The sequence below is a fragment of the Streptomyces sp. NPDC059696 genome (assembly GCF_042733745.1).
Lineage (GTDB): Bacteria > Actinomycetota > Actinomycetes > Streptomycetales > Streptomycetaceae > Streptomyces.
This window is the reverse complement of sequence record NZ_JBHWFG010000046.1, coordinates 1-51,854: the sequence shown is the minus strand read 5'-3', so window position 1 is coordinate 51,854 and position 51,854 is coordinate 1. Positions and strand designations below refer to the sequence as shown.

The 51,854-nt window shown below is 69.9% G+C and carries 45 protein-coding genes and 1 tRNA gene; 25 read left to right on the top strand and 21 right to left on the bottom strand.

Annotation, left to right across the window (positions count from 1 at the left end; genetic code table 11):
- Positions 1 to 116: 116 nt before the first annotated feature.
- The 3 genes from ACFV20_RS33420 to ACFV20_RS33410 all read right to left on the bottom strand — a co-directional run bounded on the left by ACFV20_RS33420 (position 117) and on the right by ACFV20_RS33410 (position 4,848).
- On the bottom strand, positions 117 to 1,214 hold the full coding sequence (locus ACFV20_RS33420; RefSeq protein ID WP_385663892.1) for a DNA adenine methylase: 1,098 nt from the start codon (positions 1,212 to 1,214) through the stop codon (positions 117 to 119).
- Between the two features lie 183 nt (positions 1,215 to 1,397).
- On the bottom strand, positions 1,398 to 2,777 hold the full coding sequence (locus ACFV20_RS33415; protein WP_385663880.1) for a hypothetical protein: 1,380 nt from the start codon (positions 2,775 to 2,777) through the stop codon (positions 1,398 to 1,400).
- Positions 2,778 to 2,790: 13 nt separating this feature from the next.
- Positions 2,791 to 4,848 (bottom strand): helicase HerA domain-containing protein, encoded by a 2,058-nt coding sequence (locus tag ACFV20_RS33410; protein ID WP_385663877.1) that lies wholly within the window; start codon positions 4,846 to 4,848, stop codon positions 2,791 to 2,793.
- Positions 4,849 to 6,421: 1,573 nt separating this feature from the next.
- Here ACFV20_RS33410 and ACFV20_RS33405 point away from each other — a divergent pair.
- A tRNA-Ser gene (locus ACFV20_RS33405) sits at positions 6,422 to 6,480 on the top strand.
- A gap of 578 nt (positions 6,481 to 7,058) precedes the next feature.
- Here the strand turns inward: ACFV20_RS33405 and ACFV20_RS33400 are convergent.
- Positions 7,059 to 7,514 (bottom strand): SHOCT domain-containing protein, encoded by a 456-nt coding sequence (locus ACFV20_RS33400; RefSeq protein WP_385663874.1) that lies wholly within the window; start codon positions 7,512 to 7,514, stop codon positions 7,059 to 7,061.
- 228 nt (positions 7,515 to 7,742) lie between these two features.
- Between ACFV20_RS33400 and ACFV20_RS33395 the strand changes: the two genes are divergently transcribed.
- Positions 7,743 to 8,213 (top strand): Asp23/Gls24 family envelope stress response protein, encoded by a 471-nt coding sequence (locus tag ACFV20_RS33395; protein WP_385663872.1) that lies wholly within the window; start codon positions 7,743 to 7,745, stop codon positions 8,211 to 8,213.
- Positions 8,214 to 8,353: 140 nt separating this feature from the next.
- Here ACFV20_RS33395 and ACFV20_RS33390 read toward each other — a convergent pair whose 3' ends face one another.
- Both ACFV20_RS33390 and ACFV20_RS33385 read right to left on the bottom strand, forming a co-directional pair.
- Positions 8,354 to 9,238 (bottom strand): MBL fold metallo-hydrolase, encoded by an 885-nt coding sequence (locus ACFV20_RS33390; protein WP_385663870.1) that lies wholly within the window; start codon positions 9,236 to 9,238, stop codon positions 8,354 to 8,356.
- A 190-nt stretch (positions 9,239 to 9,428) separates the two neighbouring features.
- Positions 9,429 to 10,463, bottom strand: coding sequence for a Ku protein (locus ACFV20_RS33385; RefSeq protein WP_385663888.1), 1,035 nt, complete (start codon positions 10,461 to 10,463; stop codon positions 9,429 to 9,431).
- A 54-nt stretch (positions 10,464 to 10,517) separates the two neighbouring features.
- Between ACFV20_RS33385 and ligD the strand changes: the two genes are divergently transcribed.
- Positions 10,518 to 11,399: a non-homologous end-joining DNA ligase gene (ligD, locus tag ACFV20_RS33380; protein WP_385663867.1), complete on the top strand. Its 882-nt coding sequence runs from the start codon at positions 10,518 to 10,520 to the stop codon at positions 11,397 to 11,399.
- A gap of 64 nt (positions 11,400 to 11,463) precedes the next feature.
- Here ligD and ACFV20_RS33375 read toward each other — a convergent pair whose 3' ends face one another.
- A complete protein-coding gene (locus ACFV20_RS33375) occupies positions 11,464 to 12,267 on the bottom strand; it encodes a nuclease-related domain-containing protein (RefSeq protein ID WP_385663864.1) in 804 nt (267 codons plus the stop codon).
- A gap of 122 nt (positions 12,268 to 12,389) precedes the next feature.
- On the opposite strand from ACFV20_RS33375, the gene ACFV20_RS33370 reads away from it, so the two are divergent.
- The 7 genes from ACFV20_RS33370 to ACFV20_RS33340 all read left to right on the top strand — a co-directional run bounded on the left by ACFV20_RS33370 (position 12,390) and on the right by ACFV20_RS33340 (position 19,333).
- Positions 12,390 to 12,893 (top strand): dual specificity protein phosphatase family protein, encoded by a 504-nt coding sequence (locus tag ACFV20_RS33370; RefSeq protein ID WP_234848807.1) that lies wholly within the window; start codon positions 12,390 to 12,392, stop codon positions 12,891 to 12,893.
- A gap of 307 nt (positions 12,894 to 13,200) precedes the next feature.
- A complete protein-coding gene (locus ACFV20_RS33365; protein WP_385663860.1) occupies positions 13,201 to 14,004 on the top strand; it encodes a hypothetical protein in 804 nt (267 codons plus the stop codon).
- Positions 14,001 to 15,248 carry an ATP-binding protein gene (locus ACFV20_RS33360; RefSeq protein ID WP_385663857.1) on the top strand — a complete coding sequence of 416 codons (1,248 nt, stop codon included), beginning with the start codon at positions 14,001 to 14,003 and terminating at the stop codon, positions 15,246 to 15,248. The genes ACFV20_RS33365 and ACFV20_RS33360 overlap by 4 nt, the downstream gene beginning before the upstream one ends.
- Positions 15,249 to 15,362: 114 nt before the next feature.
- The gene (locus ACFV20_RS33355; RefSeq protein ID WP_385663854.1) at positions 15,363 to 15,878 is read left to right on the top strand and encodes an SH3 domain-containing protein; all 516 of its coding nucleotides are present in this window, start codon (positions 15,363 to 15,365) and stop codon (positions 15,876 to 15,878) included.
- Positions 15,879 to 15,941: 63 nt separating this feature from the next.
- The gene (locus tag ACFV20_RS33350; RefSeq protein WP_385663851.1) at positions 15,942 to 17,306 is read left to right on the top strand and encodes an FtsW/RodA/SpoVE family cell cycle protein; all 1,365 of its coding nucleotides are present in this window, start codon (positions 15,942 to 15,944) and stop codon (positions 17,304 to 17,306) included.
- The gene (locus tag ACFV20_RS33345) at positions 17,303 to 18,763 is read left to right on the top strand and encodes a penicillin-binding transpeptidase domain-containing protein (protein WP_385663848.1); all 1,461 of its coding nucleotides are present in this window, start codon (positions 17,303 to 17,305) and stop codon (positions 18,761 to 18,763) included. The genes ACFV20_RS33350 and ACFV20_RS33345 overlap by 4 nt, the downstream gene beginning before the upstream one ends.
- A gap of 60 nt (positions 18,764 to 18,823) precedes the next feature.
- Complete coding sequence (locus tag ACFV20_RS33340; RefSeq protein WP_385663846.1) at positions 18,824 to 19,333, top strand: DUF3291 domain-containing protein; 510 nt, start codon at positions 18,824 to 18,826, stop codon at positions 19,331 to 19,333.
- A 7-nt stretch (positions 19,334 to 19,340) separates the two neighbouring features.
- Here the strand turns inward: ACFV20_RS33340 and ACFV20_RS33335 are convergent, their stop codons facing one another.
- Positions 19,341 to 20,453 (bottom strand): ferritin-like domain-containing protein, encoded by a 1,113-nt coding sequence (locus ACFV20_RS33335; RefSeq protein WP_385663843.1) that lies wholly within the window; start codon positions 20,451 to 20,453, stop codon positions 19,341 to 19,343.
- A 121-nt stretch (positions 20,454 to 20,574) separates the two neighbouring features.
- Here ACFV20_RS33335 and ACFV20_RS33330 point away from each other — a divergent pair, with 121 nt between their 5' ends.
- The 4 genes from ACFV20_RS33330 to ACFV20_RS33315 all read left to right on the top strand — a co-directional run bounded on the left by ACFV20_RS33330 (position 20,575) and on the right by ACFV20_RS33315 (position 24,165).
- The gene (locus ACFV20_RS33330) at positions 20,575 to 21,513 is read left to right on the top strand and encodes a diiron oxygenase (protein ID WP_234848815.1); all 939 of its coding nucleotides are present in this window, start codon (positions 20,575 to 20,577) and stop codon (positions 21,511 to 21,513) included.
- Between the two features lie 229 nt (positions 21,514 to 21,742).
- A complete protein-coding gene (locus tag ACFV20_RS33325) occupies positions 21,743 to 22,402 on the top strand; it encodes a TetR/AcrR family transcriptional regulator (protein WP_385663841.1) in 660 nt (219 codons plus the stop codon).
- A 4-nt stretch (positions 22,403 to 22,406) separates the two neighbouring features.
- A complete protein-coding gene (locus tag ACFV20_RS33320) occupies positions 22,407 to 22,706 on the top strand; it encodes a hypothetical protein (protein WP_385663839.1) in 300 nt (99 codons plus the stop codon).
- A 106-nt stretch (positions 22,707 to 22,812) separates the two neighbouring features.
- Positions 22,813 to 24,165: an NlpC/P60 family protein gene (locus ACFV20_RS33315; protein WP_385663837.1), complete on the top strand. Its 1,353-nt coding sequence runs from the start codon at positions 22,813 to 22,815 to the stop codon at positions 24,163 to 24,165.
- On the opposite strand, the gene ACFV20_RS33310 is transcribed toward ACFV20_RS33315, so the two are convergent.
- The 5 genes from ACFV20_RS33310 to ACFV20_RS33290 are packed head-to-tail and all read right to left on the bottom strand — an operon-like array spanning position 24,129 to position 29,993.
- Positions 24,129 to 25,391, bottom strand: coding sequence for a styrene monooxygenase/indole monooxygenase family protein (locus ACFV20_RS33310; RefSeq protein WP_385663834.1), 1,263 nt, complete (start codon positions 25,389 to 25,391; stop codon positions 24,129 to 24,131). The genes ACFV20_RS33315 and ACFV20_RS33310 overlap by 37 nt on opposite strands.
- Positions 25,392 to 25,404: 13 nt before the next feature.
- Entirely contained in the window at positions 25,405 to 26,052 is a 648-nt protein-coding gene (locus tag ACFV20_RS33305) for an ATP/GTP-binding protein (protein ID WP_385663831.1), read from the bottom strand.
- Positions 26,033 to 26,455: a DUF742 domain-containing protein gene (locus tag ACFV20_RS33300; protein WP_031110388.1), complete on the bottom strand. Its 423-nt coding sequence runs from the start codon at positions 26,453 to 26,455 to the stop codon at positions 26,033 to 26,035. Before ACFV20_RS33300 ends, ACFV20_RS33305 begins: the two co-directional genes overlap by 20 nt.
- Entirely contained in the window at positions 26,452 to 26,976 is a 525-nt protein-coding gene (locus ACFV20_RS33295) for a roadblock/LC7 domain-containing protein (protein ID WP_385663827.1), read from the bottom strand. The genes ACFV20_RS33300 and ACFV20_RS33295 overlap by 4 nt, the downstream gene beginning before the upstream one ends.
- The gene (locus tag ACFV20_RS33290; protein ID WP_385663824.1) at positions 26,973 to 29,993 is read right to left on the bottom strand and encodes a nitrate- and nitrite sensing domain-containing protein; all 3,021 of its coding nucleotides are present in this window, start codon (positions 29,991 to 29,993) and stop codon (positions 26,973 to 26,975) included. The genes ACFV20_RS33295 and ACFV20_RS33290 overlap by 4 nt, the downstream gene beginning before the upstream one ends.
- A 368-nt stretch (positions 29,994 to 30,361) precedes the next feature.
- Between ACFV20_RS33290 and ACFV20_RS33285 the strand changes: the two genes are divergently transcribed.
- Positions 30,362 to 31,147 carry a protein phosphatase 2C domain-containing protein gene (locus ACFV20_RS33285; RefSeq protein WP_385663821.1) on the top strand — a complete coding sequence of 262 codons (786 nt, stop codon included), beginning with the start codon at positions 30,362 to 30,364 and terminating at the stop codon, positions 31,145 to 31,147.
- A gap of 72 nt (positions 31,148 to 31,219) precedes the next feature.
- On the opposite strand, the gene ACFV20_RS33280 is transcribed toward ACFV20_RS33285, so the two are convergent.
- Together ACFV20_RS33280 and lon are read right to left on the bottom strand one after the other, a co-directional pair.
- A complete protein-coding gene (locus tag ACFV20_RS33280) occupies positions 31,220 to 31,747 on the bottom strand; it encodes a MarR family winged helix-turn-helix transcriptional regulator (RefSeq protein ID WP_385663886.1) in 528 nt (175 codons plus the stop codon).
- 191 nt (positions 31,748 to 31,938) lie between these two features.
- Positions 31,939 to 34,353, bottom strand: coding sequence for an endopeptidase La (lon, locus tag ACFV20_RS33275; RefSeq protein WP_385663818.1), 2,415 nt, complete (start codon positions 34,351 to 34,353; stop codon positions 31,939 to 31,941).
- Positions 34,354 to 34,541: 188 nt separating this feature from the next.
- On the opposite strand from lon, the gene ACFV20_RS33270 reads away from it, so the two are divergent.
- Positions 34,542 to 35,201, top strand: coding sequence for a GNAT family N-acetyltransferase (locus ACFV20_RS33270; RefSeq protein ID WP_385663816.1), 660 nt, complete (start codon positions 34,542 to 34,544; stop codon positions 35,199 to 35,201).
- 140 nt (positions 35,202 to 35,341) lie between these two features.
- Here ACFV20_RS33270 and ACFV20_RS33265 read toward each other — a convergent pair whose 3' ends face one another.
- Positions 35,342 to 36,142: a rhomboid-like protein gene (locus tag ACFV20_RS33265; protein WP_385663813.1), complete on the bottom strand. Its 801-nt coding sequence runs from the start codon at positions 36,140 to 36,142 to the stop codon at positions 35,342 to 35,344.
- Between the two features lie 172 nt (positions 36,143 to 36,314).
- Here ACFV20_RS33265 and ACFV20_RS33260 point away from each other — a divergent pair, with 172 nt between their 5' ends.
- The 5 genes from ACFV20_RS33260 (at position 36,315) to ACFV20_RS33240 (ending at position 43,354) form a co-directional block, all read left to right on the top strand.
- Complete coding sequence (locus ACFV20_RS33260) at positions 36,315 to 36,992, top strand: spermidine synthase (protein ID WP_385663810.1); 678 nt, start codon at positions 36,315 to 36,317, stop codon at positions 36,990 to 36,992.
- A gap of 135 nt (positions 36,993 to 37,127) precedes the next feature.
- Entirely contained in the window at positions 37,128 to 37,868 is a 741-nt protein-coding gene (locus ACFV20_RS33255; RefSeq protein WP_030851757.1) for a response regulator transcription factor, read from the top strand.
- Complete coding sequence (locus tag ACFV20_RS33250; RefSeq protein ID WP_385663807.1) at positions 37,865 to 38,977, top strand: ATP-binding protein; 1,113 nt, start codon at positions 37,865 to 37,867, stop codon at positions 38,975 to 38,977. The genes ACFV20_RS33255 and ACFV20_RS33250 overlap by 4 nt, the downstream gene beginning before the upstream one ends.
- A gap of 281 nt (positions 38,978 to 39,258) precedes the next feature.
- Positions 39,259 to 43,089: a multifunctional oxoglutarate decarboxylase/oxoglutarate dehydrogenase thiamine pyrophosphate-binding subunit/dihydrolipoyllysine-residue succinyltransferase subunit gene (locus ACFV20_RS33245; RefSeq protein ID WP_385663804.1), complete on the top strand. Its 3,831-nt coding sequence runs from the start codon at positions 39,259 to 39,261 to the stop codon at positions 43,087 to 43,089.
- Between the two features lie 85 nt (positions 43,090 to 43,174).
- Positions 43,175 to 43,354, top strand: coding sequence for a DUF6104 family protein (locus tag ACFV20_RS33240; RefSeq protein WP_003992906.1), 180 nt, complete (start codon positions 43,175 to 43,177; stop codon positions 43,352 to 43,354).
- 246 nt (positions 43,355 to 43,600) lie between these two features.
- Here ACFV20_RS33240 and ACFV20_RS33235 read toward each other — a convergent pair whose 3' ends face one another.
- Both ACFV20_RS33235 and ACFV20_RS33230 read right to left on the bottom strand, forming a co-directional pair.
- Positions 43,601 to 44,236, bottom strand: coding sequence for a response regulator (locus tag ACFV20_RS33235; protein ID WP_385663802.1), 636 nt, complete (start codon positions 44,234 to 44,236; stop codon positions 43,601 to 43,603).
- Positions 44,233 to 45,447, bottom strand: a complete 1,215-nt coding sequence (locus tag ACFV20_RS33230) for a sensor histidine kinase (RefSeq protein WP_385663799.1) — start codon at positions 45,445 to 45,447, stop codon at positions 44,233 to 44,235. Before ACFV20_RS33230 ends, ACFV20_RS33235 begins: the two co-directional genes overlap by 4 nt.
- Before the next feature lie 173 nt (positions 45,448 to 45,620).
- Here ACFV20_RS33230 and ACFV20_RS33225 point away from each other — a divergent pair, with 173 nt between their 5' ends.
- The 4 genes from ACFV20_RS33225 (at position 45,621) to ACFV20_RS33210 (ending at position 49,767) form a co-directional block, all read left to right on the top strand.
- Positions 45,621 to 46,709: an ABC transporter permease gene (locus ACFV20_RS33225; RefSeq protein ID WP_385663796.1), complete on the top strand. Its 1,089-nt coding sequence runs from the start codon at positions 45,621 to 45,623 to the stop codon at positions 46,707 to 46,709.
- Positions 46,706 to 47,380, top strand: a complete 675-nt coding sequence (locus ACFV20_RS33220; RefSeq protein ID WP_385663793.1) for an ABC transporter ATP-binding protein — start codon at positions 46,706 to 46,708, stop codon at positions 47,378 to 47,380. The genes ACFV20_RS33225 and ACFV20_RS33220 overlap by 4 nt, the downstream gene beginning before the upstream one ends.
- A 271-nt stretch (positions 47,381 to 47,651) precedes the next feature.
- Positions 47,652 to 48,656, top strand: a complete 1,005-nt coding sequence (locus ACFV20_RS33215) for a DUF4097 domain-containing protein (RefSeq protein WP_385663883.1) — start codon at positions 47,652 to 47,654, stop codon at positions 48,654 to 48,656.
- A 1-nt stretch (position 48,657) separates the two neighbouring features.
- Complete coding sequence (locus tag ACFV20_RS33210) at positions 48,658 to 49,767, top strand: PadR family transcriptional regulator (RefSeq protein WP_385663791.1); 1,110 nt, start codon at positions 48,658 to 48,660, stop codon at positions 49,765 to 49,767.
- A gap of 19 nt (positions 49,768 to 49,786) precedes the next feature.
- Here ACFV20_RS33210 and ACFV20_RS33205 read toward each other — a convergent pair whose 3' ends face one another.
- From ACFV20_RS33205 to ACFV20_RS33195, 3 genes are all read right to left on the bottom strand, one after another.
- On the bottom strand, positions 49,787 to 50,359 hold the full coding sequence (locus ACFV20_RS33205; protein WP_385663788.1) for a Clp protease N-terminal domain-containing protein: 573 nt from the start codon (positions 50,357 to 50,359) through the stop codon (positions 49,787 to 49,789).
- Positions 50,359 to 50,568, bottom strand: a complete 210-nt coding sequence (locus tag ACFV20_RS33200; protein WP_003992902.1) for an HTH domain-containing protein — start codon at positions 50,566 to 50,568, stop codon at positions 50,359 to 50,361. The genes ACFV20_RS33205 and ACFV20_RS33200 overlap by 1 nt, the downstream gene beginning before the upstream one ends.
- A gap of 108 nt (positions 50,569 to 50,676) precedes the next feature.
- Positions 50,677 to 51,642: a zinc-binding dehydrogenase gene (locus ACFV20_RS33195; RefSeq protein ID WP_385663786.1), complete on the bottom strand. Its 966-nt coding sequence runs from the start codon at positions 51,640 to 51,642 to the stop codon at positions 50,677 to 50,679.
- Positions 51,643 to 51,854: the final 212 nt, after the last annotated feature.

Genomic DNA, 51,854 nt, shown 5'->3' with positions numbered 1-51,854 from the left:
TCTGGGCCCTGCTACGCGACGACCGCCCCTTCACCACCAGCCCACCAGCAAGGACACACACCGCTACAGCCGCTTGACTCGGTCATTAAGACTCCGCCGACCTTTCGTAGGAAGCGTTAGCTCGGCCTATCAGTCTCGTTTTTGAGTATGCAGTCGACAGACCTGAAGTCATCATTCAGTGGAACGGTAGCGGGCGGAAGAGTGGTGATGAGGATTTCCTCGGCTGCCCCCCGACCTTGGCGCGCCGAGGCCGTGTACCGCAACGTAACTACACGTTTTGTAATATTCCAGTTCCTGACCCCGAGAATTGCCCTATCGCTCGGATTGGGGCTCATCCGATTCGCTGCATACAGTCCAGAATCCGTGAGCAATTCTGGCTTGGCGTCATACGACAAAATCCACCTAAACTGCATGCAATGATTCAGATAATCCGCCAAACGATAGTGCAAAAGATTGTCATCCCATTGCAAATCAGCTACAGGCGCATTCGGGTATCCTTGCGGCTCAAACGAAGTCTGGTACAGCTTCTGCGACTTTTCCAAGTAGGGGGGGTCCAGATAAGCCAAGACTCGATCAGGAATTAGATCAGCATACCATTCCGGTACGTCGGCTAGAGTGTCTTTCCAATCTTTACACCACACGTCGACCAGGCGATTTGCATCATACAGAGAGCCGACATAACGGATACGCTCAGCCAGTGCATCGACATTATAGCGGCAACCTATTGAGTACTTAGACTCCTGTCGACGTCCTCCGATAGGTCCAGCACTTCCGTGCAAGATTCCCGAAAAGGTAGTGCGATTCAGGAATAGACACTTCATGGCTGTCTCGAAGCGCGCAGTCGATTCCGTCATGCCAGGCGAGGGAATCCACGAGCGCCAGAAGTCCCAACGATCCAGGGCAGTCACCCCGCCCTTGCTGACGTAGAGCGAGTATTCTTCCGCCATCCTGTCTACGAGATTCTCCGCATCGGAAGCCGCAACTTGCCAAAATGCTGCTACCAATGGGTCCGCGTCAGCCAGAAGAATGCGGTTGACAACTCCAGCACCAACAAGCCGCAGGGAAGTAGAGGCTCCTCCGGCAAATGGCTCGACGAGCAGGTCCACTTTCCTGGTCTGGGAAGACTTCTTCGCAGCCTCAATCAACTCGCTAATGAGGCTTGACAAGCCAGTCTTGGCACCTGGATACCGAAGTGGCGTCTGGTACCTACCCATCGCAAGGGGATGCGTGAGCTGGCCTACTTCCAGGTTAGCCATTGGCCGACCAGGGATGCTCCGCGGTGCGCTCGGAATCGCTGCAAGGCGGGCATTGTGCGGCTGCGAGCTACGTCCGCTGGATCGGATCTCGGAGTCACCTGAAGCACTAACCGAGCTCATGCAGCCCCTCCCACTTCGTTGCTACGGGTTCGGTGTCGACGCGCTTCCCAAGCCTAGCTTGTGCTCCGCCACCAGCCTCAACACGTCGGTGCCGACACCAATCGGGAACGCAGCCTTACCGTGCGCCACAGCGACAGGAATAATTCCATCCTGATACATGGAGGACCCTGTCCGATCGATGACGTCCAAAATGGCAGGCAGGGTTGGGTAGCCATCAGGACCGGGCTGCCCACCAGCCGCGTCGTACGCAGCACCCCGCTCAGGCATGACGGTCGGTACGACGATACGACCATCTTTTGCCCGGTAAACGAACTTCCGCCCCCAGTACGTCTCTTTTCCGTAGGCAGCCGGATTTTCCGTGTTCGTTATGACCTTGACTACTTCCTGATCGCAAACAAGCAAGTCACCAGGCTCCAGTACATCATGACGAGCTAGCTGGCGAGCGTAGTCGACCATCGCTCCGGTCTTTTCCAAACCGCAGATATACGGTCCGTGTCCCGGAGTTGTTGAAGTCATCGCTTGGAAATACTCTTGGGCGCGACCGCGAAGTTTCGCCGGCGGTCCATACATGGCCAAGGGGCCATCCACGATGAATAGCGTGGAACGCAGTAGCTCATTCCGGGACTGCTCCCAGAGGAGGCTAGTCAGCCCGACGAGAACGAGCAGCTCCAGCACAGACATCAGTCGACCGAGGGCTGATTCGTTCGCCCCCTCCTCCGTGACTTCTTCATGAATACGAAGTACGTCGGTCGGATACAGGGGCTCCTTGCACGAAGGACAGCTTCCCCCTCGGAAGGAGACTGCAACGTCCTTGGCACTGCACTCGCTGGATGGGCAGTTAACCGGGACTGTAGTTGCCGGTTTACCTGGCTGTCCATGAAGCAGAAACAGGAGATCTAGGAGAGACTGGTTAAGCCGGTTGACCTCGACCTTCTTACTTCTAAAAATGTGGTTGAGGTTTTCCCTCCAAGACGTGCTGATGCCGACCCCTGCTCGGCTGTAAGCGCCGGCAACGGGTAGGTCGAGTGAGACCAGGGCCGTGTTGACAGCCTTCTCAATCGCAACAGGGTCAACGAAGCGGGCAGATCTTTGAAACTCCATGACCCCCAAGTCGACGTAGGCTGCAGCAGCTTGCGCGTAGCCGTACACGACGGACGGAAGCCCATCGCGAACTCGCTCAGTGATCCGAGACCCATCGATGGCAATCGCCGATGTGAGGTGTTCTGGTCGTGACGGGAACGCCCCAGCACGCTTGATTTTCGGCACAAGCCATTTGACGTCTCCCACTTTATCCGCGGGGACATAGAAGCTTGCCCTATCAGCAAGGGCACGGAGCGCTGCAGTTGTGTGACCTACACGTGACGCCCGCTCTGGGGAACCATTCACAGTTTCGTAGCCCATGGCACTTCCGCTTCTAATTCTTCGGAGCCAGAGGAGAGTCGCCAGCCGCCGCCCTAGCTTCGTTCACCAGGTTGAGGTCATACTTGTCGATTTGAACCGGCACGATGTACGGAGAAGACAATGTCTTCAATCGCACGTACCCTCGGTCTTCCGAAGAGAGGATTGCCGGAGCGAAGGCGCCGAAGTCATAGAACTTCGACAACTCCTGCAACTCCTTAGTGTTGTTCAGATGCGCCACGACCCAGTTCGCAGTGTTGGCCTTTACCTGGTGCGCCACTCCTGAAACTTCTTGAGTTGCATAGGTCATGCCGATATTCAGCTTGGCTGCTTCCTTCGCGAGCTTTACCCACACATCTGCGTCGTCCTTATACTTGTCCGACGAAAACAGGTTATGCGCTTCCTCCAGCATCACCTGAATCGAGGGCGGAACGTCTCCGGAAGTGAACACATTCGTCTGCTTCGCCAGAAGCCTACGGGTGATGTTCTCGGACAACGTCTTTACGATCGGCGGAGACCCAACATGAAGGTCAACAATGACGACCCTTCCCTTGGTCAGCTCATCGTAGATTTCCTCAGCGGGATCAGCCTGAGTCGCCTCGTTATGAAAGTCCTTCAGATCCAGCAGGTTTCGCCATCCTCGGACGTTTCCGGACTGACCGGTTTGGCCTGTATAGATCGGCTCTGTAGACGTCCACCGCACATCATCACAGAAGTTTTCGGCTTCAGGGTCGCCATCCTTACGCAACTCGATGATCGTATCGACTACGTCCCGGATGTCGGCTCCCTTCACGGAAACCGTCGTTTTACCTGCCGAAGTGAAGAATTTCTTGTTCTTCTTCTGCTCTATCGCCTTCCGCAGCGGTTCCCTCATGCCGATGAGGACGGAGAAGGGGTATGTAGTGCCGGCGTTATACTTGGGCAGTGTGAATCCGGCGCGAATTAGCGAAGCGTAAAGAATCAGACGCCCTCGTTGCGCACGCGTGGTCTCACTGAAGTTTCCCTGGACATCCGTGAACCTAGTCACCGCGAAGTCGTTGATGTAGCCAGCCGATCCGTCGGAACGCAGCTTGTCGGCGATCAGCCCCTGTACGGCGCCGGCTTGTTCCGGGTCGAAGAAGTTGATACCCAGTGGTCGAACATGCGGCTGCGTGCCATCCGCCCCAAACTTGAAGATACGGACGTGCTTCTCACCAATCGCCGCAATCTCTGTCCCGTCCTGAGTGTTGGGGTTTGCGTACTCACCCTGCGGGTCGAAGATCAGCTGACCAATCGGCCCTTCACCATTAGACCGACGCCGCTCAGACACAACAAAGGTCCGGGCAATAATAATTTTCGCGGTGTTGGACTTGCCCATGCGGGTCATTCCAAGCAAGCCAGTCTTTGTGCCGATGAAGTCGTGGATATTGACCGTCACGGCTGAGTCGTCTTGTTTTGCAACCTTAGCGCGCCGACGCGTGGCCGAGTAGCGCACGGCGCCAATTCGCACACGTTCCACATCCTTCTCGGAAGGCTTCAGATACGAGGCGATTTCAGAAAGCCCATCACCGATCGGCTTCAGGACTCGATACGTCGACGTGGCATAGAAATTGTCGACGTCGGCACCGAAGTCGAGTCGCTTACGACCGTCGATGTCGGTCTCATAAAAGGTGCCCAAGATTCGACACCTGAGGCCAGTGAACGAGACTCGGTTCTTGGTGAAGGGATCGAGGTTAATATCCAGAACCACAGAGGGAGATGCGTCGCCATTGCTCGACAATGCAGCCCGCAACGCTTCCTCTCGGACTGCATGCAAATCCGATTCCATCGCGAGCGGCGCAGTTCCATCTACGCGCAGCAGCAGCACTTCGTCATCATCATGGGAATCCCCATCGATGTCTCGCGCCGTGGCCAGGAGGAAGGTGTACTGCGGGATACCGCCAGCCTCGAACTTCCACTTGTCGTGCGTCAGAACGATCGCCTCGGAATAGTCGAGACGATGAATCGCCCCAATGCGGATCGACCGAGTCTCCGCGAGAAGCGTCGACTCAAGAAGCGTTCCGGCCCCTACTCCGGGAAACAGCGAAACAGACACTATTCCTCCCCCCCTGGGATGCATGTGCAGCTGACATGTTCCCACAACGTGCACTGTGTGAAAAGTGGATCAACCTCTCGCACTGTGCGTGGCTGAAATTCGACGTAGTGGCTTGTTATAGTTGCCACGCTCGTCTCACGGACAGCTCGTTGAAGTGCCGTATCCTGCCCATTGAGTGCCTTGCGTGCATATCAGCCGCCAGCGTCCAGGCGCCCCTCCCAGTGGCCGGCCTAAGAGGTGCGCTTAGGAACGTCCGTGTCGAAATCCGTGCACGTGTTCGATCCGAACCCGGCACATGAGGTCAGCGCCCACGGTCCTGAATCCGCCGTCGCCCTCTTCGACCGGATCGACGGTCGGTTGCTATGGAGTCCGACAGACGTCTGCCTCATCTATATTCAGGCCGTTGAGCTACGGCATCTCTCGTCCTGCCGACGCGCAGACCCTCGTCCAGATTTCCACTACGGAGACCTCAGACAGCGGGACCGTCTCGGTGTAGCCGATGTAGGCGAGCCCATTGTCGAGGACCACAGGGAAACCCGAGCGACGCCAATACCGCACAACCTCGTTCTCAACAGCGCGAGCCGCAGCACCGACTGCGAACCGCATCGTCTCAACTACGTTCCAACCAGACCGGCGGTGATCAGCGAGCCTCGTGTTCTTGGGGCTGTCCTCGCATATCCCGATCTTGGCGGCAGCGAGCCGGGGTGACGCGACTAGATACAACAGTGCTGGCCTCGCGGGTTTGAAGCCGTTTTCTGCGCATTCCTCGCACGGCCCACTTCGAAACCTACTGTTGAGCACTGGTGAGCAACGATGCCCCTTGGCGATACAGTGGCCGGGCCATTTCGTGGCATCGTTCCGGTAGGGGATCGCCGGATCAGGAAGGTACCCCCACTCTCGTGCCAGCTGTCTGGCGTATCCTTCGGGATGCCGCTTCTTGCCACCGCAGCGCTCGCAGCCTCCCTGACCGTGCTTAATGTTGTCGAGTCGAGGTCCGGGGTCACAGACTGTCCAACAACGCAGACACCAAGCTCGTGTTGCGGTTCTGGCGTCGACGACCTCGACCATGGGTAGGACATGCCCAAGCTTGATCATTTCTGATCTGCGCTGATTGGCTCGCTCTCGCTTTAGACAGCGCGTGCATGCGACTCTTCCCATCTTCGCTAATGCTCGGACGGAGCTTAGGTATGTTCGGAACGGCTTATCGTGTCCTTCGCACCCCGGCTTCAGGCAACGAACAAGGAAGGGAATCGACGTTCTACCTGGATACTGCTGCACAGGTTCGACACCAGATGCGCGCAGTTCGAGCGTCGCAGTAGCGTGGTCAATCTTCGGTCTCTTCACCTGCCCAGCATCTAGCGGTGCACTGACAACACGAAGGCGCCCCCGACTTCAGCTCGCGAGCTGCCACTCTGTGGGGTGGTGCACGACCGCCGGTTCACTGCTCGGTCGCAGCACATGGTGCAGGTTGGTAGCCCTACCCGAAGGCCGCCCGCTAGCCCAGCGAGCCGTGGACCATTCGTGGACTGACTCCGCCCGACCGATCGCGTGTGAACCTCGGACCTGCTGCTTTGCCCGAGGGCCAAGCGGCCTCCGGAGCCGTGTGCGCAGGTTCGAATCCTGCCGGGGGCACCTTGTGTGAGGTGCCCGAAGACCCCGCCATCAGCGCTTGCTGGGACGGGGTCTTCGCGTGTGTGCAGGCGTGTGCCGCCCAGGCTGATGGTGCGCGAGCTGAGGGCTCGTCTCAGGTCAGCGAGCCATGGCTTCCGCGATCTCTTCCGAGGCGCTCTGCCGGGACTGCCTAACCCTCGCGCACACGGCCCTCATGAGTGCTTGAAATGCTCGCCCTCGCCGGTCTGTTGATGCGTGGACCCGACCTGTCGGAGCAGTGCTTCGGCGCCGTGGCTGGCGGGCGAGGAAGCGTCCTCCAGTGAAGCCAACTCCTGAAAGAAGCAGCTGCCATCGGGCCCGAGGGCTCAGCGGGTAAGGGGTCCGCGCAGCACAGTGGACAGGCGGCGCTGCTCAGGTGGACCTTTCCGCTCAGGTATCGCTCCATGAAGTGAAAGGCAAGACGGGAGGGACCCCAGGGGGAAGGTCTGAGGCCCGGTGTGGGTGCAGGTCCCTGGTGGTCGCGAGCACCGTCCCGCCGGTGGCCCGTTCATTGGGTGGCGTGCCGGTGCCGGGTCTCCGCCCCGGGGCGGTCCTGGCCGCTACCGCGTGCTCCAGTCGTCCGGTGTGGGGTGGCCGCCGGCCAGGACCAGTTCCTTCGCCCTGCGGAACTCCTCGTCCGTGATGTCACCGCGGGCTCGGATCTCGGAGAGCCTGGCGAGGTCGTCGACGCTGCCGGAGCGGTTCTCGCCGCCCTTGGCGGTCTCCCGGACGTAGCTCTCGAACGCCTCCTGCTGGGCGCGTGCCTGGGCGGCCTCGCGGCGGCCCATGTTCTTGCCGCGGGCGATCACGTAGACGAAGACCCCGAGGAACGGCAGGACGCAGCAGAACACCAGCCAGCCCGTCTTCGCCCAGCCGCTCATGGAGTCGTCCCGGAAGATGTCGACGACGATCCGGAACAGCAGGATGAACCACATGATCCACAGGAAGACCCAGAGCACCGTCCAGAAAGCGCTCAACAGTGGGAAGTCGTAGGCGAGATACGTCTGCGTGGTCATGGTCGTCCTCCGTTCCCGGCGCGATCGGCGCGGGTGGGCCCGGTCGGCGGCGCAGGCCGCTCTCCGCGTGCCCACGCCCAGCCTGCCCACGGCGAGGCGGGCAGGCCTCACCCGGGGAGGGTGAGGTTCAGGGGCGGTGAATTGCCACTTTCGCCCCATCCGCACCATTGTTCTACGGTGGAGAGGAACGACGCTGCTCATCCCCTCACCACCATCGAGGTGACGGTCATGACCGAGACCACTCAGCGCAGGAACACAGCGGGCAGGCAGGACGGGGCGCCGTCGCAGGGCGGCAAGGGCGCCGCCGGCACCCGTGGGAACACCGCCATCGCGGACACCGTCGTCGCGAAGATCGCGGGCATGGCCGCCCGCGAGATTCCCGAGGTGCACAACCTCGGCGGAAGCATGACCAGGGCCTTCGGGGCTGTGCGCCAGCGGGTGCCGGGCGGGGGCAGTGGAGTCACCCAGGGGGTGAAGGTCGAGGTGGGCGAGCGTCAGGCCGCCGTCGATCTCGACCTGGTCGTCGAGTACGGCGCCGCCATCGCCGACACCGCCGCCGACGTGCGGACCAACGTCGTCAACGCGGTGGAGCGGATGACCGGGCTGGAGGTCGTGGAGGTCAACATCGCCGTCGACGACGTCCATCTGCCGGACGAGGAGGACGAGTCCGAGGAGCAGGGGGGCAGGCGGGTCGCCTGACCTGTCCCACCTGTCTGTCTGACCTATCCGGCCGACCTGACCGGCCTGACCGACCTGGCCGACCTGACCGACCTGACCGACGGGACCGGTACACCTCGGTGGTCGTTCGTCCGTCGCCCGGCCGTGCTGAGGGGCAGTGCTCAGTACACCTCCGGCACCGCCCCCGCACCGCACGGCAGGTGCATGCGGTCGCCGTGGCCGCAGTGGACGACGCGGTCGCCGAGGCCGATCGCGTCGGCCTCGGCGAGGAAGGCGGACAGGGGCGAACGCATCACCGTGTAGTCCTCGTAGTGCACGGGCAGGACGAGGCGGGGGTCGAGGCGGCGGGCCAGTTCCGCGCCCTGGGCGCCGTCCATCGTGACCAGGAAGCCGCCGGGGAGGCGGGTGCCGCCCAGGTGCAGGACGGCCAGGTCGGCGGCCGGGAAGCGGTCGGCGATCTCGTTCAGGCCGTCGTACACGAGGGTGTCGCCCGAGAGGTAGAGCCGCATGCGGGGCGGCCCTCCGGCGGGGCCGAACTCCAGCATGCTGCCCATCACCGGCGGCAGCAGCCTGCGCAGCACCGCCTGGCCGGCGTGCCTGCCGGGCAGGGCCGTGACCGTGACCTGGACGCCGTCGCGCTGGAGGGTGAGCGCCTTCCAGGTGCGCAGTCCTGCCGTCCGGTGGAAGCGGTGCACGGCCCTGAGGCGGCGGGCCGCGTGCGGAGTGGTCAGGATCGGCACGGTGTGGTCAAGGTGCCGACGGGCCCGTCGGTCCCAGTGGTCGCCGTGCAGGTGTGACAGCACGACCGCGTCGAGGCGGGGCAGTTCGTGCACGTCCAGGGCCGGTTCGGTCAGGCGGCGGCTCAGCAGGCCGTAGCCGAGGTGGGCGTACTGACCGCGGTGGAGGAAGTTCGGGTCGGTGAGCAGGGTCAGCGGGCCGTACGACAGCAGCACCGTCGCGTTACCGATGAAGTGGACGTCGAGTGCGTCGCCGGTGTCATGAGCCGGCCCGTCGCTGGTGCGGTCGTCGCCCGCGGGCTGCGACATGTCTCCTCCGGTCCTCCGGTCTCTCCTCCGGTCTCCTCCGGTCTCCTCCGGTCTCCTCCGGTCTCCTCCGGTCTCCTCCGGTCCTCCGGTCCTCCGGTCCTCCGGTCCTCCGGTCCCCTCCGGTCTCCTCCGGTTCCTTCCGGCTTCCCAGTCCCCCGGATTTCAGGGGCCCCGGTTCCCCGGCCTTCTGTCAGGCCGAGCGCTTGCGGGACGTCGACTTCTTCGCCGCCGTCTTCTTCGCTGTGCTCTTGGACGCCGTCTTCTTCGTCGTGCCCTGGCCCTGGCTGGACTTGGACGTCGACTTCTTGGCCGCCGTGGTCTTCTTGGCCGCCGTCTTCTTCGCGGTGGACGTCGACTTCTTGCCGCCGGTCTGCTTGGGAGCCGCCCGGGCCGTCTTGCGCTGCGGCAGCGGCTTCACCTCGGCGTGCTCCGCCTCCTCGCCCCGGGACTCGCGGGCCGCGCGGACGCTGTTCTCCAAAGCCGCCATCAGGTCCAGGACCTTGCCGCCCGTGGCCGGTTCCGGGGCCTGCGGCGGGGCCTCGCCGGCGGCCTTCGCGGCGATGACCTCCTCCACGGCCTCGCGGTACTCGTCGTGCAGGTCCTCCAGGTCGACCTCACCCAGGGTGTCCATCAGGGCATCCGCCAGGTCCAGCTCCTGGTCGCGGACGGTGACGTTCGTGTCGGGGGCCAGGCCCTCGGGCGCGCGGACCTCGTCCGGCCACAGCAGGCCGTGCATGGCGATGGCCTCGCCGACGACCCTCAGCATGCCCAGGCGCTCGCGCCCTCGCAGGGCGAACTTCGCGATCGCCACCTTGTTGCTGCGCTTCAGGGCTTCCCGGAGCAGGGTGTACGGCTTCGCCGCCGGAGCGCCGCCCGCCTGGAGGTAGTACGCGGCGTCCATCTGGAGCGGATCGATCCGGTCGGCCGGGACGAAGGCGACGATCTCGATGGTCTTGGCCGTCGGGAGGGGCAGGCTCGACAGGTCCTCCTCGGTGATCGGGATGATCGTGCCGTCCGCGTCCTCGTAGCCCTTGCCGATCTCCCCCTGGGTGACCTCGCGGTCCTCCAGTTCGCAGAATTTGCGGTAGCGGATGCGGCCGCCGTCCTCGGTGTGGATCTGGCGGAAGGAGATCGAGTGGCTCTCGGTGGCGTTCACCAGCTTGATCGGAATGCTGACCAGGCCGAACGAGATAGCGCCGTTCCAAATGGATCTCACGTGCAGCACCCTTCCGGTCACTCTGGGGAGTGTTCGTCATGGTTTGCGTGGAATTCTTATCGTATGGCGCCTATCACAGAGGTGGAGGGGCGACGGGTCGCTCTCAGCAACCTGGAGAAGGTGCTGTATCCCGCCACGGGTTTCACCAAGGGCGAGGTGCTGCACTACTACGCGACCGTCGCCGAGGTCCTGCTGCCCCATCTGCGGGACCGGGCGGTGTCCTTCCTGCGCTACCCGGACGGGCCCGACGGGCAGGTGTTCTTCACGAAGAACGTGCCGCCGGGTACGCCCGAGTGGGTCACCACCGCCGAGGTGCCCCGGGTGGAGGGGCCGTCACGGATGGTCCTGGTGCAGGATCTGCCGAGCCTGATGTGGTCGGCGAACCTCGTGACCGAGTTCCACACCCACCAGTGGCTCGTCGGCACACCGGAGGAGGCGGACCGGATCGTGTTCGACCTCGATCCGGGGGCGCCGGCGAGCATCGTCCAGTGCTGCGAGGTCGCGCTGTGGCTGCGGGACCGGCTCGCGCGCGACGGCTTGGAGACCTACGCCAAGACCTCCGGCTCCAAGGGGCTGCACCTGCTCGCCGCCGTGCGCGGGGCGTCCTCCGAGCGGGTGTCCGAGTACGCCAGGGAACTCGCCGTCGAGGCGGAGAAGGCCATGCCCCGGCTCGCGCTGCACCGGATGACCAGGAGCCTGCGCCCGGGGAAGGTCTTCGTCGACTGGAGCCAGAACGCCGCCCGCAAGACCACTGCGGCCCCGTACACCCTCCGGGCCCGCCCGGAGCCGACCGTCTCGGCGCCGGTGACCTGGGCGGAGATCGAGGAGTGCCGCGCGCCGGGGCAGCTGGACTTCCGCGCGGTCGACATCGCCCCGAGGGTCCAGGACCACGGCGACCTCCTGGCCCCGCTGCTGGACGCGGACGCGGCCGGGACCCTGCCGTAGCGGACGACCGGCGGCTCACGCCCCGAAGCACGCCCCCGACCGGCGCCCGGCTCCCCTACGCGCCTCACACCCGCACCCACGTATTCCGGTCGCGTGCCATCGCGTGCAGCGCCTCCACGTCCGCCGGCTTCAGCACCCCGCCCCGCCGTGCCAGGCCCTCCACCTCCGCCGCCGTCAGGACGTGGATCTCACGGGGTGCGGTCGGGATCGTCAGGGCGGCCGGGTCGACCAGGGCGAGCACGGGGCGGACCTCCGCCGTGAGGGCGTGGGTGGCGCGCTCGGCGTCGGTGCGCAGGCGGTGCAGCAGGGGGTATGGGTCGCGGCGGCCCAGGGTGATCATGGGGTCGGCGACCCGGACGCGCTGCTTGCGGGCGTGCAGGGCGTGGACGGCGTAGAGGCCGCCGGGGCCGATCAGCAGGTGGTGGATGCGGTCGCCGCCGGGAAGCGGCACGGAGTGCAGGGTGTGCCAGCCCGCGCCGTCGAGGCGGTCCAGCGCGTCACCGATCGTCTGCTCGGCCGCCAGGGCCCTGCGGCGCGGGTCGGGGCGCAGCCGGTGGGCGGGGCCGGGGTCGCGGTCGAGGGCGACGAGGAGGGTCTCGCCGGGGCGGTTGGGGGCCAGGTCGTCGTCGGGGTGGAGGGCGAGGCGGGCCAGCTCGGCGGGGGTGGGCACCGGGGGCGCCCCCACCGTCACGGGGCCGGTGATGAAGGGCCCCAGAGCCCTGAGGACGTCGTCCTCGCGGTCCCGGCCGAGCAGGTTCACCCGGGCGGCCTCACGGTCGTACCAGGCGATGTGGCGGCCGTCCGGGAGGCAGACGTACAGCCGCTCCCGGCCGTGCCGCCAGGTCGGTATGACGCGCAGTCCGTTCATGCACCATCACCCCAGTCCATGGGAACAGGCGGGGTGCTGCGGGGGCAAGAACCCGGTTACCTTGGAGAGGAGTTGGGCAGGCAGCCCGCGGACCCTCGGGCGGCCATGGTGGGGAGGCGCCGTTGCGTACCCGCAGTAAGCCGGACGTCCCCGCCCCGGAGAGTCCGTGGAGCGAGGTCGTTCCCGGGCTCTGGATGGGCGGTCACGAGTACACAGGGGCTTTGGGGCACCTGGAGTTCGCCGTCGTACGGGACGAGTTCGATCTCGTGCAGACGCTGCTGCGGCTGCCGGGCCACGGGCCCGATCCGGGCGTCCGGCACCATGTGTGGCCCATCCCCGACGGGCCGCTGGACGGGACGCAGCTCGCCGGGGTGATCCGGCTGGCCGAGGCCGCGTGCGAGGCGCTGGAGGAGGGCCGGCGGGTCCTCGTCCGCTGCTTCCACGGGTACAACCGCTCCGGTCTCGTCGTCGCGCACGCGTTGATGCGCCAGGGCAGCTCCGCGGAGGCGGCGATCCGGCTGATCCGGGCCCGTCGCTCGCCGTGGGCGCTGCACAACGACCTGTTCGTCGAGTATCTGCGGGCCGGGCTGGCCACGGCCCGGCTGCTGGAGGAGCTCACGGAGTAGCGGGACGCCGTACGGATGTACGCACACGGGCCCCCCTCTCGCGCAAATGGGACTTCCCCGCGAATAAGGTGTAGGCGGCCGGTCGTCGCGTCCGTCGTGTGTCCGCCGGACGTCTGTCGTACGTCCTGCGGAGGTGCAACACGCCTCGGTCGTGCGTCCGCCGGACGCCGGTGGTACGTCCGCCACGCCTCGGTCGTGCGTCCGCCGGACGCCGGTGGTACGGCCGCCACGTGTCGGTCGTGCGCCGGCCGTATGCCCGACGTGAGTCCGCCGTGATCACCCGTGGATCCGAACCGCCAGGAGTGCAGTGCCCCTCAGCCGCCCCGGACAGGCCGCCCGCCGCCTGACCGTCGTCGCCCTGCTGCTGGCCGCCGCCGTGGGCTGCGGGGACGCCGGCGGTCTGGAGGGCGCGGGGTCGACCCCTACGGCGCAGGGGCCGGCCCGGCTCTGGCCGGAGCTGACGCCCGCCTCCAGCCCGGCGTTCGAGATCGGTGAGGTGGACACCGAGGTGGTCAAGGGGGTGAAGGTGCCCGGCGACGACATCCGCCGCGTCGACCCGGTCCGGATCGTCCGGGCCGAGGTCGCCCGGAACCCGGGCGACTTCGAGGGCCCGAAGGCGCCCTACCGCGACACCGAGCGCGAGATGGCCGACTGCGGCCGCGGCCCGGGGCACGGGAAGTGCCCGGTGCTCAGGCCGTACTACCGGGACCTGACCGGCGACGGGCACGACGACCTGACGCTGGGCTTCCCGCTGCTGCCGGGCAAGACGACGGCGGTGCGCGTCTACACCGTCGACAAGCACCGGCTGGTGCAGGTGATGGCCTGGGAGGACGCGCTGAGCGGTGTCGAGCTGGCCGGGCGTTCCCTGGTGATCCGCTCGCCGTCGGAGGTCGCGGGCTACGAGTACCGCCTGCAGTGGACCTGGGACCGGGACCAGAAGGCCATGCTGCTCACCCACGACGAGATGCTGCGCACCGGTACGCGCCCGCACTCCCGGCACCCCTCGTCCTCCGCCGGCGGTCCCCCGTCCGCCTCGCCCGGCCACTCCACCCCCGCCTCACCCACCCTCTCCCCCTCGGCCACCCTCTCCCCCTCGGCGAGCGGCGGATGAGGCCCGTACTCCCCCCGTGGTCCGGGACGCTCGCCGCGAAGGCCGCCGCCTTCATCACCGTGATGTGCTGCGCGCTCGCGGCGCTGCTGGGCGTCCTGGTGCACGTGCAGGTGACGAACCAGACCGTCGGCCAGGCCCGTGACCAGGCGTTGCAGCGGCTGACGCAGGCGACGCAGCGCTACGAGGCCGGGGACACCCTGTGGCGGGGCGCCGGGGTGGATCCGCCCGGGCTGCCCCGGCGGCTGCGGGAACTGGCGGTGGCCGGGGACCGCGGCACGATGGTCGCCGACCGGGAGGGACGCCCCACGATGTGGGCGGCGGGTCCCGTCGACGGCGGGCGGGCGCTGGCCGTCGCGGTCGACTACTCGCAGCAGGCCCGCACGATCGCGGGTCTGGACCGGGCGATCGTGTGGTCGTCGGGCCTGGCCATCGGGGCGACGCTGCTGGTCGGGGCGTTCGCGGTGACGCGGGTGACGCGCCGGCTGCACACCACGGCCCGGGTGGCCCGGCGGATCAGCGCGGGCGACCTGGACGCCCGGGTGAACGATCCCCGCACGGGCCCGCGTACGCAGGGCAGTCCGCAGGACGAGGTGGCCGCGGTCGCCGCCGCGCTGGACTCCATGGCGGCGTCGCTGCAGGGGAAGCTGCAGGCCGAGCAGCGGTTCACGGCGGATGTCGCGCACGAGTTGCGTACGCCGCTGACCGGGCTGCACGCGGCGGCGGAATTGCTGCCGCCGGGCCGTCCGACGGAGCTGGTGCGCGACCGGGTGGCGGCGCTGCGCACGCTCACCGAGGACCTGCTGGAGATCTCCCGGCTGGACACCGGCCGGGAGCGGCTGGAGCTGGACACCGAGCAGTTGGGACCGCTGGCCGAGCGGGCGGTGCGGGCGGCCGGGAGCGGCACGGAGGTCAGGGTCGTGCGGGACGTGTCCGTGGAGACGGACCGGCGGCGGCTGGAGCGGGTGCTGGGCAATCTCGTGGCGAACGCGCACAAGCACGGGCGCGCGCCGGTGGTGCTGACCGTGGACGGTCCGGTGGTGACGGTTCGCGACCACGGGGACGGGTTCCCGGAGTACCTGGTCGCGCACGGCCCGCAGCGGTTCCGCACGGAGGGCGGTGCGCGGGGGCACGGGCTGGGGCTGACCATCGCGCGCGGCCAGGCGGAGGTGCTGGGTGCGCGGCTGGAGTTCGCGAACGCGCCGGAGGGCGGCGCGGTGGCCACCCTGACACTGGCGGCGGAGTGAGGGTCCGCAGGGCGTCCTCCTCTGGCCCAGCGTGGGGGGCGGCACCCGCAGCCCGCTCCTAATGTGGCGATTAGTCAGCTTCGGCACTTTCACCCCCACATGGAGGTATCCCCCATGTCCCTGCGCTTCCGCCTCTGCATAGCAGCCGCCGCCGGACTCCTCGCCGCCGCGGCCGCCATCACCCCTGCCGCCGCCGCGCAGGACGACCGGGACCCGAACGGCGGCAACGGCAACAGCGGCCAGAGCAGCTGGAACGGCAGCGGCAACGGCAACAGCGGCCAGGACAGCTGGAACGGCGGCGGCAACGGAAGCGGCACCGGCGACCCGGGCAACTGGAGCGGCAGCGGCCACCACGACCCGAGCGGCGGGAACGGCGGGAACGGCGGGCAGAACCAGGGCCGCTACAGGGGCGTCGTCACGGCGAGCACGCTGGCTCTGCGCAGCGCCCCGAACCGCGGTTCGCAGATCATCCGGTACGCCCATCGGGGCGACGTCGTCAGCATCTTCTGCAAGACGGGCGGCGAGACCGTGCAGGGCAACCCGCTCTGGTACCTGCTGACGGACGGCACCTGGGCCTGGGGCGCGGCCCGGTACATCGACAACATCGGCCCCGCGCCACGCTGGTGCTGACATTCGGTCACCCAAAGAAGCACAAGAGAAGCACAAGACGCACTGTTTGGGTAGGTTCCGGACATGAGCAAGGCCGGAATCACCGTGGCGACGGCGGACCCGCCCACGCCCGCCGTCCGCCGCCTCCCCCGGCGCCGGGGCATCGAACTCGCCCTCATCGTGCTGGCCGTCCTGCTGTCGGTGTACGGCTACTGCGCGGTCGGTCTCGCCCGCCACGGGACGCTGCCGCCCGGCGCCGCCGGCTACGGTGCCGGCCTCGGCGTGCTGGCTCTGCTGGCCCACCTGGCGGTACGCCTGCGAGCCCCGTACGCCGACCCGCTGCTGCTGCCGATCGGGGTGCTGCTCAACGGGCTGGGGCTGGTGCTGATCTACCGGCTGGACCTGGAGACCCCGGGCGACCGGGCGGCGCCGGCCCAGCTGGTGTGGTCGACGCTGGGCGTGACCCTGTTCATCCTGGTCGTGCTGCTGCTGCGGGACCACCGGGTGCTCCAGCGCTACACGTACGTCTGCGTGGTCGCGGCCCTGGCCCTGCTCACGCTGCCGATCCTGTTCCCGGCGGTGAACGGGGCCCGCATCTGGATCCGGATCGCGGGGTTCTCCATCCAGCCGGGCGAGTTCGCGAAGGTGCTGCTGGCGGTGTTCTTCGCCGCGTACCTGGCGGCGAACCGCAACGCGCTGGCCTACACCGGCCGCCGGGTCTGGAAGCTCCAGCTGCCCACCGGCCGCGTCCTCGGCCCGATCGTCACCGTCTGGCTGGTCAGTGTGGGCGTGCTGGTCCTGGAACGCGACCTCGGCACGTCGCTGCTGTTCTTCGGCCTGTTCGTGGTGCTCCTCTACGTCGCCACCGGCCGCACCGGCTGGATCGCGGTGGGGCTGCTGCTGGCCGCGCTGGGTGCAATCGCCGTGGGCCGGCTGGAACCGCACGTGCACAGCAGGATCGAGACCTGGCTGCACCCCTTCGCCTCCATCGAGGCGGGCGAGGGCGCGAACCAGCTCGCGCAGTCGCTGTTCGCCTTCGCGGAGGGCGGCGTGCTCGGCACGGGCCTCGGACTCGGCCACTCCTTCCTCATCGGCTTCGCCGTGAAGTCGGACTTCATCCTGGCCACCGCGGGCGAGGAACTCGGCCTGGCCGGCCTCAGCGCCGTCTTCCTCCTCTACGGACTGCTGGTGGAACGCGGCTTCCGGGCCGGGCTCGCGCAGCGCGAGCCCTTCGGCCGGCTGCTCGCGGTCGGCCTCGCCTCACTGGTGGCGCTCCAGGTGTTCGTGATCGCGGGCGGGGTGACCGGGCTGATCCCGCTGACCGGCATGGCGATGCCGTTCCTGGCGCAGGGCGGCTCGTCGGTGGTCACCAACTGGGCGATCGTGGCGCTGCTGGTCCGGGTGAGCGACTCGGCCCGGCGCGGTTACGACGGGCAGGACGCACGGTGACCCGGCACATCCGGCACGCCGGGTACTTCTGCGCCCTGCTGCTGGTGGCACTGCTCGTGAACGCCGCCCGGGTCCAGGTCGTCCAGGCCCCGTCGTACGACCGCAACCCGGCCAACCGGCGACCGGACATCGCCCGCTACGAGCAGCCGCGCGGGGACATCTGGGTGGGCGGGCGCCCCGTCACCGGCTCCCGGGACACCCGCGAGCACCTCCGCTACGAACGGACCTACGCCAACGGCCCGTTGTACGCCCCGGTCACCGGCTTCGCCTCCCAGTTGTACGGGACGACGCTCCTGGAGAGCACCGAGGACGGCGTGCTGTCCGGCGCGGATCCGATGCTCGCGCCGTTCCCGCTGTGGAACGACTTCACCCGGGCACGCAACGCGGGCGGGGACGTCGTGACGACGCTGCTGCCTCAGGCGCAGCAGGCCGCGTTCCGGGGGCTGGCGGGACGCAAGGGCGCGGTGGCCGCGGTGGAGCCGTCGACGGGCCGGATCCTGGCCCTGGTGTCCGCCCCGTCGTACGATCCCCAGCCGCTGTCCGGAAACGGCTCGGCCGCGGCCCGGGCCTGGGCGCGGCTCACCGCGGACAAGGACAAGCCGATGCTCAACCGGGCGGTGCGGCAGACCTATCCGCCGGGCTCGACGTTCAAGGTGGTCACCACGGCCGCCGCGCTGGACGCCGGTGTGGTCACGGATCTCGAGGCGCCGACCGACTCCCCCGACCCCTACCGCCTGCCCGGCACGCGGACGCGGCTGACCAATTCCTCGAAGGGCTGCGCGGACGCCTCCGTGCGCGAGGCCTTCACGTTCTCCTGCAACACGGTGTTCGCCAAGCTCGGTGTGGAGGTGGGCGTGGCGGGCATGACGGCCACGGCACACGCCTTCGGCTTCAACAACGGGGAGCTGCGGATCCCGTTCCCGGTGGCCCGGTCGACGTTCGACACCACCCTCGACAAGGCTCAGCTGGCCCTGTCCTCGATCGGCCAGTACAACACCAGGGCCACGCCGCTGCAGATGGCGATGGTCGCGGCGGCCGTAGCCAACGGCGGCCAGGTGCGGGACCCCTACCTGGTGGAGCGCACGACCCGGCCGGGCGGCAGCACCCTCGCGACGGCCGGTTCGCGCGGGATCCGCCAGGCGATGTACCCGTCCACCGCCGTCCGGCTGCGGGCGATGATGCGGGACGCGGTCGAGAACGGCACCGGGCGCGGTGCCGCGATCCGCGGCGCCAAGGTGGGCGGCAAGACCGGCACCGCCCAGCACGGCCTGGGCAACTCGGGCATCCCCTACGCCTGGTTCGTCTCCTGGGCGCAGGGTGCGCGCGATCTGGCCCCGAGGGTGGCGGTGGCGGTCGTGGTGGAGGACGCGGAGGCGGACCGCGGGGACATCAGCGGGGGCGGCGACGCGGCGCCGATCGCCCGGGCGGTGATGGAGGCGGTACTGAAGTCGCACTGAGCGCCCGGCTGATGAGACGGGGCTACCGCGCCGCCGGGCACCCGACCTACCGTTCGGTTCATGACTGAGCCCGCCGCGTACGAACTCGCCCAGGTCAACCTCGGCCGCCTCAAGGCCCCACTGGACTCCCCGCAGTTGAAGGACTTCGTCGACAGCCTCGACCCAGTGAACGCGGACGCGGACGGTGCCGACGGTTTCGTCTGGCGTCTGCAGGGCGAGGGGGGCGACGACGCCACGGACGTTCCCGTGTTCGGCGACTCGTGGCTGATCATCAACATGTCCGTGTGGCGCGACACGGACGCCCTGACCGCGTACATGTACCAGGGCCGGCACCGGGAGATGCTCGTTCGCCGCCGGGAGTGGTTCGAGCGTGTGCGGGAGGCGATGGTCGCCCTGTGGTGGGTCCCGGCGGGCCACCGGCCCACGGTCGCCGAGGCGGAGTCCCGCGTGCTGCACCTGCGTACGCACGGCCCGACGCCGTACGCGTTCACCCTGCGGACGTCGTTCCCGCCCCAGGGGGCGACGCCGCTGCTGGGCGAGGTGCCGGAGGGTCTGGGCTGCGCCCTCTGACGGCCGTTCAGCCGTCGGCCGCCCGCCCCGCGTCGATCGCCCCGCGTACCTCGGCCACCCGTTCCCTCTCCTCCGCCGCGAAGCGCTGGGCGTCCAGTTTCTCGGCGATCTCCTCGTCCTCGGACATCAGCAGGTCGAGGTCGGAGTCGCCCATCTCCAGGACGCCCAGGTCGACGTAGGCCTGCTGGAGGCGTTTGCCCCACAGGCCGATGTCCTTGACGCAGGGGACGATGCGGCTGAACAACAGCTTGCGGAAGAGGGTGAGGAACTCGGACTGCTCGCTGTACTCCTCCGCCTCGGCCTTGGGGATGCCGAAGTTCTCCAGCACCTCGACGCCCCGTAGCCGGTCGCGCATGAGGTAGCAGCCCTCGATGACGAACTCCTCGCGCTCCCGCAACTCGGCGTCCGTGAGTTGCCGGTAGTAGTCGCGCAGGGCCATCCGCCCGAAGGCCACGTGCCGGGCCTCGTCCTGCATGACGTACGCCAGGATCTGCTTGGGCAGCGGCTTGTCCGTGGTGTCCCTGATCATGCCGAAGGCGGCGAGCGCGAGGCCCTCGATCAGCACCTGCATGCCCAGGTAGGGCATGTCCCAGCGGGCGTCGCGCAGGGTGTCGTCCAGCAGGGACCGGAGGTTGTCGTTGATCGGGTAGAGCATCCCGATCTTCTCGTGCAGGAAGCGGCCGTAGATCTCGGCGTGCCGGGCCTCGTCCATGGTCTGGGTCGCGGAGTAGAACTTCGCGTCCAGATCCGGGACGGACTCGACGATCCGCGCGGCGCAGATCATGGCGCCCTGCTCGCCGTGCAGGAACTGGCTGAACTGCCAGGAGGCGTAGTGCTGCCGCAGCTCGCCCCTGTCCTTCTCGTTCAGCTTGGCCCAGTGCCTGGTCCCGTACAGGGACATCGCCTCGTCCGGGGTTCCGAGCGGATCGCGGGGGTCCACCTCCAGCTCCCAGTCGATGCGCTTCTGGCCGTCCCACTGCTTGTCCTTGCCCTTCTGATAGAGGGCCAGAAGGCGGGCGCGGCCGTCGTCGTACTCCCAGTTGAAACGGGCCGCGCCGCTCGCCGGCACCTGTCGTACGGGCTCTTCCGGTTCCATGGCGTACAGGTCGAAGCTCGGCATGCCCGCAGGCTCACACGAGGTAGACACGGGGTCAACAAGTAGCGCGCAGGGGATTGACGAGCTTGCTGACAAGCAGTCTCATAAGTACATCAGTGACGTGTGCACAACGAGGTGGGCAGCCATGACGACCCTGACGGAAGCCGACGCGCTCGACGGCCTGCGCGACGCCCTCGGCCTGCTGAAGGACCGGGAGCAGGTGGCCCAACGGCTCCTCGACTCCTCCGCCAAGCACTCCTTCGACCCGGACAAGGAGCTGGACTGGGACGCGCCCTTCGAGGAGGGCAAGTGGTTCTGGCCGCCGGAGCTGGTCTCGCTCTACGACACCCCGCTGTGGAAGCGCATGGGTGAGGAACAGCGCATCCTGCTCTCCCAGCACGAGGCGGCGGCCCTGGCCTCCCTGGGCATCTGGTTCGAGATCATCCTGATGCAGCTGCTCGTCCGGCACATCTACGACAAGGCGGCGACGAGCGCACACGTCCGCTACGCACTCACCGAGATCGAGGACGAGTGCCGCCACTCCAAGATGTTCGCCCGCCTGATCTCCCACGGCGACACGCCCTGGTACCCGGTCAGCCGCGCCCACCAGCAGCTGGGCCGCCTGTTCAAGACCATCTCCACCACCCCCGGCTCCTTCACCGCCACCCTGCTGGGCGAGGAGGTCCTCGACTGGATGCAGCGTCTGACGTTCCCCGACGAGCGCGTCCAGACCCTGGTCCGAGGCGTCACCCGCATCCACGTCGTGGAGGAGGCCCGCCACGTCCGCTACGCCCGCGAGGAACTCCGCCGCCAGATGGTGACGGCCCCCAAGTGGTCCCAGGAGTTCACCCGCATCACCTCCGGCGAGTTCGCCCGCGTCTTCTCGGTGGCCTTCGTGAACCCCGACGTCTACACGAACGTGGGCCTCGACAAGCGGGAGGCCCTCGCCCAGGTCCGCGCGAGCGGCCACCGCCGCGAGGTCATGCAGAACGGCTCCAAGCGCCTGACCGACTTCCTCGACGACATCGGAGTGCTGCGCGGGGTCGGCCGGCGCCTGTGGAAGTCGTCGGGCCTGCTGGCGTAAGCCACGCCGCTCCCGCACCCGCGTACGGCGGGAAGGGGCCGTGTCCGGGGGGGTGTCCGCCCGCGGCGGCTGGCGCGTCAACGGGGAGTCGGTCGGCGTCGGGCCCCAGCGCGCCGTTCCGAGGACGGACACCCCCCGGCGCGGCCCCGACCCCCACCCCACGCGAAGGCGAAGGCACACACCCGGCCACCGCTACGCAGCCCCCGGCCCCCCGATTACCCTGCGAGGCATGACACCAGCCGCCCCCACCCCCGCCTACCGGCGACTCAGCGTCGAGGAACGCCGCAGTCAGCTGCTCGAATCCGCGCTGAACCTCTTCGCCCACCGCGCCCCCGAGGAGGTGTCCCTCGACGACGTGGCGGAGGCGGCCGGCGTCTCGCGGCCCCTGGTGTACCGGTACTTCCCGGGCGGCAAGCAACAGCTCTACGAGGCCGCCCTGCGCTCCGCAGCCGACGAGCTCCAGCACTGCTTCGACGAACCCCGCGAAGGCCCGCTCCTCCCCCGCCTGTCCCGCGCCCTCGACCGCTACCTCACCTTCGTCGACCAGCACGACACCGGCTTCAGCGCCCTCCTGCAGGGCGGCAGCGTCGTCGAGACCTCCCGCACCACCGCCATCGTCGACGGCGTACGGCGGGTCGCCGCCGAGCACATCCTCAGGCACCTGATGGTCTCCGACCCCGGCCCGCGCCTGCGCATGACCGTCCGCATGTGGATCACCGCCGTGGAGGCCTCGTCGCTCATCTGGCTCGACGAGGACAAGCAGCCCCCCGCCGAGGAGCTGCGCGACTGGCTCGTCGAGCAGTTCGTGGCCATGCTGACGGTGACCGCCCGCCGCGACCCGCAGACCGACGCGCTGGTCCGGGCCCTCGCCGGGGATGTCCGAGACTGATCCCGTGAAGAGCGAAGAGACCCCCTTCGAGGGCGGCCCCATGGACGGCAGGGTCCTGCCCGTCCTCCTCGGCATCACCGGCCACCCGCCCAAGACGTACCGCATCCCCGTTCCGGACCCCGACGGCGGGCCGGACACCGTCCTGGTCTACCGCCGCGTCCCCCGGGGACCGGGCAAGGCCGGCCTGTCCAACCGCTGGAAGTACACGTACGCCCCCGAGGGCGTCCCGCCCCGCCGGCTCAACTGGCCCTGGTCGAAGCCAGCCGCCACGCCGCCCGGCAAGCCGGACGACGCCGACGGGTGACCCGGTTGCGCCGAACCGCGCACACCCACCGCGCGCACCGCACGCACACGCCTGATCCTCACGGTGTCCGGCGGCACCACGCCGCCCCCGCAACGGAGGTGATGGCATGTCAGGAAAGCTGCTGCGTCTGGTCTGCATCGCGGCGACGGCGGCCGGAACCGTCCTGGCACCCGTCCCGGCCACGGCCGCGCCCGAGCCGGACACGGAACAGCAGGAGGTCGCCGCTCTCCTGACGGATCTTCAGGAGCTGTACCGGAAGGCCGAGGAGGCCACCGAGGCCTACAACGCCACCGAGGAGAAGCTCACGGAGCAGCGCGCCGAGACCGACCGCGTGGACCGCGCCCTCGCCCGCGCCCGGCTCTCCCTGCACGACAGCCGGGGGGCGGCCGGCCGGCTGGCCCGGCAGCAGTACCAGAGCAGCACCGACATCTCGCCGTACGTGCGGCTGCTGCTGGCCCGCGACCCGCAGCACGCGATCGAGCAGGGCCATGTGATCGGCCGGCTGGCGCGGGAGCGGGCCGACACCATCGGCAGGCTGACCGGCGACGAGCGCAAGGCCCACGAGCTGGCGCGCAAGGCCCGCACAGCACTGGACCGGCAGCTCGCACTCGCCGAGCGGCGCAAGAAGGAGCGGGACAAGGTCCGCGCGCGTCTGCACGACGTCGAGGAACTGCTCGCCTCCCTCAGCCGCGACCAGCTCACCGACCTCGCCGAGTTCGAGCGGAAGGGCATCGCGAAGGCGCAGCAGGAGTTCCTGGCGTCGGGCGCACTGGGCCCCGGCGAGGCCGGGGAAGCGGAAGCCGAAACGGCAACGGAGACCGAGGCCGAAACCGAAGCCGACGCCGACGCCGACGCCGACGGCAAGAACACCACGAACAGCGAGAACGGCAAGTACGGCAAGTACGGCAAGCGCGGCAAGATCAACACCGCCGGAGACAAAGCCGGCCAGGACAAAGCCGGCGACGACAGCGGGACTCCCACCCGCCCCCCGTCCGCCGAAGGCAGCCGTGCCGTGCGCTACGCCCTGCGGCAGCTCGGCAAGCCGTACGAGTGGGGCGCGGAGGGCCCGCGGTCGTACGACTGCTCGGGGCTGACCTCACGGGCGTGGGCCGAGGCGGGGACGCCCGTGCCCCGGACCAGCCAGGAGCAGTGGCGGCGCCTGGAGCGGATCCCGCTGGACGAGCTGCGCCCCGGCGACCTGGTCGTGTACTTCCGCAAGGCCACACACGTCGCGCTGTACCTCGGCGACGGCCTGGTCGTCCAGGCACCCCGGCCGGGCGCGCGGGTCAAGGTCTCCCCGATCGCGGCCAACCCGGTCCTGGGTGCCGTGCGACCGGACCCGGACGGGGAGCCCCTGCGGCGCTACCGGCCGCCGGAGCTCCCCGAGGGTGCCACGGACGGATCCGACGAGGGCTACGACGGTTACGCGGCCCCGGCGCCGGACACCTCGGCGAGGTAGGCCTGCGTCTTCTCCGGCTCGTAGAAGAAGTTCTCGAAGTCGGCCGGGTTGTCGAAGCCGTTGGCGAAGCGGTCGGCGACCGGCTGGAGCTCACCGGCGGCGCCGATGAGGTTCAGGATGTGCTCCGGCGGCGGCGCGAGCATCGCGTTGGTCCACTTGGTGACGTGCTGGGCGGTGTTCCAGTAGCGGTCGAAGGTGGCGCGCATCCACTCCTCGTCGAACGGCTTGTCGCCGTGCTCGACGATCGAGGAGAGGTACGCGGCGGCGCACTTGGAGGCCGAGTTGGAGCCCTGCCCGGTGATCGGGTCGTTCGCCACGACCACGTCGGCGACACCGAGCACCAGACCGCCGCCGGGCAGACGCCCGATGGGGTTGCGGACGGTCGGGGCGTAGCGGCCGGCCAGCGTGCCGCCGGCGTCGGTCAGTTCGACCTTGGTGGCCCGCGCGTACTCCCAGGGGACGTACCGCTCCATGAGTTCCAGGGTCAGGGAGAGGTGCTCCGCGGGGTCCTTGACGCCGTTGAAGACGTCGAGCGGGCCGCCGGGTATGCCCTCCCAGAACAGGATGTCGGCACGGCCGGAGGTGGTCAGGGTCGGCATGACGAACAGCTCGCCGACGCCGGGCACGAGGTTGCAGCGGACCGCTTCGGTGCCCGGGTGCTCGGGGCGCGGGCCCATGCCGTGGACGTACGCCACGGCCAGCGCGCGCTGCGGCTCGCTGTACGGGGAGCGCTCCACGTCACGGCCGAACATCTGGACCAGTTCGCCCTTGCCGGCCGCGACGAGCACCAGGTCGTAGGTGCGGGAGAAGTAGTCCAGGTCGCCGACGGCCGCGCCGTGGATGACGAGCTGCCCGCCGCGCTGGGCGAACGTCTCCATCCAGCCGGCCATCTTCACGCGCTGGTCGACGGACTGCGCGAACCCGTCGAGCCTGCCCAGCCAGTCGATGGCCCGGGCGGCGGGGCCCTCGGACCAGGAACCGGGGGCGGCGACCGAGACGCCGAGTCCTTCGATCTTCGGGGCCTGGGACTCCCAGAAGTTCAGCTGGAGATCGCGCTCGTGCTGCAGAGCCGTGTGGAACATGCACTGCGTCGACATGACCCGGCCGGTGCGGATCTCGTCCGCCGTCCGGTTGGACATCAGGGTGACCTCGTAGCCCTGTGACTGGAGGCCGAGGGCGATCTGGAGCCCGGACTGACCGGCTCCGACGACGAGTATCTTCCGCATGCGGGGCTGTCCTCTACTCGGGGGTTTCGTCGAGCGCGTGGCCCACGAGGGCCAGGAGGGTCTCGATCACGGAGATCCGGCGACGCGCGTCCATGATCATGACAGGTATGTGCCGCGGGATGGTCAGGGCCTCCCGCACGTCCTCCGGTTCGAACAGCTCGCTGCCGTCGAAGTGGTTGACCGCGACGACGTACGGCAGCCCGGAACTCTCGAAGTAGTCCAGGACCGGGAAGCAGTCCTTCAGACGGCGGGTGTCGGCCAGGACGACGGCGCCGATCGCTCCGCGCACGATGTCGTCCCACATGAACCAGAACCGCTGCTGGCCCGGCGTGCCGAACAGGTAGAGCACCAGGTCGTCGTCGAGCGTGATGCGCCCGAAGTCCATGGCCACGGTGGTGGTGGACTTGCCCGGTGTGGCGGTGAGGTCGTCGGTCGCCTCGCTCGCCTCGGTCATCAGCGCCTCGGTCTGCAGGGGCGTGATCTCCGAGACGGAGGTGACCAGCGTGGTCTTGCCCACGCCGAAGCCGCCCGCCACCACGATCTTCGTGGCTATGGGGGCACGGGTGCGGTCCGTCTCCCAGGCGTGCATGCTCTCGCCGGGCTCGACGAACGGGGATGAACCAGTGACGCCGTGAGCGGCGTCAGAGACGACGGAGTCCACTCAGCACCCTTTCCAGCAGAGCCCGGTCGGGGCGGCCCGTGCCATGGCCGGTGCCCGTTCCGTACACACGGATCTTTCCCTGGTCCGCGAGGTCGCTCAGGAGCACGCGGACCACGCCGAGCGGCATCTTCAGCAGCGCGGCGATCTCGGCCACCGTACGCATCCGGCGGCACAGTTCGACGATGGCCCGCAACTCCGGCATGACGCGGGTGGAGAGGTGGCCGTTCGTCAGCTCCTTGCGCTCCTCCGGGGCGTCCAGTGCCGCCGTGCTCGCCACGAACGTCTCCACGAGGAGGACGTGGCCGAAGCGGGTGCGGCCGCCGGTGAGCGAGTAGGGGCGGACCCGGGCGGGTTTGCGGTCGCCGCCGCGGACCGGGAGGTGGTGCTTGGGCGTACTGCTCATCGGGCACTCCCCGTCGTCTGGGAATCCTCCAGGGATTTCCGGAGCTCGCTGCGGAGTTCCGGCGTCAGGACGTGACCGGCACGGCCGACGAACAGGGCCATGTGGTACGCCACCACGCTCATGTCGCAGTCCGCGGAGCCGTGGACGCCGAGCAGCGAGCCGTCGCTGATCGACATCACGAACAGGCTGCCCTCGTCCATCGCGACCATCGTGTGCCGGACGCCGCCGAAGTCCATCAGGCGGGCGGCGCCGATGGTGAGGCTGCCGATGCCGGAGACGATGGTGGCCAGGTCGGCGGCGGAGCCGCGCGGGCCGGTGCGCGTGGCGCCGCGGGCCTGCAGGGCGTCCCGCGCCTCCTTGTTGCGGTGGTCGTCGGAGGAGAGCAGGAGCAGTCCGTCGGAGGAGACGACCGCGACCGAGAGGATGCCGGGTACCTCCTCGACGAGGTTGGTCAGCAACCAGTGCAGGTTGCGGGCCTCACTGCTCAGTCCGATCAGTCCGAAGGTACTGGGAGCGGTCAACTGCTTGCCTCCTCGACTGTGCCCCCCGTGGATTCTTCGGATCCAGCTGGTCGTGCTGCGCCGGTGGCCGGCCGCTGGTGCGAGGCCGTCCTCTCGGCGATCTCCGCCTCCACGTCGCGCTGCCCCGCCTGGGCGCCCTGGCGGAAGCCGCCGAGGCGGCGACGCAGGGCTTCGGCGTCCACGGAGCCGCTGCGCTGGCGCGGGGCGGTGGTCTGTGCGGTGATCTTCGGAGTGCGCTTGGGGAGGCCCTTGTCCGTGACGCGGTCCTCCTCCTCGTCGGCCGCGCGCTCGTGCTGCGGGCTCTCGTCCGGGTCCACGGCACCACCCGTGCCATGGGCTTCCTCGTGCGCGCGCTGCCCGAACGGGCCGGTCCCGCCCTCGCGGGAGGCGGCTTCGGACGCGGGCTGTCCCGACGGGCCGGTCCCGCCGCCGGTGACCGATGGTCCGTGCCCCACCGGGTCCGGCTCCCCCGCCTGCGCGGGGATCAGCAGCTCCATCGTGGTTTCTGCGGGGGATTCCACGGGTGCGGCGGTCTCGTCCGGGCCGGCGTGCGCCGCCGGTTCGGGATGCGTCGCCGGGCCGGCGGGTGGCGTCGGGCCGGCGGGCGCCACCGGATCGGCGGGTGCCGTCGCGGCCGCCACCGCATCGGTGGATGTCGCCGAGGGTGCCGCCTCCGGCACCTCCCGCGCCCGCGCCGGTTCCGTCGCCTCGGCCGGTTCCGGTTCCCCTGCCGGTTCCGGGTGCTGGGCGGCGGTGGTGATCTCGGCTGCCTCGCCGCGCTCGACCGCCTTCTCCGCCAGGGCCACCAGCGGGTCGTCGCCGGAGGCGCGGCCGGGCAGGACGTTGGAGTTGGCCTCCGCGTCGGCGCCCGGGAAGGAGAAGGAGTGGGTCGTGCCGGTGAGGGGGCCGGAGGCAGGTACGGCCACGGCCGGGGCGGCGGCCAGCAGCGTGCGCGGCACGACGACGACCGCCGCGACACCGCCCTGCTTCTGCTCGCGCAACTGGACGCGCACGCCGTGGCGGTGGGCGAGCCGGGCCACGACGTACAGGCCGAGGCCGAGACCGTCCTCGCCCTCCTGGTCGTAGGGCGCCTCGGGGTCGAAGTCGGTGAGGCGGGAGTTGAGGCGCTCCAGCCGCTCCTCGGTCATGCCGATGCCCTCGTCCTGGACGGAGAGCATGACCTCGCCGTTCTCCAGCAGCCAGCCGGAGATCTCGACGGGCAGGTCGGGCGGGGAGAACGAGGTGGCGTTCTCCATGAGTTCGGCGAGCAGGTGGGACAGGTCGTCCGCGGCGAACCCCGCGATGTGCGCGTGCGGCGGCAGCGCGGCGATCCGGACCCGCTCGTACCGCTCGATCTCGCTGACAGCGGCCCGGACGACGTCCACCAGCGGCACGGGCCCGGCGGCGTGCTGGACGTGCTCCGTGCCGGCGAGGACCAGCAGGTTCTCGCTGTGCCGGCGCATGACCGTCGCGAAGTGGTCGAGCTTGAACAGCGTGGCGAGCCGGTCCGGGTCCTGCTCGCGCTCCTCCAGGTTCTCGATGACGGCCAGTTGCCGCTCCACGAGGCCGAGCGTGCGCAGGGCGAGATTGACGAACGTCCCGCCGATGGCCGTGCGCAGCCGCTCCAGCTGGGCCGCGGACTCCGCGAGTTCGCCGCGCAGTTCCTCGCGCGCGTCGGCCATCTTCTGGCGCTGCCCGACGAGGTGCTTGCGGTCGGACTCCAGTGTGGTGATCCGCTCGGTGAGGGCGACCGCGTGCGCGTGCAGGGCGTTGACGGAGCGGACGGCCTGGGCGAACTCGTCGTTGCGGCCGGTGAACTTCACCGGCTCCTCGGCCGCCGGGTCCTCGGCCTCGGCGAGGCGCTTGGACCCGAGCCGCAGGACGGCGAGCGGGCGGGTCAGGCTGCGGGCCATGCCCGTGGCGACGCCGACGGCGAGCAGCATGAGGGCGCCGAGGAGGGCGACGCGGATCTCCAGCGCGGTGACGTCGTCGTCGCGCAGGGTTTCGAGGTCCTTGGTGCGGCGGTCGTAGAGGGCCGACTCGACGCCGCGCATCAGGTCGACGCGGGCGGACAGGGCCGTGTCCAGCTTCTTGGTGCCGGTCGCGAGATCGCCGCGGGAGAGCGTCGGCTGATCGGTGAGGGTGGCGAGGTACTTGTCGGCGGAGTTGACCTCGGTGCCGGTGACGGTGGAGTCGAAGGAGGCCCGGGCGGGCTTGGGGGCCGTGTCGCGGAAGTCGGCCAGGGCCGCGTCGGAGCGCAGCCGGGCCTGCTGGGCGGCGGCGCTGAGGGCGTCGCGCTGCCGGGTGTCGGCGTCCGAGGAGGTGGACGTCTCGGTCGGCAGGCCGGTGACGGGGTCGATGACCGTGCCGGTGCTGCGCGGCACGCTCAGGGCGGCGAGCAGCAGCCCGCGGGCCGCGGCGGCCTGCTGGACGGCGGAGTCCAGCTCGGCCAGCGCGTAGCCGCCCTCTCCCGCGCGCGGCGGGGTCTGCTGCGCCAGTTGCTCGGCGAGCCGGTGCAGCCCGGTGATGGCGGCGGAGTACGCCTGGTGCGCTTCGAGGGCGCTGCTCTTGCCGGTGAGCGCCGCCCTGCGCACGGCCGCTATGCCGTCGAGGTCCGAGCGGAGCGAGGCGGGCGTGTCGGTGTCGGCGCGCAGCTCCTCGACCTGCCGGTCCACCCGGGCGCTGCGCTGCTCGGAGGGCGCCTTGTCCTTGGGGCGCCCGGCGGCGATGTAGGAGGTGACCTCGTCCCGCTCGTCGGCGAGGGAGTGCGCGAGGGCGAGGGAGGCCTGTGTCTGCTCCGCGAGCGTCACCAGTTGCTGGGAGTCGTGGAGTTGCCCGGAGGCGGCCAGCACGGACGGGGTGCCGGCGCCGGCGATGGCGGCGGCCACCACGGCAACGGCCACGATCAGCCGGTTGCGTACGTGGGTGGGACGGCCCGTGCCGGTGGGGGGCGTCGGCTCAGCGCCCTGAACGGGGGCTGTCTGCTTGCCTGTGCGACGAGGCCGCGTCTTCTGCACCGGTGCTCGCATTCCTGACTCGTGAACCCTTGGGCCCGGATGACGCTCCGTCAACTGGTGCGTACTCCCGGTACACTTCCCGACCCTCCCAGCGCCGGTGGGCAGCGCACGCGCATCACCTGACCCGCCACCCGAAGGAGTGAACCCCGGACGGGAGTTGAGGGGCAAGTTCCGCAGGCCTTTGCAGGGGCCTTGCGTGGCACGCCGGTTGGACGACGGCGACGGCCGGTGGCAGTATTCGCCACCACGCCTTCCCGGAACAAATCATTCCCTCCCAAACCCGGCGTCTGACCTGCGCGGCTGCGCCGGTACGGCAACCGTTGCCGGTCTTCTGCGGACGTTGTGAAGGGCTCGTGCAGACTGGCTGGATGCGCACTGAACTCGTGTCCGAGCCGGGAGACGCCGACCGCCCCAACGAGGACTTCGCCGCTGTCGGACTACCGGCCTCGGGACAAGGCGGTTCCGTCGTCGTCCTGGACGGGGTCACACCGCCGAGAACCGGGACGGGCTGTCTGCATTCCGTCCCCTGGTTCACCGCGCGCCTCGGCGGAGCCTTGACCGAACTGACCGTTTCACTCCCGGATGTTCCCCTGGTCGACGCGTTGTCCCACGCCATCGCGCGTACCTCCGAGGCACACGCCGCAACCTGTGACCTTTCTCACCCTCGCACCCCTCAGGCCACGGTGGTGGTGACGCGTTGGAATCCGGCCACGGTGGAGTACCTGGTCCTGTCCGATTCGGCCCTGCTGCTGGAGTCGCCGGACGGCGTGGTGACGCCCGTCCTCGACGACCGGCTGGCCCTGCTCCCCCGCTCGGCGCTGGCCACGGACGCGCTGGTGGACTCCACGTTCCGCAACCTGGAGGGCGGCTTCTTCACGGCGGCCGCCGACCCCTCGGTGGCGGCCCGGGCGGTGACCGGAAAGGTGCCCCGTGGCGAGGTCCGCGCTCTGGCCGCGCTCACCGACGGCGCGGCGCGTTGGGTCGAGCGGTTCGAGCAGGGCGACTGGACGGACTGCCTCCGCCTCGTCCGCAAGGAAGGCCCGCAGGCCCTGGTGGACCGGGTCCGGACCCTGGAGCGGTCGGACGCCGCCGAGACCTTCCTGGGCCGGAGCAAACGGCACGACGACGCGACGGCCGTGTACGTCGAGTTCTAGGCCGCCGGTCGACGGCAGGCTCCAGATCTCCGGTGGGCGGCGGGTTCCGGCTCTCCGGGACGCGCGCCCGGGCTACTTCTCCATGCCGCGGTTGAGCTGGTGCAGCAGCCGGGCCAGTTCCGTGACCTCGCGGGAGTCCCAGTCGGCCAGGCGGCCGGCGTAGCGGGCGCGGCGTGCCTCACGGACCCGGCGGACGCGGTCGTGGCCCTCCTGGGTGAGGGCGACGAGCCAGGCGCGTCCGTCGGCGGGGTCGGGCTCGCGCGCCACGAGCCCGAGTTCCTCCAGGGCACGCAGCTGGCGGGACATGGTCGCCTTGCCGACCCCGATGTAGGCGGCGAGCTCGGTGGCCCGCTGCTTCCCGCACTCGTCGAGCCGCACGAGCAGGCCGTACGCGGACGACTCCAGGTCGGGGTGCACCTCGCGGGCCATCTCGCCCTGGCTGGCCCTCGCGCGGCGCAGCAGCACGGTCAGCTCGCGTTCGAGGGCCAGGAAGGCGGGCTGGTCCACACCGGTTCCCGCCACACCGGGTCCGGTTCCGGCCACGCCCGGTCCTGGCACACCGGCGTCGCGGTGTCCGTCGTCGTTGCCGCCCTCGTGCACGTCAGCCCCTGCCTCGGTCGTCGCCCGGTCGTGAGAATTCCGGTACATGAATTTTCCGCCACCTGCCGTGATCACCGCAGTTCGGCAAGTATTCCGCAGGTCAGGGCATTCGTGTCCACAGGGCCACCACACGGTGAAGGCCCGGGCCTCCCTCACGAGGAACCCGGGCCTCCCCTATCCGGTCACGCCCGTCACGCCGCGACCGGAACCTCCGGCGCCGCCCCGTTGGTCGCGGGCGCGAGCGCCAGCTCCAGGACCTGGCGGACGTCGGTGACGGCGTGGACGTCGAGCTTGTCCAGCACCTCCGCCGGGACGTCGTCCAGGTCGGGCTCGTTGCGCTTGGGGATGATCACCGTGGTGACACCCGCCCGGTGCGCGGCGAGCAGCTTCTGCTTCACCCCGCCGATCGGCAGGACCCGCCCGGTCAGCGAGACCTCGCCGGTCATCGCCACGTCCGTGCGGACCAGCCGGCCGGACAGCAGGGACGCGAGGGCCGTGGTCATCGTGATGCCGGCGCTCGGGCCGTCCTTGGGGACCGCGCCCGCCGGGAAGTGGATGTGCACGCCCCGGTCCTTCAGGTCCGCCACCGGCAGTTCCAGCTCGGCGCCGTGCGAGCGCAGGAAGCTCAGCGCGATCTGCGCGGACTCCTTCATCACGTCGCCCAGCTGACCGGTCAGGGTCAGCCCGGCCGCGCCCGTCTCCGGGTCGGCCAGGGACGCCTCGACGTAGAGCACGTCACCGCCCGCCCCGGTCACCGCGAGACCGGTCGCCACACCGGGCACGGACGTCCGCCGCTCGGCCGGGTCCTGGGCGGACTCGGGCACGTGGTGCGGACGGCCGATCAGGTCGCGCAGGTCCTCGTCCCGGACGGTGAAGGGCAGCTCGCGTTCGCCCAGTTCGTGCTGGGCCGCGACCTTGCGCAGCAGCCGGGCGACGGACCGCTCCAGGGTGCGCACGCCCGCCTCGCGCGTGTACTCGCCGGCGAGCTTGCGCAGCGCTCCCTCGTCGATGGTCACCTCGTCCTTGTCGAGCCCGGCCCGCTCCAGCTGGCGCGGGAGCAGGTGGTCCCGGGCGATGACGACCTTCTCGTCCTCGGTGTAGCCGTCCAGGCGGACGATCTCCATCCGGTCGGCCAGCGCCTCCGGGATCGCCTCCAGGACGTTGGCGGTCGCGAGGAAGACCACGTCGGACAGGTCCAGCTCGACCTCCAGGTAGTGGTCCCGGAAGGTGTGGTTCTGCGCGGGGTCGAGCACTTCGAGGAGGGCGGCGGCCGGGTCGCCCCGGAAGTCCGAGCCCACCTTGTCGATCTCGTCGAGGAGCACGACCGGGTTCATCGACCCGGCCTCCTTGATGGCCCGGACGATACGGCCGGGCAGTGCGCCGACGTACGTACGCCGGTGGCCGCGGATCTCGGCCTCGTCGCGGACGCCGCCGAGGGCGACGCGCACGAACTTACGGCCCATGGCGTGGGCGACGGACTCGCCGAGGCTGGTCTTGCCGACGCCGGGCGGCCCGACGAGCGCGAGCACGGCACCGCCGCGCCGCCCGCCGACCACGCCGAGGCCCCGGTCGTCACGGCGCTTGCGCACCGCCAGGTACTCGGTGATGCGTTCCTTGACGTCCTCCAGGCCGGCGTGCTCGGCGTCCAGGACGGCCTGGGCGCCCCGGATGTCGTAGGCGTCCTCGGTGCGCTCGTTCCACGGCATCTCCAGGACCGTGTCGAGCCAGGTGCGGATCCAGGAGCCCTCGGGCGACTGGTCGGAGGACCGCTCCAGCTTGTCGACCTCCTTGAGCGCGGCCTCGCGGACCTTCTCGGGCAGGTCGGCGGCCTCCACGCGGGTGCGGTAGTCGTCGGACTCCTCGCCCTCCTGCTCGCCGTTGAGCTCGCGCAGCTCCTTGCGGACGGCCTCCAGCTGGCGGCGCAGCAGGAACTCGCGCTGCTGCTTGTCGACGCCCTCCTGGACGTCCTTGGCGATCGACTCGGCCACGTCCTGCTCGGCGAGGTGGTCGCGCAGGTGCTGGGTGGCGAGCTTCAGACGGGCCACCGGGTCGGTGGTCTCCAGCAGCTCGATCTTCTGCTCGGTGGTCAGGAACGGCGAGTAGCCGGAGTTGTCGGCGAGCGCCGGGACGTCGTCGATGGCCTGGACCCGGTCGACGACCTGCCAGGCGCCGCGCTTGCGCAGCCAGGCGGTGGCGAGGGCCTTGTACTCCTTGACCAGTTCGGCGATCTGCCCGGGCAGCGGCTCCGGGACGGTCTCGTCGACGCTGGTGCCTTCGACCCAGAGGGCCGCGCCGGGACCGGTGGTCCCCGCGCCGATGCGCACCCGCTCCCGGCCGCGGATCAGCGCGCCCGGGTCGCCGTCGGCCAGCCGGCCGACCTGTTCCACGGTGCCGAGCACACCGGTGTTCGCGTACGTCCCGTCGATGCGTGGCACCAGGAGTACCCGGGGCTTTCCGGGTGTTGACCGGGCAGCGGCCTGGGCGGCCTCCACCGCGGCACGGACCTCGGAATCGCTCAGGTCCAGCGGGACCACCATCCCGGGCAGCACGACCTCTCCGTCGAGCGGCAGCACGGGCAGGGTGAGCGGTGAGGACGTCGAAGCCATGATCTCCCCTTCGGCAGTCAAGTTGAGCTATGCCGACTCAATGCTTGAGCGCGCCCGGATGTTCCCCAGGGGCTGTTCGCTGTCAGCGATCACCGGTGACGGCCGGGACCGAGGCGCGCGTAAGGTCAGCCGAGTAATAGACGATCAGGCTCAGCGATCATTACAAAGCGCTCACTGAGGGGGATGGCGTGGACAGCACCGTGCAGGCATGGGTGGACGGATGGGTCGTGTCGCGCGGGGCCGCCCCGCCGCTTGCCGAGCCGTGGGGCCGGACGATCGGCGTGGGCATGTACGGGCACGTCACACGTCACGTGTTCGGCGCGACGGGCGAGGACCTCGACGAGGCGACCGTCCGCAAGGTGGCCGAGCAGGTCACGGGGCAGGGGGTCTGGCTCAAGGCCTTCCGGGACCCGTCGGTGGTCTCCGGCTGGCTGGACGACAGCTGGTGGATCGATCCCGAGCCGGGCTGCCTGATGACCGTCCCGCTGGTGGCGGACGGCACTCCCGAGGCGCCCGACGGCTACCGGCTGCGCCAGTGGACGCGGGGCGGAGTGACCCGGCTGATGGTGGCCGCGCCGGACGGGTCCCTGGCGGCGCGCGGCCAGATCGCCCCGACGGGCGTGACCGCCGTCGTCGACCAGATCGAGACGGCGCCCGAACACCGCCGCAAGGGCCTGGGCAGCCTCGTCATGAGGACACTGCAGAACGCCGCCGCCCGGCAGGGGGCGCGGACCGGCGTCCTGGCCGGGACACCCGCGGGACGGGGGCTCTACGAGGCGCTCGGCTGGACCGTGGTGGCCCCGCTGACCAGCGCCCGGCACGACCCGCCGTCCTCCGCCCGGGACTGAAGGGCCTCACCCCTCAGCCGCGGAAGCCCGGCACACCACTGCCTTCCGTCCGGACTGAGGACCTCACACCTCAGCCGCGGAAGCCCCCGCACACCACTGCCTTCCGCCCGGGCCTGAGGGGCCTCACCTTCCGCAGGGCCTCAAGTCCCGGTCGGGCCGAGGCGTGCCGCGTACCACCGTCGGACCGCCGGCCAGGTCGCGATGCCGATGGCCAGGGCGATGACGTGCCCCCAGTTCGTCATCGGGTCGGTGAAGGCGAGCAGGTCCTGGAGCAGCATCCAGCCGAATCCGGCCAGCAGCGGCAGACGCAGCCACGGCGGCAGCAGGCCGGACAGGGCGCCGACGCCGGCGGCGACGCCGAAGCTGACGCCGTAGTCGAGGCGGTGCAGTGAGCTGTCGGGCAGGTGCCCGGCCAGCACGGCGAGGCCCACCGGGACCTCGGTCGCGAGGGTGGCGAGGATGTGCCCGAGCAGGAAGACACCGGCTGTGCGCACGCCCCCGATCCGCCGTTCCAGCGCGGTCAGCACCAGTACGAAGGCGATGGCGAACGGCGAGGTCACCCCGCCCGCGACCCACAGCGCGCTGCCGACCAGCACCAGCTCCGGCGTGCGCAGCAGGTGCGTCACATCCGTGCTGGAGCCCTGGAGCAGGGCGTGCACGAGGGCCGGGTCGGCATGCGCGGAGATCAGCGAGGTGAGGCCGAGGAGGAGTGCGTATCCGAAGGTGAAGGGCGTGCCTGTCGGGGTGGGCAGCAGCCGCCAGGGCCGGATGCGCCGCAGCGCGGGCTCCGCCACCGGGGCGGGCTGCCGTACGTCCGCCGGGGGTCCGTCCCGTGGGCCCCGCTGCCGCGGCACCCCGTCCAGCGACCCCGGGACCAGGGGGCCGAGCGCGCCCGTCGGCGTGGGTGCGGCCGTCTCGCGGGGTGGTGCGGTGCGTTCCACAGCGGACACTCCTTTCCTTCTGGTCCCAGCCTTCGCCCCGGTCACCGCGCTGTCTGTGACCCTCGCCACGCGAGTGCCGATGCACAGCGACCCGAGAGCCCCGCCGCGAGCCCGGCGTGAGGCCCGGCGAATTGCGAGGCGCCACACGCCCCTCCCCTGTCAGGATGCCCCCATGCCTACCTCGTACGACATTCCCGATGTCCTGGACCGTCGCGAGGGCCCCCACGGTGAGGTGGTGCTGCGGCGGCACGGCGACCGGCTGGAGATCATCTCCAACGGCTGTTTCCTGATGGACACCTCCGACGGCCGCTCGGAGCGGCGGCTGGTCGACGCGGCCCTGGAGGCGCTGACCGGACGGGACCACCCCGAGGTCCTGATCGGCGGACTCGGCGTCGGCTTCTCCCTCGCGCACGCCGCGGCGGACCCGCGCTGGGGGCGGATCACGGTGGTGGAACGCGAGCGCGCGATCGTCGAATGGCACCGCGACGGGCCGCTCTCCGTCCTGTCCGCCCGGGCCCTGGCCGATCCGCGCACGCACATCGTGGAGGCCGATCTCGTCGCACACGTCAATGAGACATCCGCCACGTATGACGCCCTGTGTCTCGACATCGACAACGGACCCGGCTGGACCGTCACGGAGGGCAACGGAGTTCTCTACCGGGAAGCCGGACTGGCAAGCTGCGCAAGGGTGTTGAGACCCGGCGGGGTTCTGGCGGTCTGGTCCGCCCAGCCGTCACCGGAATTCGAAGAAACCTTGCGGAATGCCGGGTTCCAGCAGGTGCGTACCGAAGAGATCCCGGTTGCCCGGGGCGTTCCGGACGTCGTGCACCTCGCCATCAGCCCTGGATAGCAAAGGCGTACTGACTCCCCGTACGCTGCTCCTCTGACGCCGATCATTCAAGCGTCAATCGCAACCATGCGCAGGCATAGCCAGTCAGAAGGAATCACCCCACTGATTCCGGAAAGCACACCCCAGGGGCGGGCGATGGAGCAGACACAGACCTCCCACAACGGTTCGGCGACGGCTACTCCGGGCGCACAGCGCCGGGTCCTGGTGGTCGAGGACGACGCGACGATCGTGGACGCCATCGCGACCCGCCTGCGCGCCGAGGGATTCCTCGTGCAAACGGCGGGCGACGGCCCGGCCGCGGTCGACACCGCCGAGGCGTGGCAGCCCGACCTGCTGATCCTCGACATCATGCTGCCCGGCTTCGACGGTCTGGAGGTCTGCCGCCGCGTGCAGGCCGCCCGCCCGGTGCCGGTGATGATGCTCACCGCGCGCGACGACGAGACCGACATGCTGGTCGGGCTCGGCGTCGGCGCCGACGACTACATGACCAAGCCGTTCTCGATGCGGGAGCTGGCGGCGCGCGTGCACGTCCTGCTGCGCCGGGTGGAGCGCGCCGCCATCGCGGCGGCCACACCCCGTTCCGGCATCCTGCGCCTCGGCGAGCTGGAGATCGACCACGCACAGCGCCGGGTCCGGGTGCGCAGCGAGGACGTCCACCTCACGCCCACCGAGTTCGACCTGCTGGTGTGCCTGGCGAACACCCCGCGCGCGGTGCTCTCCCGGGAGCAGCTGCTCGCCGAGGTCTGGGACTGGGCGGACGCCTCCGGCACCCGCACGGTCGACAGCCACATCAAGGCGCTGCGCCGGAAGATCGGCGCCGAGCGGATCCGCACGGTGCACGGCGTGGGGTACGCCCTGGAGACCCCGACGCCATGAGCGGCGGGCCGGCCGCACGGAGAAACCCCCGGGAGCCGGATCCCTGGGGCGGGGTGAGCCCGTTCTCGATCAAGACCAAGCTGGGCGCGCTGGTCGTCATCTCGGTGCTGATCACCACAGGTCTGTCGGTGATCGCGGTGCACACCAAGACGGAGCTGCGCTTCATCACGGTCTTCTCGATGATCGCCACGCTTCTCATTACGCAGTTCGTGGCCCATTCGCTCACGGCGCCGCTGGACGAGATGACCGCGGTGGCCCGTTCCATCTCGCAGGGCGACTACACCCGCCGCACGCGGGAGAACCGCCGCGACGAGCTGGGCGCCCTGGCCGTGACCATCAACGCCATGGCCGACGAGCTGGAGGCCCAGGACAGCCAGCGCAAGGAACTCGTGGCGAACGTCTCACACGAGTTGCGCACGCCCATCGCGGGACTGCGCGCGGTGCTGGAGAACATCGTCGACGGCGTCACGCAGGCCGACCCGGAGACCATGCGCACGGCGCTGAAGCAGACCGAGCGCCTCGGGCGGCTGGTGGAGACACTGCTGGACCTGTCCCGCCTGGACAACGGCGTCGTACCGCTGAAACAGCGGCGGTTCGAGGTGTGGCCGTACCTGTCCGGCGTGCTGAAGGAGGCCAACATGGTCGCCTCCGTGCGCGCGGGCATCGCCACCGGCTCGGGCAGTCACACCCGTACGGACGTCCATCTCCACCTCGACGTCCATCCGCCGGAGCTGACCGCGCACGCCGACCCCGAGCGCATCCACCAGGTCGTCGCCAACCTGATCGACAACGCGGTCAAGCACAGCCCGCCGCACGGCCGGGTGACGGTCAAGGCGCGGCGGGGTTCCCTGCCGGAGTCGCTGGAGCTGGAGGTCCTCGACGAGGGCCCCGGCATTCCGAAGTCCGAGTGGCACCGCGTCTTCGAGCGGTTCAACCGCGGCAGCGCCAAGCGGCCGCAGGGCCCGGGCAGCGACGGCGGCACGGGCCTCGGCCTGGCGATCGCCCGCTGGGCGGTGGACCTGCACGGGGGCCGGATCGGAGTGGCCGAATCCGAGCGAGGTTGCCGGATTCTTGTCACTCTTCCGGGACTTACATCTGTGCCAAGTTGACGTAAAGTTCGAAGCGGAGCCACAAGATCCACGGGCGTCCGCGCTGACGGACACGTGTGATCAGGCACGGGCCCGCGCCATCGGCGCCCCGGGCCCTGCCCCGCCCTTCCCTCACGAAGCGGAACCACGCTTGTTTCCCGCCATTTCAAGCCCCGAAACACGGTTCCAGATGTGACTTGCACGACGTTGCACGGGCCCGGCCTGACCTTCCCCGTCCAGGGGGCGTAGCCTTGATTCCCGCTGTCCATCATCTTGTGAAGCGGAAGAGGGCGGTTGCCGCCGTGTCGCCACAGTCCCCCAGTAACTCGAGCATCTCGACCGACACCGACCAAGCGGGGAAGAACCCTGCCGCGTCGTTCGGTGCCAACGAGTGGCTCGTCGACGAGATCTATCAGCAGTACCTCCAGGACCCGAATTCGGTAGACCGAGCCTGGTGGGACTTCTTCGCCGACTACAAGCCAGGGGCGGCCGCCGCCTCGGCTCCGGCGGGTACCGCGGCCGCGGGGGCCGCGGGGACCACCACCACCGCTCAGCCGGCCGCTCCGGCCACTCCCGCGCAGGCCCCGGCCCCGGCCGCCGAGAAGCCCGCCGCGGCTCCGGCCCCCGCCCCGGCTCCGGCCCCGGCGAAGCCCGCCGCTCAGGCCGCGGCCCCGGCCCCGGCGCAGAAGGCCGCCCCGGCCGCGAAGCCCGCCGCCAAGCCGGCCGCCGCCGCGAAGAAGGCCGAGCCGGCCGCCGAGGCCCCCTCGGGCCCCGAGCAGGTCGTGCTGCGCGGCCCCGCCGCCGCGGTCGCGAAGAACATGAACGCCTCCCTGGAAGTGCCCACGGCCACGTCCGTGCGCGCCGTCCCGGTGAAGCTGCTGTTCGACAACCGCATCGTCATCAACAACCACCTGAAGCGGGCCCGGGGCGGGAAGATCTCCTTCACGCACCTGATCGGCTACGCGATGGTGCAGGCCATCAAGGCCATGCCGTCGATGAACTACTCCTACGCGGAGAAGGACGGCAAGCCGACCCTGGTCAAGCCGGAGCACGTCAACTTCGGCCTCGCCATCGACCTGGTCAAGCCCAACGGCGACCGCCAGCTCGTGGTCGCGGGCATCAAGAAGGCCGAGACGCTGAACTTCTTCGAGTTCTGGCAGGCCTACGAGGACATCGTCCGCCGCGCCCGCGACGGCAAGCTCGGCATGGACGACTTCACCGGTGTGACGGTCTCCCTGACCAACCCCGGCGGCCTCGGCACCGTCCACTCCGTGCCGCGTCTGATGCCCGGCCAGTCCGTGATCATGGGCGTCGGCTCCATGGACTACCCGGCGGAGTTCCAGGGCACCTCCCAGGACACCCTGAACAAGCTCGGCATCTCGAAGGTCATGACGCTCACGTCGACCTACGACCACCGGGTCATCCAGGGCGCCGCCTCCGGCGAGTTCCTGCGGATCGTCGCGAACCTCCTCCTCGGCGAGAACGGCTTCTACGACGACATCTTCGAGGCGCTGCGCATCCCCTACGAGCCGGTCCGCTGGCTCAAGGACATCGACGCCAGCCACGACGACGACGTCACGAAGGCCGCCCGTGTCTTCGAGCTGATCCACTCCTACCGGGTCCGCGGCCACGTCATGGCCGACACCGACCCGCTGGAGTACCAGCAGCGCAAGCACCCCGACCTGGACATCACCGAGCACGGGCTCACCCTGTGGGACCTGGAGCGCGAGTTCGCCGTCGGCGGCTTCTCGGGCAAGTCGATGATGAAGCTGCGCGACATCCTCGGTGTCCTGCGTGACTCGTACTGCCGCACCACCGGCATCGAGTTCATGCACATCCAGGACCCCAAGCAGCGCAAGTGGATCCAGGACCGCGTGGAGCGGCCGCACTCCAAGCCGGAGCGCGAGGAGCAGCTGCGCATCCTGCGCCGTCTGAACGCCGCCGAGGCCTTCGAGACGTTCCTGCAGACCAAGTACGTCGGCCAGAAGCGCTTCAGCCTGGAGGGCGGCGAGTCCGTCATCCCGCTGCTGGACGCGGTGCTGGACTCGGCCGCCGAGTCCCGCCTGGACGAGGTCGTCATCGGCATGGCCCACCGCGGCCGGCTGAACGTCCTCGCCAACATCGTCGGCAAGTCGTACGCGCAGATCTTCCGCGAGTTCGAGGGCAACCTCGACCCGAAGTCGATGCACGGCTCCGGTGACGTGAAGTACCACCTGGGCGCCGAGGGCACCTTCACCGGTCTCGACGGCGAGCAGATCGCGGTCTCCCTGGTCGCGAACCCCTCGCACCTGGAGGCGGTGGACCCGGTCCTGGAGGGCGTCTCGCGCGCCAAGCAGGACATCATCAACAAGGGTGGCACGGACTTCACGGTCCTGCCGGTGGCGATCCACGGCGACGCGGCCTTCGCGGGCCAGGGCGTGGTGGCCGAGACCCTGAACATGTCGCAGCTGCGCGGCTACCGCACCGGCGGCACGGTCCACATCGTCATCAACAACCAGGTCGGCTTCACCGCGGCCCCCGAGTCCTCGCGTTCCTCGATGTACGCGACGGACGTGGCCCGCATGATCGAGGCCCCGATCTTCCACGTGAACGGCGACGACCCGGAGGCCGTGGTCCGTGTGGCCCGTCTGGCCTTCGAGTTCCGCCAGGCGTTCAACAAGGACGTGGTGATCGACCTCATCTGCTACCGCCGCCGCGGTCACAACGAGTCGGACAACCCGGCCTTCACCCAGCCGCTGATGTACGACCTGATCGACAAGAAGCGCTCGGTGCGCAAGCTCTACACCGAGTCCCTGATCGGTCGCGGCGACATCACCCTGGAAGAGGCCGAGCAGGCGCTGCAGGACTACCAGGGCCAGCTGGAGAAGGTCTTCACGGAGGTCCGTGAGGCCACGTCCCAGCCGGCCACGGTCGAGCCGACGGACCCGCAGGCCGAGTTCCCGGTCGCCGTGAACACCGCGGTGACCACGGAGGTCGTCAAGCGGATCGCCGAGTCCCAGGTCAACATCCCCGACCACATCACCGTCCACCCGCGTCTGCTGCCGCAGCTGCAGCGCCGGGCGGCGATGGTCGAGGACGGCACCATCGACTGGGGCATGGGCGAGACCCTCGCGATCGGCTCCCTCCTGCTGGAGGGCGTCCCGGTCCGCCTCGCGGGCCAGGACTCGCAGCGCGGTACGTTCGGCCAGCGCCACGCGGTCATCATCGACCGCAGCACGGGCGAGGAGTACACCCCGCTGCAGTACCTCTCCGAGGACCAGGCGCGGCTCAACGTCTACAACTCCCTCCTCTCCGAGTACGCGGCGATGGGCTTCGAGTACGGCTACTCGCTGGCCCGCCCCGAGGCGCTCGTGATGTGGGAGGCGCAGTTCGGCGACTTCGTCAACGGCGCCCAGACGGTCGTCGACGAGTTCATCTCGTCGGCCGAGCAGAAGTGGGCCCAGACCTCCGGCGTCGTGCTGCTCCTGCCGCACGGCTACGAGGGCCAGGGCCCGGACCACTCCTCGGCCCGCCCCGAGCGCTTCCTCCAGATGTGCGCGCAGAACAACATGACGGTCGCCATGCCGACGTCGCCGTCGAACTACTTCCACCTCCTGCGGTGGCAGGTGCACAACCCGCACCACAAGCCGCTGGTGGTCTTCACGCCGAAGTCGATGCTGCGCCTGAAGGCGGCGGCGGCGAAGGCGGAGGAGTTCACGACCGGGCAGTTCCAGCCGGTCATCGGCGACTCCTCGGTCGACCCGGCCGCGGTCAAGAAGGTCGTCTTCTGCGCCGGCAAGGTCTACTACGACCTCGACGCCGAGCGCCAGAAGCGCGGCGTGACGGACACGGCGATCATCCGCATCGAGCGCCTGTACCCGCTGCCGGGTGCCGAGCTCCAGGCGGAGATCAAGAAGTACCCGAACGCCGAGAAGTACCTGTGGGCCCAGGAGGAGCCGGCGAACCAGGGTGCCTGGCCGTTCATCGCGCTCAACCTGATCGACCACCTGGACCTGGCGGTCGGCGCGGACGTCCCGCACGGCGAGCGGCTGCGGCGCATCTCCCGCCCGCACGGCTCGTCCCCGGCGGTGGGTTCCGCGAAGCGGCACCAGGCGGAGCAGGAGCAGCTGGTGCGTGAGGTGTTCGAGGCGTAATCGCCCTCGCACGTCGTTCGCGGCCGGGCCGCATCCCCGCTTCGGGGGTGCGGCCCGGCCGTTTTCGCGCACCTATCCTTGAGGCATGTACTTCACGGACCGTGGCATCGAGGAACTGGAGAAGCGGCGCGGCGAGGAGGAAGTCACCTTCGAGTGGCTCGCCGAGCAACTGCGGACGTTCGTCGATCTCAATCCCGACTTCGAGGTGCCGGTGGAGCGACTGGCCACGTGGCTGGCGCGTCTGGACGACGAGGACGACGAGTAGCCACCGGCTCCGGTCCCGGGCGACGTCATCCGCGCGTCTCCAAGAATCCCCCGGCGTGCCGTGCGCGAGGAGCAGGCGGGCGTCAGATGCACCCCGCGGTCTGTCAGAGCCGTGGCGCACCACCCCCAGGTCACCCCGAGGTCTTGAGAGGACTTCCGCTGACGGCGGCCCGGGGAAACGTGGTCGGTGCGGGGCTCTCGCAGCACTCCCGCATCCGTGCAGATGCGAGAACCGCCTGTGCTCGGGTCAGCGGCGGATGAGGCCGAGGTCGGTCGCGGTGGCGACGGCGGCGGTGCGGGAGTCGACGTCGAGCTTGGCGTAGATGCGGGTGAGATGAGATTTGACCGTGCCCTCGGTCAGGTGGAGGCGTGCGCCGATGGCTTGGTTGGACAGTCCCTCGGCGACCAGAACGAGAACCTCGCGTTCGCGTCGGGTCAGGGCGGCGTGCGGAGCGCGCAGGCGGTTCATCAGCCGGTCGGCGACGGTGGGGGCGAGTGTGGTGCGTCCGGTGGCTGCGGTCCGTACCGCGGCGGCCAGATCCTCGGGCGGAGCGTCCTTGAGGAGGTAGCCGGTGGCGCCGGCCTCGATGGCGGGCAGGGTGTCGGCGTCGGAGTCGTACGTGGTGACGATCAGCACGCGGGGGGCGCCAGGCCGGCTGGTGATCGCCGCGGTGGCTTCGGCGCCACCCATTCCTCTGCCGAACTGCAGGTCCATGAGGACGACGTCGATGTCGCCCAGCGCCGCGCGGGCGACGGCGTCTTCCGCGGTGGCGGCCTCGGCGACGACGGTGAGGCCGGGTTCGGTCTCCAGCACGGCGCGCAGCCCGGCGCGCACGACGGGGTGGTCGTCGGCCAGAAGCAGTCGGATCGGCTGGTCGCTCACGGACGGTCCTCGGGGTCGGTGGTCGGGGGGAGGGGGAGCCGTGCGGCCAGCGTGGTGCCGTGGCCCGGGGCGGATGCGATGGTGAGGGTGCCGCCGAGGGCGTGCATGCGGGCACGCATGGCGGGCAGTCCGAAGCCGCCGTTTTCGGGGTCGGGGGCGGGAAGCAGGCCGGGGTCGAAGCCGGTTCCGTCGTCGACGACGTCGAGGGCGACCCGGTCGCCGAGGTAGCTGAGGGTGACGTCGGCGGTCGTGGCGTCGGCGTGGCGGACGGTGTTGGCGAGGGCGGACTGGGCGATGCGCAGCAGGGCGACCTCGTGCGCGGTCGGCAGCGGGGCCGCCCGGCCGGTGAGGTGGAAGTGCGCGGCGAGCCGGTGCCGGGCGCTGGTGGTGGTGCACAGGCGTTCCAGGGCGCCGGCCAGGGTGTGGCTGTCCAGGGCGGGTGGGGTGAGGGCAGCGACGAAGCGGCGTGCTTCGGCGAGGTTGTCCACGGCCGCCTGGCGGGCCTGGTCCACGTGGCGGGCGGCGGTCTCGGGGGTGCCGGGCAGCGCGCGTTCAGCGGCGCGCAGCAACAGTTGGATGCTGGACAGTCCCTGGGCGAGAGTGTCATGGATCTCGCGGGCCAGGCGTTCGCGCTCGGCCAGCACCCCGGCGGTGTGCTGGGCTCTGGCCAGGTCGGCGCGGGTGGCGGTGAGTTCCTCGATCAGCTTGCGGCGCTGTTCGCTCTCCCGGTACAGGGTCTGGTATCCCCAGACCACGGCGACGGCGACGGCGGCGCCGAGTGCGGGACCGATCGCCATCGCCGGGCTGAAGGACCCGGTGTGGGCGGCGAACGCGGCGATCGCCACGAGCGCGGTCGCGGCGACCGCGGCCAGACCGGTGCGGCGCGGCAGCAGATGGAGCTGGAGGAAGTACAGCGGAAAGGCCACCCAGACCCCGTCGGCGGACACGGTCAGCAGCCCCAGCCACAAGACGCCGACCACGCCCAGCCACCAGGTAGCCGCCCGGCGGGAGCGGCGGATGCGCGGCACGAGCGGTCCGGCCGCGGACACCGCGGCGCACGCCCCCGCCAGGGCGACGGTCATCGCGGTGTGCGGCCGGCTGCCGGTCACGGCGCGGCCCGCGGCCAGGGCGAGCAGGGCGATGATCAGCAGGTGCAGGCACCAGGCGAGAGCCCGGCTGGTCGGGGTCGGGGCGGGAGCGACGGTGTTCACAGTGCTTGCAACCCTACGGACCGGGACGTGAGGCGGCCTCCATCGAAAGTCACAACCCCCGTGCCGTCTTCCGGCCCGGAAAGTGCCCTCCTGCGCCAGACGCGCACACCGGGGGCCAACGGCGACGGTGAGGTCCTACCCGGTTCCACCACAAGAGAGGGCAGGCCACCGACGTGTTCGTCGCCTGGAGCGATCTGAGGTTCGCCAAGGGGCGTTTCGCCCTGATGGGGACCGTCATCGTGCTCATCACCCTGTTGGTCGGTCTGCTGTCCGGCCTGACCGCCGGCCTGGGCCGGCAGAACATCTCCGCCATCACCGGCCTGCCCGCCGACAAGATCGCCTTCCAGGCGCCCGGCGGCGGACAGGACGTGTCGTACTCCAACTCAACCGTCACCGCCGAGCAGTGGCAGCAGTGGGCCAGAACCCCTGGCGTGAAGAGTGCCGAGCCGCTGGGGATCACCACCACCAAGGCCACCTCCGGCGACAGGAGCACCGGGGTGTCCGCCTTCGGCGTCCAGCCCGGTTCCCGCCTCGCCCCGCACAGCGACAAGCTGGACGAGCGGTCGGTGGTGCTGTCCACCACCGCCGCCGACGACCTCGGGATCAGCGCGGGTGACACCCTCGCCCTGGCCGGGCAGCAGCTGACCGTCGCCGCTGTCGGGGGAGACGCGTTCTTCAGTCACACCCCGGTCGTCTGGACCAGCCTCGCTGTCTGGCGGAAGGCCGCACCCCCCACCGCCGACGGTGACGGCCCGACCGCGACCGTGATCGCCCTGACCACCGCCTCCGGCGCGGACACGGCCGCCGCCGACCGGGCCGCGGACACGAGGACGGTTTCCAAGGAGGACTCGCTGTCCGCGATCGGCTCCTACACCTCCGAGAACGGCTCCCTGCAGCTGATGCGCGGCTTCCTGTTCGCCATCTCCGCCCTGGTCGTCGGCGCCTTCTTCACCGTGTGGACCATCCAGCGCAGCGGCGACGTCGCCGTCCTCAAGGCCCTCGGCGCCTCCACCGCGGATCTGCTCAAGGACGCCCTCGGCCAAGCCGTCGTCCTCCTCACCGGCGGCACCCTGATCGGCACCGGCATCGCCGCCGGCCTCGGCTCCCTCGTCGCCGGCAACACGGTGCCGTTCCTCCTCACCCCCGCCACCGTCCTGCTCCCCGCCGCCGTGATGATCCTCCTCGGCGCCCTCGGGGCCGGTCTGTCCGTCCGCCGCATCACCTCCGTCGACCCGCTGACCGCCCTGGGGAGTGCCCGATGAGCCTGAGCCTGACCGACATCACCCTCACCTACCCCGACGGCGGGACCCGTCTGACCGCCCTCGACCAGGTCACGCTCGACGTCCCCCACGGCAGCCTCACCGCCGTCGTCGGCCCGTCCGGCTCCGGCAAGTCCAGCCTCCTGGCCGTCGCCGCCACCCTCATCACCCCCGACTCCGGCACGGTCACCATTGACGGCACCGACACCACCGGCATGAGCCGCGGTGAGCTCACCGACCTGCGCCGCCACAAGATCGGCATCGTCTTCCAGCAGCCCCACCTGCTGCCCTCCCTCACCGCCGCCGAACAGCTCCAGGTCATGGCACAGATCGGCGGACGCAAACCCCGCACCGCCCGGACCCGCGCGAAGGAACTCCTCGATGCCGTCGGCCTCGCCGACCAGGCCGACCGCCGCCCCCACCAGCTCTCCGGCGGTCAGCGCCAGCGCGTCAGCATCGCGCGGGCCCTGATGAACGACCCCACCATCCTGCTGGTCGACGAACCCACCAGCGCCCTCGACCGCGAACGCGGCGCTGCCGTCATCGGCCTGATCACCCGCCTCACCCACGAGCAGGCCACCGCCACCGTCCTGGTCACCCACGACCGCACCCACCTCACCGCCGCCGACCAGATCGCCGAAGTCCAGGACGGCCGCCTGCACCTGCCCGCATGAGGGGTCCCCCTCCGGCACCCGGCTGACGGCAGCCGCCCCCCTCACCAATCAACGATCTTCCTGGGGATCTCGCCGCGGCCCCCGGTGACCGCGCCCGGCCGACCATGATCCATTTCAGCGCCGACGCTCGTGCCGATGTTCCCGGAGACCGCAGGAGCCTGCTCGGCCTCCCCGCCGTCCCCGAAACGGGTGTCTTGACTTTCCCCGACCGCGATATATCGTGAATACGAGAGGACGCGATATGGCGCGTCCGTTCGGGGAGGTCTTCGCCATGTCCGAGTGGTCCGTCTCAGAGCCGAGGAAGCTCACCTTCGACGAGCCGGTGAGCGACCTGCGTGTACGCCTGGTCAACGGCACGGTGAACGTGGTGGGCACCGAGGAGCCCTCCGCCCGCCTGGAGATCTCCGAGATCGAGGGCCCGCCCCTGCTGGTCACCCACGAGGACGGCGTCCTGACGGTGGCCTACGAGGACCTGCCTTGGAAGGGTTTCCTCAAGTGGCTGGACCGCAAGGGCTGGCGTCGCAGCGCGGTGGTCTCCCTGGCCGTCCCCGCCGGCACCGGCGTCGAGGTGGGCGTGGTGGGCGCCGCCGCCGTGGTCTCCGGGATCCGGGGCACGTCGGTGGTCAAGGGTGTCACCGGCAACACGACCCTGGTGGGTCTCTCCGGCCCGGTGCGTGCCGACACGGTCTCGGGCAGCCTGGAGGCCCAGGACGTGACCGGCGACCTGCGGTTCAACTCCGTGTCCGGGGATCTGACGGTGATCGAGGGCTCCGGCCCCTCCGTGCGGGCGGAGTCGGTCAGCGGCTCGATGATCGTCGACCTCGATCCGAACGGCCCGACGGACGTCCGGCTGACCAGCGTCTCGGGCGAGATCGCCATCCGGCTGCCGTACCCGGCGGACGCGGAGGTCGAGGCGAACACGGCGAGCGGATCCCTCTCCAACGCCTTCGACGGCCTGCGGGTGCACGGCCAGTGGGGAGCCCACAAGATCACGGGCCGTCTGGGCGCGGGCACCGGCAAACTGCGGGCCACCACCGTCTCCGGCTCCATCGCCCTGCTCCGCCGCCCGGCCGGCGAGGAGGATCACGACGACGCGCCATGGGAGGACACGCCATGGGAGGACACGCCACGGGGGACCGGGCCCGGCAGCGGCAGCGCGGCGACAGCCCCGGCGGGCGACCGCCCGGACGGCTCGGGGGACAATTCCGTCTCCGGCCCGGGCGATGACGCCCCCACCACCCCGGCCGACGGCACAACCGACAAGAAGGTGCTCTGACATGCCTCCCGTCTTCGCCCACGGCCGCCTCCGTCTCTACCTGCTGAAGCTGCTGGACGAGGCTCCCCGCCACGGCTACGAGGTGATCCGCCTCCTCGAAGAGCGCTTCCAGGGGCTGTACGCGCCCTCGGCGGGCACGGTCTACCCGCGCCTGGCCAAGCTGGAGGCAGAGGGCCTGGTCACGCACACGACCGAGGGCGGCCGCAAGGTCTACTCGATCACCGACGCGGGCCGTGCCGAACTGGCCGACCGCAGCGGCGAACTGGCCGACCTGGAGCTGGAGATCCGCGAGTCGGTCGCGGAACTGGCCGCGGAGATCCAGGCCGACGTGCGCGGAGCCGCCGGCGACCTGCGCCGCGAGATGCGGGCGGCGGCGACGGAGGCCCGCCGGGGCAACGGCACGGGGACCGATGGCACGACGGGCGCCCCCTTCGGCGACTTCACACAGCACGGCGACAAGGAGGCCTGGCGCATCGCCAAGGAGGAGATGCGCCGCGCCCGGCAGGAGTGGAAGGAACAGGCCCGGCGCGCCAAGGACGAGAGCCGCCGCGCCCGCGAGGACGCCCAGCGCGCCCGCCGCCAGGCGAAGGAGGCCCAGGAACAGGCCCGCGCCCAGGCGCAGGAGCAGGTCCAGCGCATCACCCGCCGCGTCCAGGAGCAGGTGCAGGACCACTTCGCCCGCGGCGACTGGCCGACGGGGCTGCGCGAGGGCCTGAGCGAACTGGTCAAGGAGGTCGGCGAGTTCGGGAAGGACTACGGCAAGGACTTCGGCTTCGACTGGACCGGCACAGGCGCCGGCGCAGGCGCCGCCACCGCCACAGGCACCGCCACCGGCACCGGCACCGGAAAGCCGACCGAGGGGCGCACCCCCTCACGGCCCGCCGAGGACTTCCCGGCCGCCTACGAACCGGCCTGGGCCCACGAGGACGCCGCGGACTCCACCGGCGACCCGGCCCGCGACCTGGACCGCCTGCTCGACCGCTTCCGGGACGACATCCGTGACGCGGCCCGCGACCACGGCGTCACGCCCGAGCAGCTGCGCGACGCCCGCCGCCACCTGTCGACCGCTGCGGCCCACATAGGAGCCCTCCTGCGCACCCAGAAGAAATAGGCACCCAGGACGCGGCCCCTTAGCCGGCCTTGGCCTCGCCGCCACTCCCGTACAGCACCCGCACCACGGAGGCGTACGTCACCCCGTGCCCGGCGAGGACCTCGGCGGGCACTCCGGGGCGGGTGGTCAGGGCCAGCAGGATGTGCTCGTCCCCGATGTGCCGGTCCCGCTGGGCGAGGGCGACCCGCAAGGAGCGCTCCAGCACGTCCTTGGCCCCCCGCCCGAAGGAAACACGCCCCGACCACCACCGTTTGTCCTTCGAGCCGCCCGCCAGGGCTCCGACGCCGTGCGCCTGTTCCACCCGGGTGACGATCTCCTCCACGTCGATCCCGAGCCCGGCGAGCGCGTCGGTCTCGGCCTGCGTCAGCCCGGCCCGCCGCCATGCCTCACGCAGAGCCTCCCGCACGGACTCCCGTCGCTCGTCGAGCCCGAGCGCGGCGAGCGCGAAAGACCCACGACTGCCCTCCCGGTCGAGCAGCGCCAGCAGCATGTGCTCCGGCTCCACACACCGTCCATCGCCACCACTCCCCTCCACATACGCGTAAGCGCCCTTGACCACATCCCTGGCGTCTTTCGTGAACCGCTCGAACATCAATGCCTCCCGTACTTCTTGTGCACGGCCTGCCTGCTCACACCGAGTTCGGTGGCGATCTCCTGCCACGACCAGCCCTGGTTGCGCGCATTGCGCACCTGTACGGCTTCCAACTGCTCCAGGAGCCGACGCAGCGCGGCGACGGCCCGTAGGCCGACCCGTGGGTCACGGTCACCCGCGCGCTCGGCGAGATCCGTTGCTTCGGTCATGCTGTCAACCTACGTTGACACCCCACTCGCGTCAACCCCAGTTGACACCCGGCGCGCGAAAACGGCCGGCCCGCACCGGACCGACCGTCGACGCACCTTGAAGGGGACTCAGGGATTCGTCAGCACGACCTTCCCGAACTGCTCGCCCGCAGCAAGCCGCTCGAAGCCCTCACGCGCCCGGTCCATCGGCAGGACCTCGTCGATGACTGGCCGCACACCGGTGGCGGCGCAGAAGGACAACAGGTCCTCCAGCTCGTCCTTGGTGCCCATCGTGGAACCGACGACCTTGAGCTCGAGGAAGAAGATCCGGGTCAGCTCGGCGTGGGAGGGCCGGTCGCCGCTGGTGGCCCCGGAGATGACCAGGGTGCCGCCGGGCCTCAGCGACTTCACGGAGTGCGACCAGGTGGCGGCCCCGACGGTCTCGATGACGGCGTCGACCCGCTGCGGCAGCCTCGCCCCGGACTCCAGCGCCTCGACGGCCCCGAGCTCCAGGGCCCGCTTTCGCTTGGCCTCGTCCCGGCTGGTGGCGAAGACCCGGAGTCCCGCGGCCTTCCCCAGCACGATCGCCGCCGTGGCGACACCGCCACCGGCGCCCTGCACCAGCACGGAGTCCCCGGGGCGTACCCCCGCGTTGGTGAACAGCATCCGGTACGCGGTCAGCCACGCCGTCGGCAGACAGGCGGCCTCCGCGAAGGAGAGCTCCTTGGGCTTGGGCAGGACGTTCCAGGTCGGCACGGAGACCTGTTCGGCGAAGGTGCCCTGGTAACGCTCGGTGAGGATGGAACGGGGTTCCTTCGGGCCGACCCCGTGCCCGCTCTGTCCGATCACGGAGTGCAGGACGACCTCGTTGCCGTCCTCGTCGACACCGGCGGCGTCACAGCCGAGGATCATCGGCAGCTTGTCCTCTGCGAGGCCCACGCCGCGCAGGGACCAGAGGTCGTGGTGGTTGAGGGAGGCGGCCTTGACCGTGACGGTACTCCAGCCGGGACGGGCCTCGGGAGCCGGACGCTCCCCCAACTCCAGGCCGGACAGCGGCTGGTCGCGGTCGATTCGGGCGGCGTAGACAGCGAACATGACCTTGACGATAGGTTCCATGAGCACCCGAAGGAACCATCCACCCCTGTGAGACACGCCCTCTTGCCAGCTGGGCCCCGGTGTTGCTGGGGCCACCGCCTACGACGCGAAGCCGTACGCACCCGCACCCGCGTACGGCGAGAAGGGGCCGTGTCGGGGGGTGTCAGTTTGTATTGTTTTGCGCGTCAACGAAAAGTGAGTTGGGTTGATAT

What these genes read in the sequence shown, in the direction of transcription:
- ACFV20_RS33350 (WP_385663851.1), top strand. Translation starts at nt 15,942, where the DNA reads ATGAGCAAGGCCGGAATCACCGTGGCGACGGCGGACCCGCCCACGCCC.
- ACFV20_RS33200 (WP_003992902.1), bottom strand. Translation starts at nt 50,568, where the DNA reads ATGACCGAAGCAACGGATCTCGCCGAGCGCGCGGGTGACCGTGACCCA.
- ACFV20_RS33285 (WP_385663821.1), top strand. Translation starts at nt 30,362, where the DNA reads ATGCGCACTGAACTCGTGTCCGAGCCGGGAGACGCCGACCGCCCCAAC.
- ACFV20_RS33375 (WP_385663864.1), bottom strand. Translation starts at nt 12,267, where the DNA reads ATGAACGGACTGCGCGTCATACCGACCTGGCGGCACGGCCGGGAGCGG.
- ligD (WP_385663867.1), top strand. Translation starts at nt 10,518, where the DNA reads ATGGCGCCTATCACAGAGGTGGAGGGGCGACGGGTCGCTCTCAGCAAC.
- ACFV20_RS33195 (WP_385663786.1), bottom strand. Translation starts at nt 51,642, where the DNA reads ATGTTCGCTGTCTACGCCGCCCGAATCGACCGCGACCAGCCGCTGTCC.
- ACFV20_RS33205 (WP_385663788.1), bottom strand. Translation starts at nt 50,359, where the DNA reads ATGTTCGAGCGGTTCACGAAAGACGCCAGGGATGTGGTCAAGGGCGCT.
- ACFV20_RS33300 (WP_031110388.1), bottom strand. Translation starts at nt 26,455, where the DNA reads ATGAGCAGTACGCCCAAGCACCACCTCCCGGTCCGCGGCGGCGACCGC.
- ACFV20_RS33335 (WP_385663843.1), bottom strand. Translation starts at nt 20,453, where the DNA reads ATGCCGAGCTTCGACCTGTACGCCATGGAACCGGAAGAGCCCGTACGA.
- ACFV20_RS33260 (WP_385663810.1), top strand. Translation starts at nt 36,315, where the DNA reads ATGCCTACCTCGTACGACATTCCCGATGTCCTGGACCGTCGCGAGGGC.
- ACFV20_RS33310 (WP_385663834.1), bottom strand. Translation starts at nt 25,391, where the DNA reads ATGCGGAAGATACTCGTCGTCGGAGCCGGTCAGTCCGGGCTCCAGATC.
- ACFV20_RS33255 (WP_030851757.1), top strand. Translation starts at nt 37,128, where the DNA reads ATGGAGCAGACACAGACCTCCCACAACGGTTCGGCGACGGCTACTCCG.
- ACFV20_RS33340 (WP_385663846.1), top strand. Translation starts at nt 18,824, where the DNA reads ATGACTGAGCCCGCCGCGTACGAACTCGCCCAGGTCAACCTCGGCCGC.
- ACFV20_RS33400 (WP_385663874.1), bottom strand. Translation starts at nt 7,514, where the DNA reads ATGACCACGCAGACGTATCTCGCCTACGACTTCCCACTGTTGAGCGCT.
- lon (WP_385663818.1), bottom strand. Translation starts at nt 34,353, where the DNA reads ATGGCTTCGACGTCCTCACCGCTCACCCTGCCCGTGCTGCCGCTCGAC.
- ACFV20_RS33420 (WP_385663892.1), bottom strand. Translation starts at nt 1,214, where the DNA reads ATGGGTAGGTACCAGACGCCACTTCGGTATCCAGGTGCCAAGACTGGC.
- ACFV20_RS33390 (WP_385663870.1), bottom strand. Translation starts at nt 9,238, where the DNA reads ATGTCGCAGCCCGCGGGCGACGACCGCACCAGCGACGGGCCGGCTCAT.
- ACFV20_RS33210 (WP_385663791.1), top strand. Translation starts at nt 48,658, where the DNA reads ATGCCTCCCGTCTTCGCCCACGGCCGCCTCCGTCTCTACCTGCTGAAG.
- ACFV20_RS33395 (WP_385663872.1), top strand. Translation starts at nt 7,743, where the DNA reads ATGACCGAGACCACTCAGCGCAGGAACACAGCGGGCAGGCAGGACGGG.
- ACFV20_RS33325 (WP_385663841.1), top strand. Translation starts at nt 21,743, where the DNA reads ATGACACCAGCCGCCCCCACCCCCGCCTACCGGCGACTCAGCGTCGAG.
- ACFV20_RS33415 (WP_385663880.1), bottom strand. Translation starts at nt 2,777, where the DNA reads ATGGGCTACGAAACTGTGAATGGTTCCCCAGAGCGGGCGTCACGTGTA.
- ACFV20_RS33355 (WP_385663854.1), top strand. Translation starts at nt 15,363, where the DNA reads ATGTCCCTGCGCTTCCGCCTCTGCATAGCAGCCGCCGCCGGACTCCTC.
- ACFV20_RS33220 (WP_385663793.1), top strand. Translation starts at nt 46,706, where the DNA reads ATGAGCCTGAGCCTGACCGACATCACCCTCACCTACCCCGACGGCGGG.
- ACFV20_RS33360 (WP_385663857.1), top strand. Translation starts at nt 14,001, where the DNA reads ATGAGGCCCGTACTCCCCCCGTGGTCCGGGACGCTCGCCGCGAAGGCC.
- ACFV20_RS33315 (WP_385663837.1), top strand. Translation starts at nt 22,813, where the DNA reads ATGTCAGGAAAGCTGCTGCGTCTGGTCTGCATCGCGGCGACGGCGGCC.
- ACFV20_RS33215 (WP_385663883.1), top strand. Translation starts at nt 47,652, where the DNA reads ATGTCCGAGTGGTCCGTCTCAGAGCCGAGGAAGCTCACCTTCGACGAG.
- ACFV20_RS33240 (WP_003992906.1), top strand. Translation starts at nt 43,175, where the DNA reads ATGTACTTCACGGACCGTGGCATCGAGGAACTGGAGAAGCGGCGCGGC.
- ACFV20_RS33330 (WP_234848815.1), top strand. Translation starts at nt 20,575, where the DNA reads ATGACGACCCTGACGGAAGCCGACGCGCTCGACGGCCTGCGCGACGCC.
- ACFV20_RS33250 (WP_385663807.1), top strand. Translation starts at nt 37,865, where the DNA reads ATGAGCGGCGGGCCGGCCGCACGGAGAAACCCCCGGGAGCCGGATCCC.